Source organism: Gluconobacter roseus NBRC 3990, assembly GCF_006538885.1.
Taxonomy (GTDB): domain Bacteria; phylum Pseudomonadota; class Alphaproteobacteria; order Acetobacterales; family Acetobacteraceae; genus Gluconobacter; species Gluconobacter roseus.
In genome coordinates this window covers 576,220-633,890 of the sequence record NZ_BJLY01000001.1, presented here as the reverse complement: position 1 = coordinate 633,890, position 57,671 = coordinate 576,220, and the positions used below count along the sequence as shown (strand labels likewise).

The following is a 57,671-nucleotide window of genomic DNA, read 5'->3' as shown; positions in this document are numbered from 1 at the left end:
GCTGGAACGGGCTGGGGCAGTATCGACGGCCTGATAAGTCATGATCGCGTAGTCGGTCCCTGAACTAGGAATACCGCAGCGAGCGTCGGAATACTCGGCGCCGACACGTGTCCGGAACCAAACGCCGATCAGGCGACCAGGGCTGCTGCGTCGCTTTTACTCTCGCATTGCGGCAATGTCACGAGTGTAAACAGTCCCGCAGGGGGAACCGGCGTCAGTGTGGCGCGACGCAGGTCTTCCGGCGGCAGAAGCGACTCAATGGCAAAATCCGGATGCCAGCCCAGCGAACGCGATGCGCGGGCCATACCCCGCTCGACGGACAGGCGCAGTCCGCCCGTTGCCAGGAAGTGGTTGACGAACAGGATATGCCCGCCCGGCTTCACAACCCGCTTGAGCTCGGCCAGCAGCCGGTCCGGATGCGGCACGACGGACGCAACGAACATCGCAACGGCAATATCGAAGCTGTCATCTTCAAACGTCGTGGCTTCCGCATCCATTTCCAGCAGATCGTCCACATTCGTCAGATGCTCCTGAAGCACCCGCATCCGTGCACGCTCCAGCATGTCCTCGGACAGATCGATTCCCGTAATGCGCTTGTCATGGTTGTAGGACGGCAGGGCAAGGCCCGTTCCGACACCAACTTCCAGGACCCTCTCTCCCGGCAGGGCGTTGACCGCAGCCACTGCTCTCTTGCGTCCGTACCCTGAAATACCGCCAAAAACAGTATCATAAACGCGGGCCCAGCGACGATAAGCCGTTTTGACGGCTTCCGCGTCCAGTGCCGAACGCGGGGAAAGGGTTGAGGACATGGTGATATACGACCTTCTCTGTCCGCTCGACCCTCACAGGTCCGAGCTGTCCGGAACTTGTTCAATTGGCACCTTCTTGCCCTCCCGGATATGCATCTGGCAAGAGACACCATGCGCATGACGTTTCAAGGCCATGTCACGAAACAGGCCAGGGAGGACAACCGTGCTGATCTATTTCCTAGCTCTGATCACATTTGTGGTCTGGGTAGCGCTCTACAGTCTTTATTTTCGGGAACATATTAAAGCATGGCTCGAAAACCGTTTCGGAAAAGACACCCCACCCTCTTCTGCTGATGCGTCAACTGATCCCATAAAACCCTTGGATTATTCCGTTCGCCCAAAGGATGACTGATTTTCAGATCATTTGATCATACTGATATTGCAAACTTCCGAAGCCGCAGAAAAATGAGCCCTGACCTCATATCTGCCGGAATTTCTCTTCGGCAAATCATATAGCGATCCACCAAAAAAAAGCCCTCGCCACATTTGAATGTAGCAAGGGCATTCATAACCATCAGACCAAGACCAAACAGTCCATACGTCTTCATTGACGGCCTGATCCAGATGATCAGAATATATCCGACATTTCAGCAGAACACATGGACTGGCTTCTGCGAACGCCTCAAACCAGCACCCGCCTCTCGATCGCATCCCAGATCAGCCCGGCGCTATTGATTCCGTCAAACCGGTCCAGTTCCTGCAACCCGGTCGGCGACGTCACATTGATTTCCGTCAGCCAGTCCCCGATCACATCGATCCCCGTAAAAATCAGCCCGTGATCGCGCAGATACGGCCCGATCGACTCACAGATTTCCTTATCCCGCGGCGTCAGTTCCACACTCATGGCCCGACCGCCGACATGCATGTTCGACCGCGCTTCACCCGTCGCCGGAACGCGGTTGATCGCGCCAATTGCCTCGCCATCCACCAGAATGATGCGCTTGTCGCCCTGACGCACAGCCGGCTCGTAACGCTGGATCATGAGCGGCTCACGCGAACGTGCGAAATGCATCTCAAGTAACGCGCCCAGATTTTCATCATCCGGCTTGATCCGGAAAATCCCCGATCCGCCATTGCCATAAAGCGGCTTGACGATGATGTCCTGATACTTCTCGCGGAACGCCAGGATCTCACGCGTATCCCAGGTCACGAGCGTCGGCGGCATCAGATGCGGAAAATGTGTCACCAGCAGCTTTTCCGGCGCATTGCGCACGGCCACCGGATCATTCACCACCAGCGACCGTCCCTCGCCCACACCATGCACATGCTCAAGCATATGCGTGGCCGTGATATAACCCATGTCGAACGGCGGGTCCTGACGCATCAGGATCACATCCGTCTGCCCCAGATCCAGCACCTGCTCCTCACCGAACGTCGCATGATTGCCCCGCTCGCGCCGAACCTCGACACGCCGCGCCCGGGCCTGCACACGCCCACCCTTGCCCTGCCCCTCGACAAGGCTCAGCGTCGTCACCGGATAGACCCACAGCTCATAGCCGCGCACCTGCGCCTCAAGCATCATCGCAAACGTGGAGTCACCATCAATATTGACGTACTCCAGAGGATCCATCTGGACAGCAACGCGAAGAGAACGGGACATCGGAAAACTCCGGCAGGGAGAAAGAGGAGTGGTCCAGTCCTCTGTAACCGCATGACCCGGTTTTTCAAAATCCACGCCGGGCGAAGTTCCCTGTCATGTCCGCCAGCACCTGACATGGGCCTCCAGCAGCACGCCTGCACTCTGCTTCCAGAAGCGCTCAGTCCGCCGCCACCGCCACGGGATAAACAATCTTCAGGATCTCGATCTCCACCGGTCCACGCGGCGTCTGCAACATCGCCACATCCCCGACGCATGTCCGCATCAGCGCCCGTGCCACAGGCGAGACCAGACTGACCTCCCCCCGCGCCAGATCGGACTCGTCCACACCAAGGATCGTCACGGTATGCTCGACGTCATCCTCGTCCACGTATGTCACGGTCGCACCAAAAAACACGCGGTCCCGCGTCGTCTGGGCCGCAGGATCCACGATCACCGCATTCTCAAGCCGCTTGCCCAGAAACCGCATCCGCCGGTCAATTTCCCGCAACCGGCGCTTGCCGTACTGGTAATCCGCATTCTCCGAACGGTCGCCATTACTCGCCGCCCAGGACACGATCTCCACAATCCGGGGCCGCTCCTTCTGCGCCAGCTCCCGAAGCTCGGCCCGCATGACCGCGGCCCCCTTCGGCGACAGATAATGTGAAAGTGGCGTCTTCTCAGCCATCGACCGCCCCCACCCGGAACCGCATGGACCCACCAACCTGCGCACCCGGCTCCAGCACATGCAGCCCCCGGTCCGCGATTTCGGGATGATTGATCGCATCGGTCATGTTCGTCACCGGCTCAACCGCCACGAACGGACTGTCAGGCGCCGTGAACACAACCACATGCCCGAACAGCCGATCCGCCTCGACAGTCACCGACAGCCCCGTCTCCCCGTTCATCAGCACGGCCCGGCCGCCAAACCCGGAGAAACAGTTGTCGATCGCCCTCGCATGCGCATCCACAGGCTGCCCAAACGCCCATTCGCCCTCACAGGGCACCCGCCTGAATGGCAGAGAGTCCGGCGTCGTCAGCCAGGCATCCGCCGCATCAAAAGCCAGCGTCGCGGCCCCCTTTGCAGCGAGGAACGGATGGAACCCCAGCCCCACCGGCTGCCTGCCCGCATCGCGGTTCTCCACCACAAGCCGCACCTCCAGCCCGTCCGGCCTCAACCCGTAAGACAGCTCGGCACGATAGACGAACGGCCACTGCACATCATCAGCCTGAGGCACATGATCCAGCACCAGCACGACATCACTGTCCGTCCGGTGCGCCACCGTCCATTCCCGCTCCCAGCCATTGCCATGAATGGCGCTGCTCTCGCCCGCCATGTTGGGAGCCAGCCGGTACTCCCTGCCCTCAAACGCAAAACGCCCCTGCGCAATCCGGTTGGAGTACGGAACCAGCGGATAGGCCGCCACCGCCTCGCCGTGCTGCGCCACCAGCGCCGGATTGGCCACGGGCAGAAACACGTCCTGCCCACGAAACTGCCAGCTCCCAAGCGCCCCACCGACCTTAGCCAGAACAACGACCCGCTGCTCCCCGGCCACAAGCTCAATCATCCCGGACATGTCACGCACACCATCAGCCATGACCGCGACCTCCCGGACAGAATTGCGAAAAAGTCTCGGGCATGGCGTCCGAAGAAGAAGTCATGAACAAACCGGTCCTGAAAAAAACATGCGCGCCCCAATACGGACGCCGCAGAAGAAACGGGCTTATGCCCCGGATCAGCGTCCCCGGCCACGCTTCTTCTTCGCCGGATCATACCCACCCCCGCCCGGCCCCAGCGGCACAGGCGTCTTCGGAGCTTTACGAGCCCCCGGCCGCCCGGCGGTCGAAGACCCGATCGGCGGCGGCTCCAGCCCCATGTCGATCGCCTCCAGCCGCTTGACCTCGTCACGCAGCCGCGCCGCCTGCTCGAAGTCCAGATTGGCAGCAGCCTCGCGCATCCGCTTCTCCAGATCCTGAATCGTGGCCGGCAGGGACTTGCCAACGAACTGCTCCGTATCCCCGGCCCCATCCGGCGCAACCGTCACGTAATCCTGCTCAAACACCGAGGACAGCGCATCGCCAATGCGGGAGCGGACCGTCATCGGCGTAATGCCATTGGCCGCGTTCCACTCCATCTGCTTCGCCCGACGCCGCGCCGTCTCCTCGATCGCGTATTTCAGGCTGTCCGTCTCCTTGTCGGCATAGAGCAGCACACGTCCCTCGACGTTACGCGCCGCACGGCCAATCGTCTGGATCAGCGACGTCCGCGAGCGCAGGAAGCCTTCCTTGTCCGCATCCAGAATCGCCACCAGCGAACATTCCGGAATATCCAGCCCCTCACGCAGCAGGTTGATCCCGACCAGCACGTCAAACGCCCCAAGACGCAGATCCCGGATAATCTCGATCCGCTCCAGCGTATCCACATCCGAATGCAGATAACGGACCTTGATGCCCGCCTCGCCCAGATAATCCGTCAGATCCTCGGCCATCCGCTTGGTCAGCGTCGTGACGAGCACACGCCCACCCTTGCCAATCGCCTGATGACATTCATGCAGCAGATCATCGACCTGCCCCTCGACCGGCCGCACATCCGTCACCGGATCAATCAGCCCCGTCGGACGGATGATCTGCTCGGCAAACACACCGCCCGTCTGCTCCATTTCCCAGGGACCCGGCGTCGCGGACACAAAGATCGACTGCGGCCGGAACGCATTCCATTCCCCGAACGCCAGCGGACGGTTATCGATGCAGGACGGCAGACGGAACCCGTAATCAGACAGCACGCTTTTGCGCGCCCTGTCCCCGCGCTCCATCCCGCCAATCTGCGGCACCGTGACATGGCTTTCATCCACGATCAGCAGCGCATCTTCCGGCAGATATTCGAACAAAGTTGGCGGCGGATCGCCCGGCCCACGCCCGGACAGATAGCGCGAGTAGTTCTCGATCCCCTTGCACGCCCCGGTTGTCTCGATCATTTCCAGATCGAACGTGGTCCGTTGCGACAGACGCTCCGCCTCCAGCAGCTTCCCCTCTTCGGTAAACTGCGCCAGACGTCCACGAAGCTCGTTCTTGATCCCGATCATCGCCTGATTGAGCGTCGGCCGCGGCGTCACGTAATGCGAGTTCGCATAGACGCTGATTTCCGCCAGATCCGCCGTCTTGTTCCCCGTCAGCGGATCAAATTCGACAATCTGGTCAATCTCGTCGCCAAACAGCGACACCCGCCAGGCCCGGTCCTCGTTCTGCACCGGGAAAATATCGATCTGCTCGCCCCGAACCCGGAACGTCCCGCGCTCAAAGCCCGCATCATTGCGCCGGTACTGCAACTCCACCAGCGCCTTGATCAGCCGGTCGCGGTCAATGGACCCGCCAACTTCAAGCCGCACCACCATCTTCGAATACGTCTCGACCGAGCCGATACCGTAAATGCACGACACGGACGCCACGATGATAACGTCATTACGCTCCAGCAGCGCCTGCGTGGCGGCGTGGCGCATCCGGTCGATCTGCTCGTTAATCTGGCTGTCCTTCTCGATATACGTGTCCGACCGCGGCACATAAGCCTCCGGCTGGTAGTAATCGTAATAGGACACGAAATACTCGACCGCATTATCCGGGAAGAACTGCTTCATCTCCCCGTAAAGCTGCGCCGCCAGCGTCTTGTTCGGCGCAAGAATAAGCGTCGGCTTCTGCGTCGCCTCGATCACCTTCGCCATGCTGAACGTCTTGCCAGAGCCCGTAACGCCCAGCAGGACCTGATCCCGCTCACCGCCCTCGACGCCCTGAACCAGCTCGGAAATCGCCGTCGGCTGATCCCCCGCCGGATCGTAATCCGATTTGACAACGAATTTGCGCGTCTTCGCCTTCGCAGGCTGTCGCTCCGGCAGGAACTGGGTCATCGGCATTGCGGTCGCATTACGGACGGACGAGGATTCTTTTCTGGCCATCATGCCAAGATGGGAAAGCGCATCACGGACAGCAAGAGCCCTCCCCGCCCTCTTCCATAAAGACAGCATTCCACCTGCGTATCTTTATGACATTTTATTGCTGAAAGGGATGGAGAGACTCGTTCCCCGGGGGTATCAAGACCGGCGTATCTTTGAAGGAAGAACGGTCATGGACGTCCAGACGATCGAGCAGACCTATAACCAGCTCCAGCAGCAGGCCCAGCAGACCGCGCAGGCCCTTCAGGCTCTCGGCTCCAAAATGCAGACCGCGGCCCAGACCGGCGACATGCAGGCCCGCGAATGGTCCCTCGACCTGCGCGAACTCGCCCTCGCCTTCCAGGCTGAACAGCAGCAGGTCACGAACCTCCTGCAACAGCTCCACGCCGCCCTCGCCAACGCCCAGCAGGATTACGGCACGCAGCCGAGCTATCAGCAGCCCACGCAGCAGGTCCCCGTCCAGCCGGTTCAGTCCGCGCCGGACAACAACTTCGTCTCGAACATCCTCAATTCCGGTTTCGCCCGCTCCGTCGAAGCTGGCGCAGGCTTCAGCATCGGCAACGACCTCATCAAGGAAATCTTCTGATTTTTCAGGATGTTTCATTCCTGACGCTCTCCGGTACCCCCGCCTGGTAAAGCCTGCATCACCCTCTTCAGACCCGGCTGCCGGCCGGGCCAAGTCCTCTTCGCGCCCTGACTCTCGCACCGCAAAAATCCATAGTGAGCCGGGCCTTCGCTTCGAAGAGCTTTCAAGAAATCATATACGAAAATATAACGATTTCAGAAGAAGGTTACTTCTGATGTCGTAGAATAAATTAAAATTATTTCACGAAATCTGGATCAATAATCCCCAAACGAAAATCATTCCCTTTGAATACAGATCATATATTTTCGTAAATCTAAAATTTCCTCCGCTTTATTATTCAAAAAACAATGCAATGAGGTGATGTAATAATGAAACAGAACGCCAAAAATGCACAAATTCACTAACAAATATGTTGTTTCGTTGCATTTTTATGACGTAGCGTGACCTACAGGATTTACATCGTGAAGAATTAGGACCAGCCCGTGCAGTCAGATCTGGGACGATATCTGTTATCCGGCGTTGCGTTGATCGGCCTTCTGATCAGCTCTGCCCATGCCGAAACCACCGACCACGCCGACCATAAAACGCATCCGCATCGTTCCACTCACGCGAATCACGCCCGCGCCGCAGGCCCGACGCACCGCGCGCCAGCCCCCCGCAAGCACACGGAAGTCAAATCCGGCTCCGAATCCATGACCGTCCATGTGCGCCGCAGAGGCTCCCACAGCGCGGTGGAAGTCGTGTCGCGCGAAACGATGGATCACTTCGTCGCCGGCACGAGCCCGATGCAGATTCTCGCGCTCACGACACCGGGCGCCAACTTCGCCTCCGATGACGCCTTCGGTCTCGATACGGTGGCCAACACTCTGTACGTCCGTGGCTTCAACCAGACCCAGCTCGGCGTCTCGCTCGACGGCATCCCGATGGGCGGCCAGGGCTTCCATAACTGGAACGGCCTCGGCGTCGACCAGATGGAAATCCAGGAAAACATCACCAGCCTGACCATGTCCCAGGGCGCAGGCGCACTGGATACCCCATCGGCCCAGACCCTCGGGGGCGCCATCACCTTCACCTCCTCGGACCCGTCCGACAAGGCAGGCGGCCAGATCAGCCAGCTCTTCGGCAGCTATAACGGCTTCCGCACCTACGGCCGCGTGGACAGCGGCAAGCTGAACTCCAGCGGCACGAAATTCTACGCTGCCTATGCCCGCACCGCTCAGGATCTGTGGAAGGGCTATGGCGACCAGCAGGAACAGCAGGCCAATTTCAAACTGCTCCAGCCCGTCGGTGACCGCGGCAAGATCACGGCCGTCTTCGACTACTCGAACTTCGAGCAGTACAACTATCTCGGCCTGACCAAGAACATGTGGCAGAAGATGGGACGCAACACGACCTATCTGAAACCCAATTACGAACTCGCCAAGCAGTACGCCTATTACGCCCAGAATGGCGGCGTCCCCGCCGGGCTCGAAGGCGTGCTCTCCAATGACGAAATCGGCGATTACGCCTATGACGGCACCCAGACCCAGAGAAACTATCTCTCGGCCATCACGGGTGAATTCCAGCTCTTCCCGAACGTCACGTCCAAGACAATCGCCTATGCCCATATCTCCAACGGCGATTACAGCGCGACCAACCCGTTCCTGATCTCGCCGACCTCACAGGTCCCGATGGCCATGGAAACCGGCCATCCCGATGTCCGCCGTCTGGGCTTCGTCCAGAACTTCGACATCCATGCCGGCCATAACAACGACATCAAAACCGGCATCTGGTACGAGAACGACCGCTTCAACTACCCGATGATGATGTATGAAGACGGCGTCAACACGCCGCATTCCTCCATCGCCGACTTCAAGAACGGCACCACCTGGTGGTCTGATTCCTTCAACACCAACACGTTCCAGTTCTACCTGCAGGACACCTACCAGATCATCCCGGGCATGACGGTCGAAGCCGGCTTCCGGTCCCTGCTGCAGACAACCCATGGCGGCACCAGCGTCGACAACACGAGCTCGCTATCCGAATGGGGCGTCTATTACAGCCACCCCGCCTCCGGGAACCTGACGGCTGCCAACGCCTTCCTCCCGCATTTCAACTTCGACTATCACTTCCTCAACCAGCACGAAGTCTATTTCGACATTGCTGAAAACATGCGTGCCTATGACTACTCGGCCCAGAGCTCCAGCGGCTCCCCGTGGTCAGGTCTCGGCAGCGCTTCCAACCCCGCACAGACCGTCTTTGACGAGAACAAGAAGTCCCTGCGCCCCGAGCGGACCTGGAACTACGTCGTCGGCTACCGCTTCAACTCCCACTACTTCTCCGGAAGCGCAGATTTCTACCACACCGACTATTACAACCGCCTCGCAGCCATCACGAGCGGCTCAACCGGCAACACCTACAGCTCGTTCATGAATGTGGGTCGTGAAACCATGAACGGCGCAGACGTCGCCGGCACGCTCCGCCCCCTGCCCGGTCTGGCCATCACCAACAGCTTCAGCTGGAACGATGCCACCTATGAAGACTCGCACCTGCCCTATAACGGCGGTTACGTGAGCATCAAGGGCAAGCGTCAGGTCTACTACCCGAAGTTCATGTACAAGGCTGACGTGAGCTACACCTGGCACCACGCAACCTTCAACTTCAACACGACGTACACAAGCGCACGTCAGATGACCTACACCAACGATGAGCAGATTCCGGCTTACTGGACGTCAAACCTCAACGTTGCCTACGATTTCGGCAAGGTCGGCTTTGCCCAGAGCCTCAAGACCTCCTTCGGAATCTCCAACCTCTACAACCAGAACTATATCGGCGGCGTCTACGGCGCAGCCTCGGTCGCCGGTGACGACAACGCCAACCTGTTCGTCGCAGCCCCGCGCGAGTTCTTCGGAACGATCGCAGCCCAGTTCTGATCCGATCCCCGCGATCCGGTGCCTCTCACAGGCGCCGGATCCGGCCATCCGGTCAGCTCCTCACATAACAACAAAACATATCACATACATCTTGTGACATTATGTTGACCGTTCCGTTATCTCTGCTCATATCAATGTTATATTTCACATAAGCGCAGACATGCCATTCATCGCACTGATCAATCCTGATCCAAGGATCCCAGTACGATGGACACCCGATCACCTCGCCTTTCTTTCAGCAGCTTTGTGGCGTCTCCCACCAGTGGAGACACCCTCCAATGAACAGCGCACCCCGCATCCTTCCAATGATCATCGGACTGCTCGGCGCCCTCATGGCCGCCTTCCTGATCATCGAAGGTGTACGCCTCATCGCCTTTGGCGGCTCATGGTTCTATGCCCTCGCCGGTATCGCACTCGCCGCCAGCAGCTACTACATGATCCGTCGCAACATCCTCTCGACATGGATCGCCCTCGGCCTCCTGCTCGCCACCGTTCTGTGGTCGCTTGCAGAAGTCGGCATCAGCTTCTGGCCCAGCTTCTCCCGCCTGATCGTGTTTCTGTGCGTCGCCCTGATCGCGACCCTCATGACGCCCTGGCTCAGCGGCCCCGGCCGGCGCTACTTCACCCGCCCCGTCACGGGCGCCACATCCGGCGCTCTCGGAGCCGTCATCGTGGCTTTCCTCGCCGGCATGTTTCAGGTCCACCCGACCATCGCCCCACAGGACACTACCCACCCTCAGGACACCACAGCCGCAAACGAACCTGACCAGACCGGCCATGACTGGCCTGCCTATGGCCGCACGGCTTCCGGCACGCGCTACGCCAGCTTCACGCAGATCAACCGCGACAATGTCAGCAAGCTCCGCGTCGCCTGGACCTACCGCACCGGCGACATGGCACTGAACGGCGCCGAGTTCCAGGGTACTCCCATCAAGATCGGCGACACGGTCTATATCTGCTCGCCGCACAACATCGTCTCGGCCCTCGACCCCGATACCGGCACGGAAAAGTGGAAGTTCGATCCCCACGCCCAGACGAAAGTCTGGCAGCGCTGCCGTGGCGTCGGCTACTGGCATGACAGCACGGCCACGGACGCCAACGCGCCCTGTGCCTCGCGCATCGTCATCACCACAATCGACGCCCGCCTCATCACTATCGACGCCCGTACCGGCCAGGCCTGCACGGATTTCGGAACGAACGGCAACGTCAATCTCCTGACCGGCCTCGGCCCGACAGCCCCCGGCTCCTACTACCCGACAGCGGCCCCCCTCGTGGCCGGTGACATCGTGGTCGTCGGCGGCCGCATCGCCGATAACGAGCGTACCGGCGAGCCTTCCGGCGTCGTCCGCGGCTATGACGTCCGCACGGGAGCACAGGTCTGGGCCTGGGACGCCACCAACCCGCATCGCGGCACCACACCGCTGGCTGACGGCGAAATCTATCCCGCCGAAACCCCCAACATGTGGGGCACCGCCAGCTACGACCCGAAACTCAGCCTCGTGTTCTTCCCGCTCGGCAACCAGACCCCCGATTTCTGGGGCGGCGACCGCAGCAAGGCTTCGGATGAATATAACGACGCCTTCGTAGCCGTGGACGCCAAAACCGGCGATGAACGCTGGCACTTCCGCACCGCCAACCACGATCTCGTGGACTACGATGCCACCGCCCAGCCCATCCTCTATGACATTCCGGATGCCCATGGCGGCACCCGCCCGGCAATCATCGCCATGACCAAGCGCGGCCAGATCTTCGTGCTCGACCGCCGCGACGGCACCCCGATCGTCCCCGTGGAAATGCGGAAAGTTCCGCAGGACGGCGCACCGGAACACCAGTACCTCGCCCCCGAACAGCCCTATTCCGCCCTCTCCATCGGAACAGAGCGCCTGAAACCCAGCGACATGTGGGGTGGCACGATCTTCGACCAACTCCTGTGCCGTATCCAGTTCGCCTCCTACCGCTATGAAGGCGAGTTCACCCCCGTCAACGAGAAGCAGGCCACCATCATCTATCCGGGCTATTACGGTGGCATCAACTGGGGCGGCGGCGCCGTGGATGAAAGCACCGGAACGCTGCTCGTCAACGACATCCGCATGGCCCAGTGGGGCAAGTTCATGAAGCAGGAAGAAGCCCGCCGCAGCGGCTTCAAACCCAGCTCGGAAGGCGAATATTCCGAACAGAAAGGCACCCCCTGGGGCGTCGTCCGCTCGATGTTCTTCTCCCCCGCCGGTCTCCCCTGCGTAAAACCGCCCTATGGTACGATGAACGCCATCGACCTGCGCAGCGGCAAGGTCAAATGGAGCATGCCACTTGGCACCATCCAGGACATGCCCATCCACGGCATGGTCCCCGGCCTCGCCATCCCGCTCGGCATGCCGACCATGAGCGGCCCGCTCGCCACCCATACCGGCCTGGTGTTCTTCTCCGGCACGCTCGACAACTACGTCCGCGCGCTCAACACCGACACCGGCGAAGTCGTCTGGAAAGCCCGTCTCCCCGTCGCCTCACAGGCCGCTCCGATGAGCTACATGTCCGACAAGACCGGCAAACAGTTCATCGTCGTCACCGCAGGCGGCCTGACCCGCTCCGGCGTCGACAAGAACCGCGGCGACTACGTCATCGCCTACGCCCTGCCCTCCGAAGAATAAGAGCGCAGACACAAAAAAGGGGCGCTTCCCGCAAAGGAAGCGCCCCTTTTCCATGACCGGAAAGCCCTTAGAGCGAAGACAGCGCCGGCGGCACCTTCGCCTTGGCCAGAGCGTCCTTCTGACGCTGCGCCAGCACATTCACGTCAAAGCCCTCGATCAGCTCCTCGAACATCCGGTGCCAGTTCAGCCGCGCCTCCAGACGCAGGAACGCGCTTCCAAGCCCGATCGCCGAACGGTCCATCAGCACGAACTCACGCGGCAGCTTCACACCACCCGTGCGCTTCAGCCCGTCATAGACCTTCTCCAGAACCTGACGCGCCTCAGCCGGATCATTGCTCTCCTGCATGGAGCACACCCGGTCCGTCATCAGCGGCCGGTAGAAGAACTTCGCCCATTCATTCAGGATATTCGCCGTCTCGCGTGAAATGCCCTGGAAGCCCCATTTGCTATACGCATGGAACGCCAGTTCCTCGTTGTTCTCCCGCAGCGCCGTGAACAGGTCGATGACCCCTTCCACAAAGCGTGGCGAGAAGACCCGAACAGCCCCGAAATCCAGCAGATTCAGACCATAATCGTCCCGCACGGTGAAATTGCCCATATGCGGGTCACCGTGAATGACACCATAGCGATAGACCGGCGTGTACCAGGCCTTGAACAGCGCCGTCGCCATCGCATTGCGATCTTCCTGCGGCAGGTTCTGGTCCAGAACGGCCCGCATGCTGCGCCCGCTCACCCAGTCCATCGTCAGCAGCCGCCCGGTGGACAGCGCCTCGACCGGAGCCGGCACCGTCACTTCGGGTGTGTCCGCAAGCATGTCCCGGTACAGACGCAGATGACTCGCCTCACGCCGGTAATCCAGCTCTTCACGCAGCCGGTCCGCCAGCTCGGTATAGACCTCGTCCTGACGGATCGCCGTCTCGAACTGCCGGTAAATACCCAGCGCCGCCCGGAACTGCCGCAAATCCGAATCCACGGCTGCCTGCATGTCCGGATATTGCAGCTTGCACGCCACTTCGCGCCCATCGACCAGCCGCGCCCGGTGCACCTGCCCGAGCGACGCCGCCGCCACGGCTTCATGACTGAAGGAGCGGAAATGCTTTTCCCATCCCGCCCCAAGCTCGGCCTGCATGCGACGGCGCACAAAGCTCCAGCCCATCGGCGGCGCGTTGGACTGCAGATGCGCCAGCTCATCGGCATATTCTTCGGGCAGTGCGCCGGGAATGGTCGAGAGAAGCTGGGCCGCCTTCATCAGCGGCCCCTTGAGATTTCCCAACGCGGACTTCAGGCCCTCTGCATGAACGCCCTTATCCGTCTTGAAGCCCAGACGACTGCCCGCCATCCGCGCCGCAATGCCGCCGACCGCGCCGGAGGTCCGCGCCATGCGACGCAGCTCCCCCATGAGGCCGGTGTTGTCGAGATCCCTCGCCATGATGCTCCTCAGTCCTCCTGCTCGAGCTGATCAATCAGTCCCGAGATCACATCCAGTCCTTTACGCCAGAAACCCGGATCTGTCGCATCAAGTCCGAAGGGAGCGAGCAGTTCCTTGTGACGCAGCGTCCCGCCTGCTTCGAGCATGGTGCGGTATTTCGCAGCAAAACCCTCAGGCTTCTCCTGATAAACGCCATAAAGCGCATTCACCAGACAGTCCCCGAAAGCATACGCATAAACATAGAACGGCGAATGCACGAAATGCGGAATATACGACCAGTAGAGGTCATAATCCGGTGTGAAATGGAAGGCCGGCCCCAGACTCCGGACCTGAACCTCACGCCAGATTTCCCCCAGACGCTCCGGCGAAAGCTCACCCTTCGCCCGCTCGTCATGAACCTTCACTTCAAACTGGTAGAACGCGATCTGCCGGACAACCGTGTTCAGCATGTCCTCGACCTTCGCCGCCAGCATGTGACGACGGCGCTTCGGATTGCTCTCCGCATCCAGCAGCGACTGGAACGTCAGCATCTCGCCAAACACCGACGCCGTCTCCGCCAGCGTCAGCGGCGTATCCGCATTCAGATAGCCCTGCTTCTGCCCGGCCAGCGTCTGATGCACGCCATGCCCCAGCTCATGCGCCAGCGTCATGACGTCCCGCGGCTGCCCGCGATAGTTCATCAGGATATACGGATGCACCGATGGCACGCAGGAATGGGAGAACGCCCCTGAAGACTTGCCCGCCACGGGTGCCGCATCAATCCAGGGATGCGTCAGGAACCGGTTCACGATCTCGCCCAGACCCGGATCAAACCCGGCATAGGCCGTGCGCACGATCTCCTTGCCCTGCTCCCAGTCAATCTTCCGCGCCTCAACACCCGGAAGCGGTGCATTGCGGTCCCAGTGCTCCAGCTTTTCCAGCCCGAGCCACTTCGCCTTGAGCGCATAATACCGGTGCGCCAGCCGCGGATAGGCCTCGTCCACCGCGCCCACCAGCGCATCGACGACCTCGTCCTCGACCATATTCGTCAGATTGCGCGAGCTCGTCGGGCGCGGATACCCGCGCAGCTTGTCCCCGATCGCCTTGTCCTTGGCGAGCGTGTTGGTAATCATCGTCAGCAGACGCGAGTTCTCACCCAGCACCGCACTGATCTGCTGCGCCGCACCCTCGCGCTTCTCACGATCCGCATTCGTCAGCAGATTGAACGCCTCACCGAGCGGCTTTTCCTCACCATCGATCGTGACACTCAGCGTCGCCATCGTCTCGTCGAACAGCCGGTTCCAGGCATTGCGCCCCGTCACCGACTTGTCCATCAGCACCTGTTCGACCTCATCGGAAAGCTGATACGGCCGATACATCCGCAGGTCCCGCAGATACGGATCCCATTTGCGCATTTCCTGCGCCTCGCAGATCCGAGCCAGCACCTCATCCGGAATCCGGTTCAGCTCCAGCGTGAAGAACATCAGATCGGAGGCCACCTCCGTCATCCGCTCCTGCACACCCTGCGCAAACCGCCCCCAGACCGGATCGGTCGTATGCGCCGCAAAGCCGAGACTGGAGAAAGACCCGATCTTCCCCAGGCCCTCCTCAATCGCCTCATACTCCGCAAATGCCGCCGCCAGCTCCGCGCCGCTCAGCGTCTCCAGACGCCCCTTATACGTTTCGCAGAAACTGCGCGCCGCCCCGGCCCAGCGATCGAAATCCGAAGCCAGCACCGGATCTTCCGGCGACGCATAAAGATCAGAGAGATCCCAGCGGGGAGGCATCTGCTCCCCGGAGGACGAATTCGGCGTGCCGTCAGCGGCAGAAAAGAGCATGGTCATATCCCGACCTTAGAGCCACAATCCCCGCCGTCAAACGGGATGTTGATGACAAATCCGTAGTGTAAAACCACTACAGAGCCCGCATCCCGGATTTTCCGCCACTTTACGCAAAAATACCCCCGGGGGGCATTTTATTCATTTTGTATCTTACCGGAATTGTACTGGACGACTCGTCCCGTCCGGACGGGAGCCTCCCCGGCAGGAGGCTCCCCAATGCTCCGGCTCTCAGGCCGAAAGCTGCGACAGGTCTTCCTGAACATAACCGATGATCCGCGCATAATCGCGCGGAACAACATGCCAGAACCGCTCCAGCGTCCGCTCCCAGCAATGCAGCAGATCCGCAGCATAGGTGCTGCCCGTCTCCGCCACATGCCGCTCCACCAGAGCCCGAAGCTCCTGATCCCAGCGGCTGCCAGCCTGCACACGGCTCCAGATCACCGTGTCGGGATTAATCTGGGCCTCAAACCGCCCCTTCACATCCAGCACATAAGCCATGCCCCCCGTGAAACCGGCGCCGAAATTGTCGCCCGTCTCCCCAAGGATCACGACCGTCCCGCCGGTCATGTATTCACAGCCATTCGAGCCACAGCCCTCGACCACAGCCGTCGCACCGGAGTTACGCGCCGCAAAGCGCTCACCCGCCTGCCCGGCCGCAAACAGCGAACCCGCCGTCGCTCCATACAGGACCGTGTTGCCAACAATCGCGCTCTGCTCGGACGCCCACTGTGCCGCCGGTGACTTGCGGACAACAATCGTCGCCCCCGAAAGCCCTTTGCCGACATAGTCGTTGGCATCGCCCTCGACCTCGATCTTGAGCCCCTGCACACCAAACGCACCCAGAGACTGCCCGGCAGACCCGCGCAGCGACAGCGTAAGCTGTCCTTCCGGAAGCTCCTTCATGCCGAACTTGCGCGTAATCAGCCCCGAAACCCGCGTGCCGATCGCACGATGCGTGTTCTGCACCGTGTAATGCAGATGCAGCTTCTCCCGACGCTCGAACAGCGCCGTCGCATCCGGGATGATCTGCCCGTCCAGCGTCTCGGGAACCTCGTTGCGCCCCTCACGGGTGCAGAACCGCGCATGACCACCCGGATCGGCCTGAACCAGCAGCGAGTTCAGATCCAGATCATCCAGATAATCCGCACCACGCGACACCTGACGCAGCATATCCGTCCGCCCGATCACCTCTTCAAGCGACCGCACACCCAGATCCGCCAGAATATGCCGGATGTCTTCCGCAATCAGCGTGAACAGGTTGATGACCTTCTCAGGCGATCCCCCGAACTTCTCCCGCAGCTTCTCATCCTGCACACACACGCCCACAGGGCAGGTGTTGGAGTGGCACTGACGCACCATGATGCAGCCCATCGCCACGAGCGCAGCCGTACCAATACCGAACTCTTCCGCACCCAGCATTGCCGCCATGACAACGTCACGCCCCGTCTTGATGCCACCATCGGTGCGCAGCACCAGACGATGACGCAGCCGGTTCAGCATCAGCACCTGATGCGCCTCCGACAGCCCCATCTCCCAGGGCAGACCCGCATAATGGATCGAAGACTGCGGGCTCGCACCCGTTCCGCCCGAATGGCCGGAAATCAGGATCGCATCCGCCTTGGCCTTCGCCACACCAGCCGCAATCGTACCGATGCCTGTCCGTGCAACGAGCTTGACCGTCACGGTCGCCGTCGGATTGATCTGCTTGAGATCGTAAATGAGCTGCGCCAGATCCTCGATCGAATAGATGTCATGATGCGGCGGCGAAATCAGCGTCACCCCCGGCGTCGCATGACGCAGACGCCCGATCAGCTCCGTCACCTTGAAGCCCGGCAGCTGCCCGCCCTCGCCGGGCTTCGCACCCTGCGCCATCTTGATCTCGATCTCGCGGCAGTCATTCAGATACTGCGCGGTCACGCCAAAACGCCCGGACGCCACCTGCTTGATCGCCGAAGACGCATTGTCCCCGTTCGGACGCGGCTTGGACCGCTCGGCATCCTCGCCACCCTCACCGGAATCGGACTTCGCGCCGATCCTGTTCATGGCAATCGCCAGCGTCTCATGCGCCTCCGGGCTCAGTGCGCCCAGCGAAATCCCCGGCGCCACCAGACGACGGCGGATCTGCGTGATGCTCTCCACTTCATCCACCGGAACCGGCGCATGGGCCGGCTTGAAATCCAGCAGATCACGCAGCGCCACCGGCGGCATCTGACGCACCGCATCCGCATAACGCCGGTACAGCGTAAAGCTGTTCGCCGTCACCGCACTCTGGAGCATGTGCACGAGCTGCCCCGAGAACGCATGCGTCTCACCCTGACGCCGCAGCTTGTAACGCCCACCGACCGGCAGAGCCTCAACCCTCCGGTCCCACGCCGCCGCATGTGCGCCAAGAATGTTGCGCGCAATCCCCGGCAGACCAATCCCCGAAATCCGCGACGGCATCCCCGGGAAGAACTCCGCCACCAGCGCACGGGACAACCCGATCGCCTCGAAATTATACCCGCCACGATAGGCCGAAATGATCGAAATGCCCGACTTGGACATGATCTTCAGCAGACCCTTGTCCACGGCCTTGCGATACCGCTCCATCGCCTCACGAAGCGACATCTTGCCAAACAGCCCGCGCCGCAGCCGGTCCGCCACGCAATACTGTGCCAGAGCCGGGTTCACCGTCGTCGCGCCCACGCCAATCGTCACGGCAATCGCATGAACATCGATCGCTCCCGACGTCCGCACGTTCAGCGATGTGAACGTCCGCAGCGAATTGCGCACCAGATGAATATGCACGGCCGCAGTCGCAAGAATCATCGGAATCGCAACGCGCGTCGCATCCGTATTGTCGTCCGTCAAGAACAGATGCGTGCACCCGCCGCGAACATGATCCTCCGCCTGAGCCCGGATGGACGCAATCGCCGCCCGCAGACCTTCCTCCCCCTCTTCGGCCGGGAAGGTGCAGTCGATCACACCCGCATTCTCGCCACAGACCTTCCGCAGCTCGTCAAACTCACCGATCGTGAGAACCGGGCTCGGCAACTGCAACAGATCGCACTGTTCCGGCGCCTGATCGAGAATATTCCCCAGATTGCCCAGCCGTGTGACCAGACTCATCACCCGCGTCTCACGCAGGGAATCGATCGGCGGGTTCGTCACCTGACTGAACCCCTGACGGAAATAATGCGCCAGCCCGCGATAGATCGTGGACAGAACCTGAAGCGGCGTATCATCGCCCATCGACCCCAGAGCCTCGGCCGCATTCTCCACCATCGGGTGCAGAATGGTCTCCAGCTCCTCATGCGTCAGACTGACCGCCACCTGATGCCGCCGCAGCACATCCGGGTCCAGCGCCTCAGGCTCAACCACATCCCGAACGATTGGCTCGATATCACGGATATGCTTCACCCAGCCCTGAAAATCCTGACGCGACGCCAGCATCTCCAGCAGCTCCTCGGACTGGTAAAGCCGCCCCTCCTTCAGATCCAGCGCCAGCGTCTGCCCCGGCCCAAGCCGCCCCCGGCTCTTCACCCGCGCATCCGGCACCCGGACCATCCCGGTCTCGGAGCCCACAATAAGCAGACCATCCTGCGTGATGCTGTACCGCAGCGGCCGCAGACCCGCCCGGTCCAGCCCCGCCACAACCCAGCGCCCATCCGTCGCACACAAAGCCGCCGGACCATCCCAGGGCTCAATCACCGCATTGCAGTACCGGAACAGCGCCCGCGCCGCATCCGACATCGCCGAATTCGCACCGCCAGAGGCCGGCACCAGCATCGTCTTCGCCATCGGCGCATCCCGCCCGGCGAAAGTCAGCAGCTCGAACACATTATCCAGCGCCGCCGTATCCGAACCCGCAGCCTGCACCACAGGCTTGAGATCCGCCATGTACGGGTCCAGCTCCGGATGCGCGAGCCGCGTCTCATGCGAGCGCATCCAGTTCGTATTGCCCGAAATCGTGTTGATCTCGCCGTTATGCGCCACCTTGCGGAACGGCTGGGCCAGCTTCCAGGTCGGGAACGTGTTGGTCGAATACCGCTGATGATAGATCGCAAACCGCGACACGAACCGCTCATCCAGCAGATCCGGATAGAAGTCCGTCAGGTTCTCGGCCAGGAACATGCCCTTGTAGATCACTGAGCGGCAGGACATCGAACACACATACAGATCAACCTGCTGCGCCGTGGCCTGCTTCTCGATCCGCCGACGCAGCACATAAAGGTCGCGCTCGAACTCGTCCTCGGACCGGCCAAGCCGGTTGCGGATCATGATCTGCTCGATCTCCGGCCGCGTCTGGTTGGCCTTCTCGCCAATGCAGGCCGTATCAATCGGCACCTGACGCCAGCCATAAATCCCGTAACCAAAGTTCAGGATCTCCGTCTCGATGATCTGACGGCCCCGCTCCTGTGACCCCAGATCGGTCTTGGGCAGGAACACCATGCCCACCGCAATGCGCCCGTCGATCGTATCATCGCTGGAGCCGTTATGGATCGCCTCGGCAAAGAAATCCTGCGGGATTTCCACATGAATGCCCGCACCATCGCCGGTCTTGCCATCCGCATCCACCGCACCGCGATGCCAGATATTGCCCAGCGCCTCGATACCCGCCTGAACTACACTGCGCGACGGCTTGCCATCCAGCGACGCGACCAGACCCACACCACAGGAATCGCGCTCCTGCGACGGGTCATACAGCCCCTTCAGACGCTCGACGTTCTCGGCATACTCGCGGATGAAATCGTTATTGTGAGTCATGTCACGATCTTGGGTCATTCCGCGGCCTCCAGAGCACCGGTCATTGTTTCAGTCAGATGATGATGGATCGCATCGGCCGCATCCCGGCCGTCCTTGATCGCCCAGACAACCAGGCTCGCCCCGCGCACGATATCGCCACCGGCAAACACACCCGGAAGGCTCGTCGCAAAGCCCCCCGGCGGCACCGTCAGCGTGCCCCAGCGCGTCACGGCCAGCTCAGGCGCATTGAACTGCCCCGGCAGATCCTCGGGATCAAAGCCCAGAGCCTTGATGACCAGATCGCCCTCGATCACGTCATGCTGCCCCGTACCCTCGATGGACCGGCGCCCCGACGCATCCGGAGCCCCCAGACGCATCTTCAGCACCCGCACACCCGAGACGCTGCCATCGCCCAGAAACGCTTCTGGCGAGCCCAGCCATTCGAAATGCGCGCCCTCTTCCTCGGCATTGTAAACTTCCTGCCGCGACCCCGGCATGTTCGCCCGGTCACGACGGTAAACACAGGTCACACGCTCGGCACCCTGACGGATCGACGTGCGCACGCAGTCCATGGCCGTGTCACCACCACCAATGACCACGACCCGACGCCCTTTCGCATGAAGCGCTGCATCCTCGCCCGGATCTTCATCATAGCCGCGACGGTTCGACGCCGTCAGGAAGTCGATCGCATCGACAACACCCTCAAGCCCGGCCCCCGGCACCTTCACATCGCGCGAGCGATACACACCCGTCGCCAGAAACACCGCATCATGCCGCGCCCGCAGATCCTCAAGCGACGTCTCACCCTCGCCCGAACCAACCGGCGTGGAGAGATGGAACACGATCCCCTGCTCTTCCAGCAGCGCATGACGCCGCGCCACCACATGCTTTTCCAGCTTGAAGCTCGGAATCCCGTAAGTCAGCAACCCGCCCACACGGTCCTGACGCTCATAGACATGAACCTCATAACCCTGAGCCCGCAGCCGCTCCGCACAGGCCAGCCCAGCAGGCCCGGACCCCACGATCCCGACACTCCGCCCCAGATCACGATCCGGAAGCGCAGGCTTCACCCAACCCTGCTCGAACGCATTTTCAGTAATGAACCGCTCGACAGCACCAATGGTGACGCTCTCAAAGCCCTTGTTGATGACGCAGTTGCCTTCGCACAGCCGGTCCTGCGGACAGATCCGCCCGCAGATCTCCGGAAACGTATTCGTCGCGGACGACATCTCATACGCTTCCTCCAGCCGGTCCTCAGCCGTCAGCTTCAGCCAGTCGGGAATGTTGTTCCCCAGCGGACAATGCACGGAGCAGAACGGAATCCCGCACTGCGAGCAACGCGACGCCTGCTCTTCCGCACGGCTGCGCGCAAACCCACGGTAAATCTCCCCGAAATCCTGACGGCGTTCAGCGGCGTCGCGCTTCTCCGGAAGCACCTGGGGGTGGGTGACGAATTGCAACATGCGTTCGGCCATGCGTCGTGTCTCCTGCAAAACATGCCCGCCCGAACCCAAACTCCCGGACGCACATCAGACCTGTCCGAAAGCAGCTATTCCGTCACTTTATCCAATAACAGTCAGTGACACTGACCTTTCATGCGAAATGACCCATGTTCCCGCTGCATGGGTCATTTTTCACAGAGTTTTTTAGGACCGAACCGGACCCATCACTTCCGGAAGCGCCGCCAGCTCTCACAAATACTGCCCTTCAGATAGTCCGGCACCACACTGCGCATCGCGGTCGGCGTAATCCCGAGCGACTGGAGATTGTCCGGCCCCGGCTGCACCACATTATCCAGCCCCATCATCACAACCTGATCGCGCGTCAGCAGATGCCCCGGCAGCGGTTCAAGGATCTCCGCCTCCATCCGGGCCACACAATCCGGCACCGGCACCAGAAGACGATGCCGCCCGGACGCCTCCAGCACGAACTCCATCAGTTCCTTCATGGTCAGCACATCCGGACCACCAGCCTCGACCGTCATGCCTTCATGTCCCGGCTCAACCAGCGCAATCGCGGCTTTCGCCACATCTCCCACATAAACCGGCTGGAAATGCGTGTTCGGCGCAAAGACCGGCAAGACCGGCGAGAGCTTCGCCATCAGCGCGAACATATTGAAGAAACTGTCTTCCGGCCCGAAAATCACCGATGGCCGCAGCAGAGACGCTTCCGGAAACACCGCCCGGACCGCCTGCTCCGCCAGCCCCTTGCTCCGCCCGTAATTCCCCGGTGACTGTAAAGACGCCCCGATGGCGGACATGTGCATGTACTGCTCCACGCCCTCCTGCCGGGCCACCAGCGCCGCAAGCCGCGCCCCTTCCACATTGACCCGGTGCATCGCCTTCACATCCGGCGACATGATCGAGACGAGATTGATCCCCGCATCCGCCCCGTTGAAAAGCCGCTCGAGCGATTCCGCATCATTCACCGACGCCTTGAGGAATTCGACGCGCCCGTCACCCGGAAACCGGGCCAGAGCCTGATCGCTCTCGGGGTTGCGGCTGCCGACCCGCACCACATGCCCCGACGCCACCAGACGCCCGACCAGTTCACGGCCAACAAAGCCTCCCCCACCCAGAACGGCCACCGTCCGCCCCACGGAACGCGGTCCACTGCCGGTTCCGCCCCCATTGCCGGTTCCACCACCCGTTCCGTCCACAGAAAAATTCGTACGCATTTTCGCTTTTCTTTCAGTTTGGCTGTTGACGCCCCACACGTGCAGGGGTAAACGCCTCTTCACCGAGCCGGGATGCCTCAGGAAACTGAAAAAACCCGGTGCTTTCTGAGCCCAGATGGCGGAATTGGTAGACGCGCAGGTTTCAGGTACCTGTGTCCGAAAGGACGTGGAAGTTCGAGTCTTCTTCTGGGCACCACAGACGATCAGGCGACATATCGCCTCGATCCTCTGGTGATCAAAAAAACTTGGTGACAACAGAATGAGCCAGCAGAACGCCATCCATCTTCATGACGGCGATCTGCCAGACGATTTCGATCTCGGCCCCCTTGTTGCCATTGATACCGAGACCATGGGTCTCAATCCCCATCGTGACCGCCTCTGCCTCGTCCAGCTCTCAGCCGGCGATGGTGAAGCCCATCTCGTGCAGATCAAACCGGTCTCCATGGGCGGCCGCGGCTATGACTGCCCGAATCTCAAGGCCCTCCTGACAGACGATTCCGTCACCAAGCTGATGCATTTCGCACGCTTTGACGTCGCAGTCCTGCAGAACGCCTTCAACATCACGATCCCGTCCGTCATCTGCACCAAAATCGCCGCCCGGCTGGTCTATACCTTCACCGACCGTCACGGTCTGGCCTATCTCTGCCGCGACCTTCTCGGCGTCGAAATCTCCAAGCATCAGCAGAGTTCGGACTGGGGTGCGGAAACCCTCACCCCCGATCAGCTCCGTTACGCCGCCTCGGACGTGCTGCATCTGCACGCCCTGTGGGATAAGCTCGAAGCCATGCTGATCCGTGAAAACCGCCGTGACCTCGCACAGGCCTGCTACGATTTCCTTCCGGCCCGCTGCAAGCTTGACCTTCTGGGCTATGAAGAGCCCGATATTTTCTCGCACCGCGCGTAAATCCCGGCCCGGCTGACTTTCATGCACCGCCCGTCGCCATCCTCCGCACGCGCCCCCTTCGATTCGGCCATCCAGACCCTCGCCACCGAGCGCAAAGGCCTCGAAACCCTTGAACAGGCCTTCTCCGGCCCGCTCGGAGAGGCTTTCGTTCAGGCCGTAAACCGCATTGCCGGAAGCTCCAGCCGTCTGGTCGTCACCGGAATCGGCAAATCCGGCCATATCGCCCGCAAGATCCAGGCCACCCTCGCCTCGACCGGCACCCCCTCCCTGTTCCTGCACCCCGCCGAGGCTGCCCATGGCGATCTCGGCATGATCGCACCGGGCGACGTCATCCTCGCCTTCTCCAATTCCGGCGAGACGACCGAACTTGCGGCCGTCCTGACCTATGCCACCCGCCAGAAACACTGCGTGATCGCCATCACCTCGGTCGCCACCTCTGCACTGGCCCGCGCCGCCCAGATCCCGCTTGTGCTCCCCACCAGCACCGAGGCCTGCCCGATGGGCCTGGCCCCCACGACCAGCACCCTGCTGCAACTTGCCCTGGGCGATGCGCTCGCCATCGCCCTGCTGGAAAAACGCGGCTTCACCGCCCGCGATTTCGGTGCCTTCCACCCCGGTGGACTGCTCGGTGCACGCCTGCGCCCCATCAGCGATCTCATGCATACCGGCAACGCCCTGCCTCTCGGACAGGGCAGCCTCCCGCTGCGCTCCGTCATTCTCGAGATGACACACAAGTCATTCGGGTGCATGGGTGTCATTGATGACAAAGGTGTACTTCAGGGCCTCATCACGGACGCCGACCTGCGCCGTGCCATTTCCGGCGATCTCGACACGACCAGAGCGGAGGACATCATGAACCCCGCCCCCGTCACCGCGAGCGCCGATACTCTGGCGCAGGACGTCCTGCAGCTCATGAACCAGCGCGAGCGCCCCATCACGAGCCTGTTCATCGTGGACGACGCCCGCCACCCTGCGGGAATCGTCCATATCCATGACCTCCTGCGAAGCGGCCTGTCATGAACGCTCCCGATAATTCCAGCCAGGACAACGCTGACAACGGAGCCCCCCGCGTCCGCCGCGAGGATTTCGATCCCAACCGCACCGAAAGCCTCGCCCGGCTGGACGGTCTGCGCCGCGCCGCCTTCCAGCGCATCCGTCAGGCCCCGAACGCTGAACAGCTCGCCCGCCGCCGTTCCCTGCTGGGTTTCGCCAAATGGGCGCTGCCGGGTCTGGCTCTCGTCCTCCTGAGCTCCATCGCCGCATGGCCCGAGATTTCCCATCTCATGAACCAGAACCGCGCCGCCCTGAAGGAAATGGCCCGCCTGCGCGTGGAAAGCGGCAATATGGAACAGGCCACCTATCGCGGTCTGGACGCCCATGACCATCTCTACATGATCACTGCCCGCACCACACACCAGCAGGGCCCCGACCGCGTGGACCTCGTTGATCCCGTGGCCGACATCCAGCTCTCCGGCAATTCCTGGGCGCACATCAAATCCGACCGCGGCGTCTACATGCAGCATGAACAGACCCTGACCCTCGACGACAACGTCGTGCTCTACCGCGATGACGGCCTCCTCATGAACGGCCCCTCCGCCGACATGGATCTGAAGGCCGACGTCATCGCCTCGCGAGACTGGGTCCATGCGGAAGGGCCTTTCGGCAAGCAGGACGCCCAAGGCTATTTTCTGGACCAGCATGCAGGTATCATGCAGTTTACAGGACCGGGACTGACGGTCCGCAACGATGACAACGGCCCTCCGAGTGCGGCGGCCCGCCTGCACCTGCAAGGACTGAAGACCGAAAAATGACGCCCCGCCCCGCAGCCCTCCTCCCCCTCCTCATCGCCCTGCCCCTCGCTCTCCCCCCCGCCCCGGCGCATGCGGACGGACTGGACATGTCCCACGGCGAAGCCGTCCAGCTCTTCTGGAAAAAAGAAGAGATCTATGACCGCAACGCCCAGACCGTCACGCTTACGGGCGGTGCCCGCGCCGTGCGCGGCGATGTGACGGTCGATGCGGACACGCTGATCGGCTATCTGCGCAAGAAAGCTCCCGCACCGGGACAGCCCGCACCTCCTCCACAGCCGACCGACGCCAAGGGTAACAACAATGGTGACCCGATGGGCGGCTCTCTTGAACTGTACAGAATTGAGGCGCGTGGCAACGTCCATATCTATAACCAGACCGATCAGGGCTGGGGCGATCATGCCCTGTACGACATGGATCAGGCCGTCATGGTCATGACCGGCAAGCATCTGAAGCTGACAACCCCGCAGGACGTCCTGACCGCGCGTGATGTGATGGAATATCACTCCAAAACACGCATGTCGGTTGGCCGTGGCGACGCGACCGTCACCACCAATGACGGCAAGCAGGTCAAGGCGGACGTGCTGGTTTCCTTCAGCAAACCCAACGACGCACCGGCACCCGGCACACCGCAGGCTGCATCCCAGACCACACCTGCAGGCGGCGGAGACAACCCGCTGGGCGGCGGCTCGTCAAAGCTCGACCGTGCTTATGGCTGGGGCCATGTCGTCCTGCGCACCCAGACCCAGACCGGCACCGGCGATCGTGGCGTCTATGTTTTCGATACGCAGATCGCCCGCCTGATCGGACATGTGCATGTCACGCAGGGTCAGAACCAGAATAACGGTTCGCAGGCCATCGTGAACATGAAGACCGGCATCGCAACCATGCTGCCGGGCACGGAATCCCCCATCCAGGGGCTCGTCGTGCCGAACGAGGCCAACAGCAGCCAGGCACCCAAGTGACAGACAGCTACACTCCCCCTCCGCCTCCCTCGACCGGTCTGGTCGCAAGCGGCATCGGCAAGACCTATAAGAAGCGCGCCGTCGTTAAAAACGTCTCGCTTCAGGTCCAGCGCGGCGAAGCCGTCGGCCTCCTCGGTCCGAACGGTGCGGGCAAGACGACCAGCTTCTACATGATCGTGGGCCTCGTGCAGCCTGACACCGGCACCATCACGCTGGACGGCGCCGACATCACCCAGCTTCCGATGTATCGCCGCGCCCGCCTCGGCGTCGGCTATCTGCCGCAGGAAGCCAGCATTTTCCGCGGGCTGAACGTCGAGCAGAACATCATGGCGGCCCTCGAAGTCGTCGAGCCTGATCCGGAAAAGCGCGACCTGATGCTCAACGGCCTGCTGGCCGAGTTCGGCATCACCCATCTGCGCCGTTCGCCCTCGCTCGCACTGTCCGGTGGTGAGCGTCGCCGTCTGGAAATCGCCCGCGCTCTCGCCAGCCAGCCGAACTACATTCTGCTCGACGAACCGCTCGCCGGCATTGACCCGATCGCCGTCGGGGAAATCCGTGATCTCGTCTCGCATCTCAAGGATCGTGGCATCGGCGTGCTGATTACGGACCATAACGTCCGTGAAACGCTCGAAGTCATTGACCGCGCCTATATCATGCATGGCGGTCAGGTGCTGATGGAAGGTACCCCCGAGGCCATCGTCGCAAACGAAGACGTTCGCCGGGTCTATCTCGGAGAGAATTTCTCGCTGTAACATGCTGGGATGCTTGTCCCCGGCCTGATCCAGCGTCAGTCACAGTCTCTCGTCATGACGCCCCAGCTGCGTCAGGCGATTGCGCTGTTGCAATATACGCAGACCGATCTCGCCCAGCATCTCCACCAGATCTGCGAAACCAACCCGCTCCTTATTCTGGAGCCCGGCGACACGGCTCCTGAAGCCGCACCTGCGTCGGAAGATTTTCACGACGACGATCCGGACCGCTTCACTACAGCCACCGCCCGCCCGGAAGCCGCTGCTCCGCGTCCGTCCGATCGTGACGAACTGATCCTCCAGATCCGTCTCTCCATTCCCCCGGACGACCAGAACGCGGCTTTTCATCTTCTGGACAGTCTCGACGAAATCGGCCGCCTCTCCGTCTCCGTCACGGATCTCGCCGCCGAACTCGGCATGGACGCATCTCACATTGAGGCGATCCGGCAGACCCTCATGCATCTTGAACCTGTAGGTCTCTTCGCGCGCTCGCTTGAAGAGTGTCTGGCTGCCCAGCTTCGAGTTCGCAACCGCCTTGATCCCGCGATGCAGATCCTGCTCGATAATCTGGACCTCCTTGCCCGGCGGGACTGGCGCAAACTCCGCCAGAAATGTGCCTTGGAGCAGGACGACCTGCTGTATATGCTCGCCGAAATTCAAGCCCTTGATCCTCGCCCCGGCCTTAGTCTGCCGCCTGCTGCCCCGCCCATTGAGCCCGATCTGATCGTTCGGTCCAACGGCACCGGCTTCCGCCTGAGCCTCAATACGCGCCTGCTGCCAAAACTCCGCCTCGACGACACGATGCGCGCGCAACTCGACAGCCATACAGAGGCCGGAAAAACCCTTCTCGCCTACGCCACCGAAGCCACGGCCCTGATCCGTGCACTAGATAGCCGCAAACAGTCGCTCCTGACTGTCGGCCGCGCCATCGTGCAGCATCAGGCTGCTTTCCTGCGCGATGGCCCGACCTCTCTGCGCCCTCTGACCATGCGCGAAATCGCCGAATGCACGGAGCTGCACGAAAGCACCATCAGCCGCATCGTCAGCAGCAAATATATCGACACCCCGCAGGGCACCGTTCCGCTGAAAATGTTCTTCTCGACAGCGCTTACCTCCGAAGACGGCACCATGCAGAGCGCCCATGCCATCCAGCACCGTCTCCAGGCTCTGGTGGCCGCTGAAGGCGATAACGTCCTCTCTGACGATGCCCTGACAGCCCTACTGCAAAAGGAAGGCTTTTCCATTCAGCGCCGCACCGTCGCCAAATATCGCGAAGGTCTTGGTATTGCGAAATCCAGTCAGCGCAAAAGACTTCGCCGCACCTCGTAAAGCGCCCGACCAGTCGCGCTCCATAAGAATACGGAAGGTCTTCTGCCTCTCAGGGACCAGAAGACGTCAATTTTTCCGAATTCACTTGAAAACCTTCTGTGTCAAACCATGTTTAATGGACTGACGACGTTCTTCAACATCACTCAAAACAGCCGAAAGTTTTCCAATGTCCAACGACCACGCCCCTCATGAATCTTCCAGCCTGCACCACCTCGCTGAAAAAGCGCATCGCCAGCCCAAACTGCTGATGAAAAGCGAAGTCGAGGAACTGGCCCATTTCGTCCTCAAGGGTGCCGAAGGCGCGACCGAGGAACAGAAAGAAATCGCCAAACGCGCCCTGCACAATCCCGAAGGCGTCGAAAGCTCCGACATCACCGCCCTAGCCACCCAGATCCTGACCAGAAAGTAAGACCATGACCGGCCATTCCCACGAACTTCCTTCCCAGCAGAAACTCGAACACCGCCTGAAGGAAGTTGAACGCGACCTCGCCCGCGCTGAGAAATCCGACCCGGAGCGCATCCACGCCCTGAAAGCCGAAATCAAGAAAATCCAGTCTGAGCTGCAGGACTAAACCTTTCAACCGTAGATGCGCATAGGATGTTGATCAAATTTTCGACGTCTCTTAGCCTGTTGTTGCGCGTCCTTTTTTAGCGGAAGCCAAAAACCTCTATTTTTCGATCCAAAAAGAATTCCCGTTTTAAGAAAATAGTGATCAGTAAATAAATCCATAGTATACTGCTTTTATTTCATAAATTTTTATGCAAAAACCAAGAATACAAATTAGGAATAGACATATGTGGACACCATGGGTCGGAAAAAACTACAACAAAGACCGCATTCTCATCTTGGGAGAAAGTAGCTACACTTACAAGGAGGATGCAGACGGCTTAGCTATAGCGCTCGACGATGACCATCCTGTCAGGATGGTTGAAGGGCAGCTAGAACCTACAGCTGACGATAGCTCATTCATGACAATGCTAACGAATGCATTAACGGATCGTGATTGTGACACTGTCGCCAAACGTCATGCGGGATGGGCGCAGGTGGCTTTCACAAACTATGTTCCTGTATCCATTGGAACCGCAGCTCGTCAAAGACCGGATGCGCAAGCATGGGGCATGGCTAAAGCTGAATGGCCGATGCTTTTGGAAAGACTTTCACCTCGCCACGTTATCGTTTTAGGTCTTGGAAGTTGGGACCATATTCCGAAGGGCAAGCCTATCCATGATGCAGCTTATACGGGCCCAGCTAGGGACCCAGCCATAGAAGAATTTACTTTAGCGAATGGACAGACTGTTCTGTGCTGGTGCCATTGGCATCCCTCTGCTGGTGCCTCATGGGAAAGTATTCGCAATCTTATTCGACACATCAAAATAAGAGAAGACAGACAGCCTGAGTAAACCGGGAGTGGCTTTGTTACGAGCAGATCACCTTGCAAAGGCAGATATACCCGTTCGACGCATGACCACAAAAAAAAGCCGCCTCCCAAACCGGAAAGGCGGCTTTCTCATTCCCAAAAACTCGAAAAACCCTACTTCAGCGCAGCAATCGCCGTCATCTCAACACGCCATTCCGGCACAGCCAGCTTCGCCTCAACGGTAGCCCGCGCCGGCTTGTTCGCCGTATCCAGCCACGCATCCCAGGCCCGGTTCATCGCGCCGATCTCCCCGATATCCGTAAGGAAAATCTGCACCGACAGGATCCGGCTCTTGTCCGTCCCCAGTGACGCCAGAAGTGCGTCGATCTGGCGCAGGATGTCGATCGTCTGCCCTTCCGTATCGAGGCTGGCATCATCCGCAACTTGACCGGCCAGATAGGCCAGCCCGTTATGGACCACTACACCCGCAAGGCGCTCTTCTTCGAGGTGACGGGAAATATCGGCGTTCTTGCTCACGGGCGTGGACCTTCTGGCTGGAGTTACTGAAGCAGGGTCGGGATCATCTCATGCTCGAGGATCGCATCAAGCGCGCTCTCCTCATCGTCTGCGACCGCCATGGGCGTGCCGTCGGCAGCATGGATGGCCACGATCAGTTCTCCGTCATGCATGACGGATTTGACATAGGCGAGGTGGGACATGCCCAGCGTCAGGAGCTGCGGCTCCGTGATGCGCCGCAGATCCGCGGGGAGTTTATCGTCCGAACGATCACCGTTTTCGAAGGGATTGTTCAAGTCAGGTTCCTTCTGAAGCCGGGACAACATCCCGCCCGGCCTTGAGTTCAGTCTGTGAAAAATGCGACCGTGCGACCGGCCTTATTCGTCGTCGATATCGCGCGCCGGACGCGTCGTGCGCCGCGTTTTCACAACGGGCGGCACCACTTCGTGATGAACCGTCGGCCCTGGCGCGGGGCTGCGTCGCCCCTGCGAAATCGCAATCCGCTTAACCCGCACTTCCGGTTCGGGACGCAGAAGATCGATATGCAGCAGGCCATTATCAAGCCAGGCATCACCAATTTCGATGCCTTCCGCCAGCACGAACGCCTTGTGGAACTGCCGTGCCGCAATCCCGCGATGCAGGAAAATGCGCCCCTGGCTGTCATCCGCCTGACGACCACGGATCACAAGCTGATTGTCTTCCTGCGTGATCTGCAGATCGTCCATCACAAAGCCTGCCACAGCCAGCGTAATGCGCAGGGCCGTGGAGCTGAGCTGCTCGATATTATAAGGGGGATAACCATCAGACGTCGATTTGGCAGCACGCTCAAGCATCTGCTCGAGGTGATCGAAACCGAGGAACATCGGGGACGTGAACAGGCGACCGGACATAGGGCTTATGCCTCCTCCATGAGCGAGACGTAGACAGGGCCGGTCCCATTCTGCGGCAACCGGCTGACCCTACGATATGGTGTCCACCCCTGCGGATGCAAGCTCTCCCCTTGCAGGACGCGACGCAAAACCTGCACGCAAACTCCATCTTGGACTGGCATTCGGCGCCTTCGCTCGCTACATCGCAGGACATGAGCGAATTCGATTTCCTGTCCGGCATCGACGATGTGCCGCCCACCCCGATCCTGATCGCCCCCCAGCCTGTGCTGCGGGAGGTCACCCGCGACGTGCGCCCCGAGGACATTGCCTTCATCCGCGATCAGCTTCCGGGCATGTTTTCCGCCATGTATAAGGCCCCAGGCATCGGCTTGGCCGCCCCACAGGTTGGGCTTGGCATGCGCTTCGCTCTGGTGGACGTGGCCGAGGAAGACGCACCGCGTGAGCCCATGCTGCTGATCAACCCGGAAATCATTTCTGATTCCGATCAGCTCGCCTCGCGTGAGGAAGGCTGTCTCTCCCTGCCGAACCAGTATGCCGAAGTCGTCCGCCCCGAATCGATCCGCGTGCGCTACCGCAACCTCGCGGGCGAGACGATCGAGCGTGATGCGTCCGGTCTGCTTGCGACCTGCATCCAGCACGAGATGGACCATCTCGATGGCATCCTGTTCGTCGATCACCTCTCGACGCTCAAGCGCAACATGATCATGCGCCGCCTCGCCAAAGAGCAGAAACTCAGAAGGCACTGATCCCCGATGCGGCTGATCTTCATGGGAACGCCGGATTTTTCGGTTCCGGCCCTGCATGCCCTGCTCAACGCCGGTCACGAGGTGGTCGCGGTCTACACACAACCGCCGCGCCCGGCAGGACGTGGCAAGGCGCTCCGCCGCTCGCCGGTCCATGAAGCTGCCGAAGCCGCCGGGATCGAGGTGCGTACGCCCGCACGCGTCCGCCGCGACACAGCAGAACACAAAGCCTTCGCCGCCCTGAACGCCGATGCCGCCGTGGTCGCCGCCTATGGCCTCATCCTCCCGAAAGCGATGCTGGACGCCCCACGTCTGGGTTGCCTGAACATCCATGCGAGCCTGCTGCCCCGCTGGCGTGGTGCATCGCCCATCCAGTCTGCCATCGTCGCTGGCGACACCCGGAGCGGCGTCTCCATCATGCAGATGGATGAAGGCCTCGACACCGGCGCGGTTCTGCTGGAGGAAGCCGCCCCCATCAGCGCAACCGACACCGCCAGCACGCTGCATGACCGCCTGTCCGAAATCGGCGGCCGTCTTGTCGTCCGCGCCCTCGCCGAACAGCCGAAACCTATGCCGCAGCCCGAAGACGGCGTCACCTACGCCGAGCGCCTTACCCGCGATCACGGCCGTGTTGACTGGACGCGCAGCGCTGCCGAGATCGACCGCCAGATCCGTGGCCTGACGCCATGGCCCGGCGCGTTCACCACGCTCGATGATGTGGTCCTCAAGATCGGTGCAGCCACCCCGCTGCCTACCGAAAGCCATAACGCTGCCCCGGGCACCACGCTGGACGACAGCCTGACCATTGCCTGCGGCACCGGTGCCCTACGCATCGATCGCCTGCAGAAACCCGGCCGCAGCATGATGTCCGCCTCCGACTTCCTGCGCGGCCAGCCCGTGCCGAAAGGCACCCGCCTTGTCTGACACGCAGGCTGCGGAGCCTCTCGCTGAACCTGCCGCCGAGCCCACCGGTCTGAACCGCTGGGCCCTGCGCATCGAATATGACGGCACCGGCTATCTCGGCTGGCAGAAGCAGAACGACGGCACCTCCATTCAGGGCCTGATCGAAGCTGCGGCCTCGAAATTGGTCCGCAACCGCCCCGTTCCCAGCATCACCGCCGGACGCACGGATGCTGGCGTGCATGCGGCAGGTATGGTCATCCATATCGATTTCCCGGATGACGCCCCGATCGACGCCCGGCAGATCCGCGACGGCATGGGATACCACCTCAAACCACACCGCGTCGTCGTGCTGGAAACAGCAAAAGTCGGCCCGGAATGGAACGCGCGTTTCTCCGCGACCTGGCGCAGTTATCGTTACACCATCCTCAACCGCCCTGCCCGTCCGGGGCTGATGGAAAACCGAGTCTGGCACATCAAGCGCCCGCTGGACGTGAACCTCATGCAGCAGGCCGCAAACCATCTCCTCGGCCCGCATGACTTCACATCCTTCCGCGCCGTCGCCTGTCAGGCCAGAAGCCCCATCCGCACGCTGGACGTCCTGAACATCCATCGCGATGGCGAACTGGTCATGATCGACACGAAGGCACGCTCCTTCCTGCACCATCAGGTCCGAAACATGGCCGGCACCCTGATGATGATCGGCTCACGTCAGTGGCCGGTCGAAAAGATCATTGAAATTCTGGAAGCAAAAGACCGCTGCGCGGCCGGGCAGACAGCCCCTCCCGAGGGGCTCTGCCTGATGGATGTCGGCTATCCCGACGATCCCTTCAACTGCTCCTAGGACGACAGCCCGAGCAGATCGACAACCGCATTGTAATGCGGCGGCAACAGCCACAGGACCCAGAGTAGCCCCCCCCACCGGCAGGGTCTGCAGAACGGTCATGACAAAAGCCTGCCAGCCGGTCGTCACAAGCCCGACCTTCGTCACATACCAGGTCAGCCACAGCGTATAGAGCTGTGCCCCGAACGCGAGGCCGCCCAACGCCTGGCTGGACGCCGCAGCCCCCGGCAGCACGAGATGCAGCACGCCTTGGGCCATGATCAGCATGGCCAGTGGCAGCCACCCGCACCACAGCGAGGCCGTGGCATAGCGCGTCCACAGACCCTTGCGGCTCAGGGCGCCTGCATAAAGTTCCGACACCACAAGCTGCAACAGCGTGCAGACCAGCGGCACCACAGCCCGCACCAGTCCCATGAGCCGTTCGGCGGGCGGCAGCATGAATGCCATCCACACCCCGATAACCGCCAGCGCAATTGTTGGCGCCAGAGCCGCGAACAGGGCTCCTGCTCCGGGTGCGAAACAGTTTATCCCTTCGGACCGCCCCCGTCCCAGCAGCCATACACCCAGCGGAATGGCCATGTTTCCGGTAGGAGGAAACGGACCCGGTCGTCCGGAATTCACAATCCGTATCCTTCCATGAACGCCAGATAGATCCGCGTCAGGTCTTCCAGCGTCCCTAGCTCCACATGTTCGTCACGCTTGTGCATGGTCGCGCCTACCAGCCCGAATTCCGCAACCGGGCAATACTGCGAAATGAACCGCGCATCCGACGTGCCGCCGCCGGTATCAAGCCGAGGTGCCCGCCCTGTGACACTACACACGGCCTCCGACAGACACGTCACCGCATCTCCCGGCTGCGTCAGGAACGCCTCGCCACTGATGGATACCTGTACATCCGCCTGCGGTGCATGACGCCGCACCACGTCCTCGATCCACGCCGTCAGAGCAGCCCCGGTATGCAGATCATTGAACCGGATATTCAGCCGTCCGACGGCCTGCGCCGGAATGACATTGGTCGCACCATTCCCGACATCGATGCTCGTGACCTGCAGGGAAGATGGTGCAAACCATTCGCTTCCCGTATCCAGTTCCCGCGCCGTCAGTTCGGAAAATGCCGCCAGAAGACGATGAACCGGATTGTCCGCCAGATGCGGATAGGCCACATGTCCCTGCGTCCCGTGCACGGTCACGACAGCATTCATGCTGCCCCGACGCCCGATCTTGATGACATCACCCAGAGCCTCGGGGTTCGTCGGCTCACCCAGCAGACAGAAATCCGGAAGTTCACCCCGTTCCGCTAGCCATTCAATGACCGGCTTCGTCCCGAAATGCGCCGGACCTTCCTCGTCTCCCGTAATCAGCAGCGAGACGGAACCCTTCAGCGGTCCCTGCTCCAGACGCCGCGCTATGGCCGCCACGAAACAGGCCACCCCGCCCTTCATGTCCGCGATCCCGCGTCCATAAAGCCGGCCGTCCTGAACCACGGCCGCAAACGGATCATGCGCCCAGCCTTCGCCCGGCGGCACGACATCCGTATGTCCCGCAAAACAGAGCGAAGGATGTCCTTCACCCAGCCGTGCATAAAGATTGGGCGTCTGCGCATCTGAAGGCCCGAAAGGCAGATGGAACACCTCGAACCCCATCCCCTCCAGAACGTCCGCCAGCAGCGCCTGAGCGCCACCATCGGCAGGCGTTACGGATGGGCAGCGCAGCAGATCCCGCGCCAGTGCCACCGGATCGACAGGAAAGGACAGGCCCGACATCGGATCAGTCGCGCAGCAGATCGTTGATGGACGTCTTGGACCGCGTCCGCTCATCCACGCGCTTGACAATGACTGCACAGGCCAGAGACGGCATGCCCGGCTCCTTTGGAGGCAGCGTGCCCGGCACGACCACGGAATAAGCCGGAACCCGCCCCATGAAGATCTCGCCCGTCGCACGGTCTACGATCTTCGTGGATGCACCCAGGAACACACCCATCGACAGGACGGAACCCTTCTCGACAACCACGCCCTCGGCCACTTCCGAACGTGCGCCGATGAAGCAGTCATCTTCGATAATGACCGGCGCAGCCTGTAGCGGCTCCAGAACGCCGCCAATGCCCGCGCCACCGCTGATATGGCAGTTCTTGCCAATCTGCGCACAGGACCCCACCGTCGCCCAGGTATCGATCATCGTGCCGCTATCGACGCGCGCACCCACATTAACGAAGCTTGGCATCAGCACCACATTCGGCGCAATGAACGCGGAACGACGCACGATCGCACCTGGCACCGCACGGAACCCGGCTTCGGCAAAGCGGAACTGGTCCCAGCCGTCGAACTTCAGCGGAACCTTGTCGAAAGCCGGCTCACCACCACAGCCCCGCTCCATGACCCGGCTGTCATTCAGACGGAAGGAGAGCAGAACAGCCTTTTTCAGCCACTCATGAACAACCCAGCCGTTTTCGGAGGGCTCGGCCACACGCAGTGCGCCGGAATCCAGCGCGGCAAGGGCTTTTTCCACGACGTCACGGTCTTCGCCTTCCGTACGGGCGCTGAGAGTCGTGCGGCGCTCCCAGAGAGCTTCGATGGCATTACGAAGAGGTGCATTCGGCATCATGTCGGTCCGGTAAGAAGAAGCAGAAATCCGCCGGACCATGCGGTTCAAGGCGTTTCATGTCAACGGATCTTTGCCCAAGATCACATCCCGCGCGCACCCACGCATTGTTAATGACTTCTTAACCTGCCACGCTTATGAAAACGGTTGGGGCTTTGACCGACTGGCCCGACCAAGAGCTTTCTGCGGGATGTGTCGCCCTTGCCTGATATGCGTGCCTTGCTGTCCCAATTCATGAACGGCCCTTCGCCTGACCGAACCCCGCAGGAACTGCGAAACATGCTGGCATCAACGCTGGAAAGCCGCGAACGCTGGCGCTCCCTACTCTATCAGGCGGTAGATCTGGTCTTTGAAACCGACAGCCGCGGCCGGATCATCCTGATCTCCCCTGAAACATGGCTTGGACAGCCTACTACGTCCCTGATCGGCCGCTCTTTCAGCGCCCTGTGCGGCACCGTAGACGTTCTCAAGCCCCACACAGGCACCCCCGTTCAGATCACGACCCCGCAGGGCACACCGCTGACTGTTATCCTGTCGTCCTGCCCGTTCACGGACAGTGAAGGCCACATCACTGGCGCGCGCGGCACTCTCAAAGCCGTCTCAACAGATATATCCGGCGCTCAGGCCATCATCTCTGCGCCGCGGGAAAGCGCCGTTACTTCCGCGGCCGACAATGACAGGCTAGCAATTTTTGCCGCCGTCACGACAGCTTTGCGCAAGGCCATTGTCCCCAGACTGGCTTCCGCAGCCGCAATGGATGCCCTGCTTGCCCCCCTCTCGGCAGAGGGTGCCTTGCTGGACACGGCTTCGCCCGGTACCTTCCTGTTCAGCTCGTCCTCTCCACCCGAGGATATCGAGGCCCTCCTGTCGACCTATCCCAGCCAGACCGGAACCACGACCATCCGGGTTGGCATACAGCATGTAATGATCTGCCGGGAAAATGTCCGCAGCCTCAAACAGCTTTGCCTGGCCCTGTGGCGCCCCGAGCCGTGGTCAGCGCAGGACCGGCAGCTCTGTCAGGCAGTCTGCTCACTTCTGGCCGGCTTCTGGGAACTCGACAGCATCCACCGCCGCATCCTGACCGATTCCGACTACGACATTTCGTCGAACCTGCTGAACTGGAACGGCCTGAAGGCAGAAATTGAACGCCGCGCGCGCCGGCTGGATCAGCAGTCCCTCGCGGCCACCCTGATCATCGCCCGCGTTCCCGGACTGACTGAACTTTCCAGAACACGCGGCTTCGAAGCTGGCGAAGAGGCGCTGAGACAGTGCGTCGCGCTGTTGCGCACTGCCGTACGTCCGACTGACGCCATCGCGCGCATCAGAAACAACACATTTGCACTCTGGATGGATGGCGGCGACCGTTTCGCCGCCGCAGAACGCGCCGAACGGATGACGGCGCATGGCGTCCCCATCCTGATCGATCCGCCGGTTCACCTGCCGCTGCAACTGGGACTGGTCTCCCGTGAAGCCAATGCGGACGAAACTCCCGAGAGCCTGCTTGAACGCGGCATGCAGGCCCTTCAGGAAGGGGTGGCCGAAAACAGAAAATGGCGCTTCTCACACGAAGCGCCATAATCCTCAGTCCAGTTCTTCTGCGTCAGCCACTTAGGCCTTGATGAGCGTTCCCGGTCCGGCCCGTGTAAACAGCTCCAGCAGACAGCTATGCGGCACCCGACCGTCAAGGATGACCGCGGCTTTCGCACCCTTCTGCACCGCCTCAAGACAGGTCTCGACCTTGGGGATCATCCCGCCCGAAATCGACCCGTCAGCAATGCGGCGCCGGGCCTCGTCCGCGCTCAGCTCTTCAATGAGCTTGCCGTTTTCATCCAGCACACCCGGAACATCCGTCAGCATCAGCAGACGGGACGCATGCACCGCACCCGCAATCGCGCCGGCCGCCGTATCCGCGTTGATATTGTAGGTCTCGCCTTCCGCACCCACACCAACCGGTGCAATCACGGGGATCAGCCCGGCGCCAAGCAGGGCATACAGCACGCGCGGATCAATCTTTTCCGGCTGCCCGACAAAACCGAGATCAATGACCTTCTCGATCTCGCTTCCCGGATCGCGCTTCGTGCGGGTCAGCTTGCGCGCCTGGATCAGCCCGCCATCCTTGCCAGAAATGCCGACAGCCAGCGCTCCGGCCCGATTAATGAGCTCTGCCACCTGCTTGTTGACGCTGCCCGACAGGACCATCTCGATCACATCGACCATCGACTTGTCAGTCACGCGCAGCCCGTCGATGAATTCCGAACGGATCTTCAGCCGGTCCAGCATCGCACTGATCTGCGGCCCGCCTCCATGCACCACGATCGGGTTGATCCCGACCAGCTTGAGCAGGGAAATGTCATAGCCGAACGCATGCGCTAGCCTGCCCTCACCCATCGCATGACCGCCATATTTGACGACGATCGTATCGCCGGCATAGCGGCGCAGAAACGGCAGCGCGCTGGAGAGAATGGCCGCCTGCTGTTGTGCCTCTTCCATGTCAACGGAGGGCGGGACTTCAGGCAGCTTGTCGCTGTGGGTCTTACTGGTCATGATCCGGACTGTCCTTCCCCTGACGTCTGGAGTGGCACGGCAAAACGGGCAATTTCAGCCCGCAAATCCTCGATCCCGAAACCGGTCTCGCTGCTGGTGGCAATGATGCGTGGATAGGCGGCGGCATGTTTGAGCGCCAGCGCCTCGACTTCTGAAATCTTTGCTGCCAGCGCCTTCGGCTTCACCTGGTCGCATTTGGTCAGCACGATCTGGAACACCACGGCGGCCCGGTCCAGCAGTTCCATGACATCCTTGTCCGACGCCTTGAGTTCGATCCGTGCATCCAGAAGCAGGATGACCCGCTCCAGCGTCGTCCGCCCCCGCAGGTAGGCGAACATCATGTCCTGCCAGTCTTCCTTGACCGACTTCGCCGCCTTGGCAAAGCCGTAGCCCGGCATGTCCACGAGAGACAGGCGGTCAGCCAGATTGAAGAAGTTGAGCTGCTTGGTCCGCCCCGGCTCGGAGGACGCCCGCGCCAACGTCCGACGCCCCGTCAGCGCGTTGATGATGCTCGACTTGCCGACATTGGACCGGCCGGCAAACGCCACTTCGGGGCGGCCGACGGGCGGAAGCTGGTCAATCTTCTGCGAGCCGAAGAAGAACTCACATTCTCCCGCGAACAGAAGCCGCCCGTCCTCGATCTGGGCCTCGGTCGGAGGCCCCGGGATTTCTTTCATCATGCCTCTGCCTGGCCTCAGGTCCGCGATACCGGAACGGGCAGCCCGGTCCGGCGCTGGATGAACATCTGCTGCGCGATCGTCAGCAGGTTATTCCAGGTGTAGTAGACCAGAAGACTGGCCGGGAAGCCGGACATGAAGAATACATAGACGAGCGGCATGAACTGCATCATCCGCGCCTGTGCCGGATCAAGGCTCGCCGTCGAGCTGGTCTGGCGCTGCAGCAGCCAGAACGTCAGGCCCAGCGCCGTGCCCCAGATGCTGACATGCAGGAACGACGAGTAATGCGTCGGATCGAACGGCAGCAGCCCGAACAGGTTGAACACGTTCGTCGGGTCCGGCATCGACAGATCATGGATCCAGCCGAAGAACGGCGCATGACGCGCATCGATGCTGATGTTCAGGATCTTGTACAGGCAGAAGAAGATCGGCGCCTGGATGAGCATCGGCAGACAGCCGCTCGCCGGGCTCACCTTCTCTTCACGATACAGCGCCATGACCTTTTGGTTCATGGCCATCGGATCGTCCTTGTTCTTCTCCCGGATCTCCTTGACCTTCGGCGCCAGCAGACGCATCCGCGCCGAGGACTGGGCAGCCTTGGAAGCCAGCGGGAAGAGAACGATCTTGACGATCAGCGTCAGCGCCATCAGCGCCAGACCAAAATTGCCCAGATGCAGATACAGCCAGTGAAGCAGCGTCAGCAGCGGACGGGTCAGGAAGCTGAACCAGCCGAAGTCGATCGCCTTGTCCAAATCCGAAATGCCAAGCTGTTTGCTATAGCCCTGAAGCAGGCTGACGACCTTCGCACCTGCAAAGACATGGCTCTTCTCGGTGATGGAACCGTTCGGCATGATCTGCTGGGCGTTCTGGGTGGACATGCCTACTTGATACGATCCCGGCGTTCCCGGCACATAGGCAAAGCTCGCTGAAACCGGCGTGCCATCCGCAGGGGCCACCGCCGTCAGCCAGAACTTGTCGCTGATGCCATCCCAGCCATTCGTGCCCGTGGACAACCAGGACACGTGATCCGGATGGTCAGCCCCCTTGCGCAGATTCTTGTAGCTTTCGTCCTGCATCCGACCACCGATGACGGCGATCGGACCTTCATGCGCGGTGAAAGCCCCTTCCGGTGCATCATAGTCACGCTGCACGCGCTCGAACGGCACCAGAGCCACCGGCTGACCTGAATGGTTCTCGACCGTCTGGCTCACCGCAAACATGTAGTGCTCGTCCAGCCCGATCTGGATGGAGAACACCAGCCCCTGCCCGTTATCCCAATGCAACGTCACCGGATGGTCCGGCGTCAGCGTCTCGTCCGAGCTCTCCCAGACCGTATTCAGATCCGGCACGCGGGCATTGGAGCCCGGAGCATTCGTCCAGCCGATCACGACGAACGTAGGATGCGCGCTCCCAGCTTTGTCCAGCAGCCGTACCAGCGGGCTGTCCTTGGCCAGGGTCTCGCGATATTTCGTGAGGATCAGATCATCCAGCACCGCGCCCTTCAGGTTGAGAGAACCCTGCACGTCCGGCCCCGTCACCGGAATGCGCCGCGCAGTCGCCTGTGTCTCAGAAGCAGCCTCGACAGCCGGCGCAGCCGGTGTCGGCGCACTGTTCTGAACCTGTGCTGCAGGCGCATGTGTGACGGGATGGGGATCGTCCTGATGGGGCTTCGGCATGAAATAGTCGAAACCGATCAGGATAAGGGCCGAGAGAAGTGTGGCCGCAATAATGCGTTTGGTGTCCATCGGGCGGATGCCGGTCTTTCGTCTCACTGAATAGGGCTTGCGCCTCAAGTGGCCGAAAACCGCATTCAAAACAATAGGCGGAGGGCTTTTTTAATGCCGGTGTGGCTTCGGAGGCAGGTCTACGCCCCCCTCAGACCAAGGATGGCAGCGCCCGATCCGGCGCATTGCCAGCCATCCGCCACGAATGGGCCCATGCTCTCGGATCACCGTCAACGCATAAGTGCTGCATGTCGGATCAAAGCGGCAGTTCGTACCAATGAACGGACTAATGAAAAGCTTGTAGGCGTCAATAAGCGACAGCATCAGGGCCGTAACGGCGTGCCTGATCGCAGACGCAATCATTTCGCCCGATCCCGGCTCCTGCCGGGATTTTCTCTGAAATTGCTATCCAGTCCCTTGCGAAGAGCCTGACGCAGATCATCCTTGAGAAGGGAAAAATCACGCCCCCGGGTCTTGTCCCGTCCGATAAGAACGAAATCGCCGGAAGGCAGACCGTCTTCTCGCGCAACAAGGCGCAGGGCCTCGCGGAGGCGACGGCGGGTGCGGTTACGGATGACAGAATTACCGACTTTTTTCGTGACCGTGAAACCAACACGGGTTTCGGCCGCTTTGTCATCCGGCAGGATCTGCACAACCATACCGGGAGTGGCGACCTTGCGCCCCTTCCCGGCTACACGCAGAAACTGCGGCCGCTTTTTCAAACGGCTCGGTGTATGGGTCGTACCGATCTGGGTCGAACTCAGGCGGAGAGCTTCTTGCGACCCTTGGTGCGACGGTTGGCCAGTACGCGGCGGCCGCCGACAGTCTCGCTGCGTGCACGGAAACCGTGACGACGCTTACGAACCAGCTTGGAGGGTTGATACGTGCGCTTCATGACGTTGATCCTTAAAAACCAGGCGGACGCCTCAACTGCTGGACATCCGCGTCGATCGGGCGCACGAAACGCCCGGTGATTGAGACCCGGGCTTGTAAGCACGCAGGCCCTTCATGTCAATGCCAGACCTACAGGAACTTCAGCCCATGCCCGAGTCCAGCAACAGTTCTCCGTCAGTTTCAGCCACGGCTCCCGCCCGCAGGCGCTCCCAGGACAGCGGAACTTTCCGCCACGACCTGCGAAACGCCCTAGCTCCTGCCTTGCTCTGCGCCGACATCCTCAGCACTCACAGCGACGAAGCCGTCCAGCAGAACGCCCAGACCATTATCGACGCGCTGGAAAACGCGCTGAAACTGCTAAAAAACTCTACTTCTTCTCGATAAGCTCGATCTTATAGCCGTCTGGGTCTTCTACGAACGCGATGATGATCGTCCCGAACTTCAGCGGACCAGCCTCGCGCGTCACCTTGCCGCCGCCCGTGCGCACGGTCTCCACAAGAGCCGCCACATCCGGCACACCGATCGCAAAATGCCCGAACCCGGTACCGACTTCGTAGTCGGTTTCCTGGTCCCAGTTATACGTCAGTTCGATTTCCGCCTGGCCATGCTCATTATCATCGAATCCAATGAAAACCAGCGTATATCGACCCTCGCGCACTTCCTTGCGGCGGAGTTCCTTCATCCCGAGCAGTTTGTAGAACGCCAGACTCCGGTCGATATCCCGGATTCTCACCATCGTATGCAGAAACGTATTCATCACTTGTCCTTTAGATCTTCCGGCGTCAGCCCATAGAGGAACAGCCCATAACGATCTGCCAGCTTCACACAGCCCGCAGGGTCCGTCATGAGGGTCACTCCGGGCTGGAACGCAACGCCCCGCAATCCGTTCCGGGCTGCATTCTCCAGCGTTTCCAGCCCGATCGTCGGCATGTCCGCCCGCAGGTCCTGCCCTGTCTTGGGCATCTTTACCAGAACGCCGCCGCTCCCTGCCTGCATGAGCCGCCCACAGCGCCCCAGCATCGCATCCGTCCCTTCCAAAGCTTCCACCGCCAAAACAAGCCCGTTCTGGACGACACATCCCTGACCAATATCCAAGGCTGCCATCACCTTCAGGACCTCGACACCACGAGCAATATCCTGTTTGGCCTGGGCATCAGGAAGGACGCGGCCAAGGGTTCCGGAGCGACCGGTGGCATGTTCGAGGAACTCGTGGGCGCCGCGAACGTGGAAACCTTCCTCACCGAGGACGCGGACGACAGCGCCGAGAAGGCCATCATCGCCTGAAAAAATGGCACGACCCAGCCTGGCCAGGATACGCGCACCTTCTGCATCCGGGCGGAGATCGCGCCAGGCGGGACGCCGAACCGGGCCGATCAGAACCAGTTCGCGGCAATTATTTTGTTTAAGGGTCCCCAGAATATCACCAGCAGCAGCCAGACGGATGATTTCATGAGGATAGGGTTCGAGAAGCGCACGATCGGCGAAATCCCGAAAACCGATAATGAAGACCTTACGGCCCTTGGCGATGGCTGCGGCGGCGACCTGCGCGGGAAGTGGTCCCGAACCTGCCAGAATGCCGATGCAGCCACGGTCGCCCACGATCAGGCGCCTTCGGTCTCGGATTGCCCTTCCTGACGCGCGACACGGGTCAGGCCACGGCGGCTGGGCGCCTCCATGAAGTCCAGCATCTCGGCGATGCGGGGGAGATGGCCATATTCCCTGCGGACTTCAGCGATACGGGTTTCCAGCACGGAATCACTGGCGCCGTGACGGGGATAAAGCGTGCGGAAAGCGCGGCGCATGGCCTGCATTTCCTCGGGGCCAACACCCGAGCGCTTGAGCCCGATCCAGTTCAGGCCGACCAGACGCGCGCGGTTTCCCAAGACACTTCCGTAAGGAATAACGTCCATTTCCACGCCACAGACGCCACCAACCACCGCTCCACGTCCGATACGGACGAACTGGTGCAGGGCGGCTGAGCCCATGATCTTTGCATCATCGTCAATTTCGACATGGCCGCCCATGACGACATTGTTCACGATGATGACACGGTCTCCAAGAACACAGTCATGAGCCACATGGGAGTTGGCCATGATCAGGCAGTTTGCGCCGACGCGAGTCAGGGCATGGCCCTGCGCAGTGCCGCGATGAATCGTGACGTTCTCACGGATGACCGTATTGGCGCCAATTTCGCACAGCGTGGGTTCACCAGCGTATTTGAGATCCTGTGGAGCCAGACCGATCGTGACGAACGGATAGACTTCCACGCCTTCACGCAAGGTTGTGTACCCATCCACGAGGACGGAGGCATGCAGGCAGACCCCGTCACCAATGGTGACGTGGGGCCCTACAAGGCACCAGGGCCCGATACGCACATTCTCGCCAATCCGCGCACGCGGATCGACGATTGCGGTCGCATGGATTTCGGCGGTTTCGGGACGTTTCCCTGCCATCTGCATCAGGCTCAACCCATAATCATCGCACTGAAGGTCGCTTCGGCCACGGCTACCCCGTCAACACGGGCCACGCCCTTGAACTTCCAGACATTTGCGCGGGACCGTTCCTTGTCCACATGGATCCGGAGCTGGTCACCGGGGCCAACGGGGCGACGGAACTTGGCGTTTTCGATCGTCATGAAATAGACCAGCTTGCCTTCAAAGGCCTTGCCCAGCGTCATGACCACAAGCGTGGCTGCAGTCTGAGCCATGGCTTCCACGATCAGCACACCCGGCATGACAGGGTGCGACGGAAAATGTCCCTGAAAGAACGGCTCGTTTACCGTGACGTTCTTGATGCCGATCGCAGACTGCCCGGCATGGATCTCGACCATCTTGTCGATCAGCAGGAACGGATAACGATGCGGGATCGACTGCATGATCTGCAGGATGTCGATGCTCTCGGGAAGCTGATGGCCTTCTGCAGCGGCGTCTGTCGCGGGAGTCATCTGTTCAGCTGGAGCGTCCACTCGGTCCATCGTTTCACCATGCCCTTCAAGCGGTGTTGTCTGTGTCAGTAGCTGCCTTATGGCAGCGCGAATGGCTTCCCTTAGCAAACCTGGGGGGGGAGTTACCATCCGCGCCGCAGAAGGGCTAGTCGCCGCTTTTGCGGGAAAGTTTGCGCAGAGTGGCGACATTCCGGAAAAACTCGCGAAACGGCATTGCGGGGCTGCCGATGACATCGGCTCCGGCATCAACATCCGACATGACACCGCACTGTGCACCAATCCGGGCCTTCGAGCCGATCTTGATATGTCCGATCAGGCCGGCCTGTGCCGCGATGGTGACGAAATCACCCAGTTCCGTGGAGCCTGAAATTCCGGCCTGAGAGACGACAATGCAGCAGCGTCCCAGACGGGCATTGTGACCGATCTGCACAAGGTTATCGATACGTGTGCCCGCACCGATGAAGGTGTCGCGCATGGAACCGCGGTCAATGGTCGAATTCGCACCGATTTCCACGCCATCTTCCAGCACGACCAGACCAAGCTGCGGTACCGTCTCGAAGCCTTCGGGACCAACCGCGAAACCAAATCCATCCTGACCGATGCGAACGCCGGGATAAAGGGTTACGCGATCACCAATCCGGGCGTGGGAAATAGCAGCATGGGCTCCGATGCGGCATCGGGCACCGATCTCGACGCTCTGGCCGATGCTGGCATGGCTTGCGACAATGGTGTCACGACCAATACGGACACCGCTGCCAATCACGGCGAAGGGGCCGATTTCGACATTCTCACCGATCTCGGCGTCATCTGCGATCCAGGCCGTCGGATGACGAGCGCCCGTGGAGGCCGGAGCGGGATGGAACAGCGTGGCAACGCGGGCCCAGGCGAGATACGGCGCCTTGCAGACCAGTCCTGCCGTATCAGGCGGAAGTTTGTCTGAAAAAGCCGGAGACAGGATGACGGCACCGGCTTTTGTTTCAGCCAGAAGCGGCAGGTAGCGGCGATTGTCGAGGAAGCTGACTTCGTCGGGTCCCGCGACATGCAAAGGAGCTACGCCACGGAACTCGGAAAGCCCCTTCCCGGATGCGGCAGGAGCAATGGTGCTCCCTGACACCTCTGCCAGACGTTCCAGACCAAAAGGTCCGGAGCGCTGGAAAAAGCGGCTGTCACCAGGGCGGCTTTCATTCGCAGAAATGTCAGACACGATCTGTCGCCTCAGTGATGCTGGCGAAGAACGGACTCACCCGGTGCGGCAGCCGCAGGCTCCTGCTGGGGCCCCTGGGCCTGTCGCTGTTCATCGGCCGTGGTGGGCATTTTGCCAGAACGGGCAAGCTGCTCGGGATCCACACCATCATCGGGAATGAAGACATGCGGCAGCGTCTTATTGAGCTGCGTGCCAACTTCCTCCGTGATGTCCTGACCGCCAACATGCAGCACGACCTGCTCTGCGTGCAGGATCAGGTTCATATTATGGGCAGCAGCGACCGCGGCGATGATACCATTAGGCTCTTCCAGTTCACGCTCGATCTGGTGCATGGCGACCTGAGCGGCCTCCTGAATGACGCGGGCCTGATTGCCGAAATCATGCTGATCCTTGGCGCGACGCTCCTGAAGGTGACGTTCGCGCAGCTGGATCTGGTCAGAAGTTAGGGTACGGGCCTGGGCCTGCAGCTTCTGCTGCTCGCCACGCCATGCGGCTTCCTCACGCTGGACGGCCTGCGCCAGACGGTCACGGCGGGCGCCGAGAACCTGCTGGATTTCCTGCCATGCGCTGGAGATCTGCATGACGGCCTGGACGTTGATCACGCCGATCACGGCTGCCGGCGGAGGCGAAGCCTTGGCGATAGTCGGAGGCGCCGGGATCGGAGGCAGCGGAAGGACCGGAGGAGCCTGCTGCTGTTCGGCCGGAGCGGAATCATCTTCGTCTTCAGGAGCGGAAACCGGAACACGACGCGGCACCGGGCGCGGTGCCGGGGCGTCGGGATGAGCGGCCTTGGGAACAAACCATCCGCCATTGCCACCAGCGGCCTGGGCCTGGGCGCCCGGTGTGGAGACAAGAATCGTCGCAGCCAGAAGCGCGCCGGCCGAAACCGTGCGCATCAGGGAAGTAAAGGTCATGACCACCTCTTGGGAAGGGGTTGAAGAACAGGACGGCAAGGTGTCGAACAGTTCAGAACTGCTGGCCAAAACCGAAACGCAGCGGATACAGACGGTCACCATGTTCCTTGCGGATCGGCACGGCGCCATCGATGTTGACGAGACCGAACGGGCTCTTCCATGACACACCGAGACCACCCGACACACGCGGGATCAGGTTGTCACCGGTAATCGGGGTGTAGTTGTCGCCGTCGTTCAGGCGGTTGGTATAAAGATGCTTGACGCGAACCCCGGCAAGACTACCGGCGTCGATGAAGCCACGCCCTGAAATCCCCAGATCGTCACCCATAGGCAGCGGGAAGTTAAGCTGTGCCGAGGCCGTATACATGAAACGGCCACCCAGCAGATCTTCCTGGCCCTGAGCCGGGATATAGACACCGTTGATCTTGAGATGCCCCGAACGCGGACCGACACCGCCCTGCAGGAAGCCTCGCAGATTTTCACCACCAAGATAGAAGTTATCGATGATGTTACGATTGCCGCTGGAGCTCCAGTCGCCCATATAACCGACACCGCCCTTGAACTGGAACGTCCAGTCATGGTTGCCGGTCAGATCGTCAAGCGGCAGGTAATAAGCACCATCCGCCTTCACACGGGCATATTTCGAGTTGCCACCAATACCGGCAAAGTCACCGCCGACCTTGAACATGTAACCCGAATGCGGATTCATGCGGCGGTCACGACGGTCATAGGTCACAGACGTGCTCAGCTGTGAAAGCAGCGACCAGCCGGCCGACTGCTGGACATAGATCGACGGAACCCACTGGATCAGACTTGGGTCTGCTGCAACAGCAGCCTGATCGTAGAAATTTCCGACCTGACGATCGACGAGCGTATAGTTCCAAGACTGCGACAGATACCGGTTATAGGCATAACCCAAGCGCAGGCTCATGCCGTACTGGGATTCTTTATAGCTCTGATATGTCTGGTAGTTGTTCTGAATAAAGTAGAAGTCGGCACCGGCCACGAGATTCCGGTTCAGGAAGTACGGATCGGTGATCGAGATATCAGCCTGCTTTTCATAGTAAGCAACCGTACCCGAGATACCGGCATCCACACCCGTTCCGAGCAGGTTATGCTGCTTGATCGAAGCGTTACCGAGAATACCGACGTCCGTCGAGTAACCGCCACCGAGGGAGAATTCGCCTGTCGGCTTCTCGACCACGTTGGCGGAGACGTTGACACGATCAGGGGCAGACCCCTGCGTCTGGTCGACGGAGACAGAGCTGAAATATCCGAGATCCTGCAGACCCAGCTTGGAATATTTCCGGTCGAACGGGGTGTACGGGTCCCCTTCGGCCATCGGCAGGTTACGGCGGATCACATCGTCATGGGTGATGGTGTTGCCGTTAATGTCGATACGCTCGACATAGACATGCGGACCTTCGGTCACGTCGAACAGCAGGTTGACGAGGTGTTTTTCAGGATTGCGGGCGATTTCCGAACGCACCATGGCGAACGGATGCCCCGTGGCCTGAAGCCACTCCTGCATGTTCTTGGTGTTGTTCTGGATCGCCGTGCCGTCATACCACTGGTGCGGGAAAAGCTCGACATGCGGGCGCAGCATTTCCGGCGTCACGTGACGGACGCTGGAGCGCACATCCATCTTGCCCAGACGATAGCGGTCACCCTCATGAAGCGTGAAGGTGATGTAGAAAGATTTGTGATCAGGCGCGAGTTCGCCGGTCGCATCGACCATATGGAAGTCGACGAAGCCGTTATGCAGGTAGAAACGACGCAGAAGCTCGGCGTCGTACTTCACGCGTTCCGGATTGTATTCATCCGAAGACGAGAAAAAGCGATACCAAATCGTCTCCTTGGACGAGATGACCTGCGCCAGACGGGCTTCGCTGAACGCATGATTGCCAACGAAGACGATTTTCTTGATGAGCGTCTGCTGAGCTTCATTGATATTGAAGACCACGTCCACACGGTTGTGGGACAGCTTGACGATCTGCGGCGTGACGGTCGCACCAAAACGGGCCTTGCCAGCGTACTGGTTCAGGATCTTCTGACGGTCGGCGGCCGTCGTTTCGGACGAGAATACGGCGCGGGGACGTAGGCTGATTTCCTTGCGGAGATCTTCGTCCTTCAGCGCGTGATTGCCTTCGAACACGATACGGTTGACGATCGGGTTCTCGACGAGATCCACGAGAAGCGTATTGCCGTCGCGATGCAGCGTCACGTCCTTGAAAAGGCCGGTGGCGTAGAGCGTCTTCAGTGAACGGTCGAGGTCGTCCTGATTGAACGTATCACCGGGCTGCGCAACCATGTAGGACAGCACCGTGCTCGTCTCGATCCGGGTATTCCCCTTGACCGAGATAGCCTGGATGATGTTTCCACCTGAAGCAGAGGCCCCTGCCGGTGCCTGATGACGAACGGAACGTGCCTGTGCCGCTCCGAGGACGGCCGGTAGCAGACAGGCTGATGCAAGCAGCATCAGACGCATGTTCGAAGACCGGGAACCTCTTGACCGTGATCCTGACAAACCGGCTTTCCTTGTAACATATTTTTTGCAGGCGACTGACACGTCACGCCATTGGCGGAGGTATCCGATAACCCCTACCCCGCGCAAGATGCCCTGACGTGTTCAACTGTATCACAAGTCTTTTCAGAATATTTAGCTTACCGCGTGAAAGAGCCAGTGAAACAGTCCGATGTTGGTCAGATCATTGACCGTCGAAAAGAGGAAAAGCGCGCCGATCAGGGCCATTCCGACCTGCATGCTGACTTCCTGGACCCTTCTGGAGACCGGCCGGCCGCGGATCGCTTCGCAGACATAGAATACGAGACGACCACCATCGAGCACCGGAATTGGGAAAAGATTGATCAGGCCAAGATTGATGGAAAGCAGCGCCATGAAGGAAATGATGCTGGCCAGACCGTAACTTGCGACCTGCCCGGAAAGCTGCGCGATGCGAATCGTGCCCCCCAGTTCCTTCGCGCTTCGCTGGCCGCTGATGATCTGCCAGACGCCTTCAAGCGTCATGACCGATTTGTCCCAGGTTTCCTGCATTCCCATGATGAAAGCAGAGGGCAGCGAGACAGGTCTGCCCCGCGAAATCGCGAAGGCGACACCGAGGCTTCCCATCTCGTGACCATTATTTTTCAGGGTATCCAGCGTCACTGGCAGGGTCAGATCTTCGGTTCCGCGATGGATACTCAGAACAGTCTGTTGACCGGGATGAGCCGCAACGGTGGACATGACATCCTCGGCACCGAAGATGTGCGTATTACCGATGCTGGTGATGACATCACCGGGTTTTACGCCTGCATGTTCCGCCGGACTTCCGGCAGTAACCTGGGAAATGTCACCATGGATTTCGGGCTTGCCGACAACTGCAAAAAGTACCGTGAAAGCCAGAATCGCAAAAATGAAATTGAAGACCGGCCCCATGATGATGACGAGTGCCCGAGAGCCAACCGGCTTGTCATGGAACGTGCGGCCTGGAATCCAGGCGGCCTTCTGTTCATCAGTTGCGTCCTCAGGGCCCTCAAAACCGTGCGGTTTGACGAAGCCTCCAAGTGGAATGGCGCTGATCCGCCATTCAGTACCGGATTTGTCATGCCAGCGATGGATGGCAGGACCGAAACCGATGGAGAAGGTGTCCACCTTCACACCACGCCAGCGCGCGGCAAGGTAATGCCCGAGTTCATGAATGAAAACGAGAATGCCTAGGATCAGGACATAGGCCAGAATAGTGCGTAAAAGATCATGCATTCAGGGCGGTCTCGCTCACATCATTTCGCAAGTGGCCGCTTTCGCGAAGGATATGCGCTTCAGCCAGAGCCCGGCCGCGCGCGTCCCAATGTAACACCTCGGCGAGAGTCGTGAGTTCGGGATTTTCGTCCATGGCCTGTAGGGCAGCGTCAATTGTCTCACCAATGCCAAGAAAACCGATACGGCGGTTCAGGAAGGCATCAACTGCAACTTCGTTTGCGGCTGAGAAGACTGCCGGCGCAGCCCCCCCTGCCCTCAAGACCTGTCGGGCGAGACGCAGGGGGGCGAAGCGGACTTCATCAGGGGCTTCGAACTCCAGCCGGCCATAAGCGGCCAGATCGAGACGGTCGCAAGGCGTGGCCATGCGCTTGGGCCATGCAAGCGTATGTGCAATGGGGATACGCATGTCGGCCGAGCCCATCTGGGAGACGAGACTGCCATCACGGAATTGCACCAGACCATGCACGACGGACTGGGGATGGACCAGAACGTCGATCCGATCCTCTGTCAGGCCAAACAGGCGGGCTGCCTCGATGACTTCCAGTCCTTTGTTGGCCATGGAGGCGGAGTCGATCGTGATCTTGGCACCCATCGACCATGTGGGATGCTTCAGGGCCTTTTCAGGCGTAGCGGCGCGCATTTCCTCAATGGAGGACTTGCGGAACGGGCCGCCTGAAGCCGTCAGGATGATCTTTTCGACGCTGTCCATGTCACAGCCACCAAGAGACTGCGCAATGGCGTTGTGTTCCGAATCGACGGGCAGAAGCGTGGCACCCGCTTTGGCTACGGCACGCAGCATGACGTCACCGGCGCAGACAAGAGCTTCCTTGTTGGCAAGAGCCACGGCATGACCGTTGCGGGCAGCGGCAAGTGTCGGCTCCAGACCGGCAGCCCCTGTGATGGCCGCCATCGTCCAGTCGGCTTCCATGGCGCCGGCCTCAATGACGGCCTGACGACCTGCGGCAGTCCGGATACCCGTGCCAGCGAGGCAGGATTTCAGCTCTTCATGGCGGCGTTCATCATGGATGACGGCGACTTCGGCATTCAGACGCTTGGCCTGTTCGGCGAGCAGGGCAGCGTTACAGCCACCAACCAGCGCGCGCACTTCGATCTGGTCCGGAATACGGGCGAGCAGATCGACCGTGGACGTTCCAATGCTGCCGGTGCTGCCGAGCACCGTGATGCGACGACGTGCAGAACCGTCAGTCATGAGAAAAGCTCCCCTGAGAAATGGATGGATGTGCAGAGCCGCCAGTCAGATCTGCAGGAAGAATGGACCAGAAAGGTTGCGCCGCCACCAGAAGCGACAGCAGGGCTGCGGCAGGAGCCGCGGCGAGAAGGCCATCGAAACGGTCCAGAAGGCCGCCATGCCCGGGAATGAGGCGGCCGGAGTCCTTGACGCCAAGGCGCCGTTTGGCAGCACTTTCCAGCAGGTCGCCGCTTTGGGAAAAAATACCCAGGACAGCCCCGCAGATCAGGCCGCCCCACTGGGTGCCGGGTACAGTCAGCCAGGCCACCAACCCACCGGCCAGCGCCGCCCCGAAAAGACCGCCGATCGCGCCGGAGCGCGTTTTTCCGGGAGAAATGGAGGGAGCCAGTTTGGGCCCACCGAAAATGCGTCCCGTCAGATAGGCGAAGCTGTCACTTGCGATGACGACGGACAGGACGAAAAGGACAGAGGCCATTCCGAAAGGCAGGTGACGCAGCCACAGGAGCGACAGGCCACCGATAATGGCAATGACGACAGGAACGCTGGCTGGGAAACCGAAGATCAGCGTGGGCCAGATCATCCAGAACGCAGCGCTCCACTCCCCTTTCAGGGCAGCGAGACCGGCAATGACAGGCCAGGCCAGCAGAAGGATGCCACGCCACGTTTTCAGCGGCTGGCGGATAAGGGTTTCACCCTCCCAGACCAGGCCGAACATCGCCAGCAGGATCAGGCCATCATAGACCGGGCCGCCTGTCCAGATGCAGAAGGCTGCAACTGGGATCAGCACCGCAGCGGAAAGCAGGCGCAGACGCAGGTCTGACCATCTGGCGGAGGCGGCGCTCATGCCGGCCGTCCGCCGAACCGGCGCTGGCGGCTGGCAAAGCGGGCAAGGGCTTCAAGAAATTCGGCCTCGCCAAAATCAGGCCAGAGCACGTCCATGAAGACCAGTTCGGCATAGGCGCTCTGCCAGAGCAGGAAATTGGAGAGACGACACTCGCCGCTGGTGCGAATGACAAGATCCGGGTCGGGCATGTCACACGTCTGAAGTGCATCATCGAGCATGGTCTCATTAATGCTCTCGGCCGTGATCTTCCCGGCAACGGCGTCTTCAGCAAGACGCCGGGCAGCCTGAACGATGTCGGCGCGTCCTCCATAGGACAACGCAAGCGTCAGGGTAAGGGTCGTATTGTGCAGGGTCAGCGCTTCTGCACGGCGCAGTTCTTCGCGCAGGGCGCTTTCAAAACGCTCCGGCTCACCAATGACCCGCAGGCGCACACCCTGGACATGCAATTCATTAATCTTGTGGCGCAGGTAAAAGCGCAGCAGGGAAGTAAGGTCTCCGACTTCCTCGGACGAACGGCGCCAGTTCTCGGATGAGAACACATAGAGCGTGAGATAACGCACACCCTGACGGATGGCCGTGCGGACACATCGCTGCACGGATTCCGCACCCTGACGGTGACCGGCAGCCACGGGAAGCTTGCGCGCACGCGCCCAGCGGCCGTTCCCATCCATGATCATGGCGATATGGACGGGAACGACGCTCACGCCGCCTCCTGTTGGGGAGGCGACGCTACGGTCGCGACGGGGGAGAGGACCTGCGGACAAATGAGCGATCAGACCTGTTTGATCTCGCGTTCTTTATCCGCGAAAATGTCGTCCACCTTCTTGATGTACTGGTCTGTCAGCTTCTGGATGGCGTCGGTCCAGGTCTTCATGTCGTCCTGGCTGATGTCGCTCTTCTTTTCCAGCGCCTTGGTCTGCTCCATGCCGTCACGACGCACGCCACGCACGGAGATCTTGCCGTTTTCTGCATAACGGCTGGCGGCACGGGCAAGCTCGTTACGACGCTCCTCGGTCAGGGCCGGAATGGGGACGCGGACCGTTTGGCCGTCCGTAGCCGGATTGAGGCCAAGGCCGCTGTCGCGGATGGCACGCTCGACAGCGCCTACGACCGTACGGTCCCAGACGGAGACAGTCAGCATGCGGGCTTCAGGCACGGCGATGGAACCGACCTGTGACAGCGGGACTTCAGAGCCATAGGCTTCAACACGCACCGGCTCCAGCAGGTTCGGGCTGGCACGGCCGGAGCGCAGGCCGGAGAGATCCCGGCGCAGACTTTCGATCGCACCATCCATTCGGCGGGTCAGATCGGCGAGAAGGTCATTCAGGTCAGCAGGCACGGGCTGTTCCTTTCAGTTCGACTGGTTCTCAGGATCAATCCTGAGGATTTCGTTGAAAATGCGGAGCTCAGTCCGCTTCGATGATCTTGGTAAAGAGCCCTTCCCCACGCATCACGGCACTGAAGGAGCCGGGAGCATGCATGTTGAAGACCACGATGGGCAATCTGTTTTCACGAGCGAGGCTGATTGCGGCTGCGTCCATGACGTTCAGGTCGCGGGCCAGCACCTCAAGATAGGTCAACTGGTCATAACGCTGGGCGTCCGGGTTACGACGCGGATCGGCGGAATAGACACCGTCCACCTGCGTGCCCTTGAAGAGCGCATCGCATTCCATCTCATTGGCGCGGAGGGCTGCGGCCGTGTCCGTCGTGAAGAACGGGTTGCCGGTGCCGGCTGCGAAAATGACGACGCGGCCCTTTTCCATATGGCGCACGGCGCGGCGGCGGATATAGGGCTCGGCAATGGCGGCCATCTGGATTGCCGTCATCACGCGCGTTTCCATGCCGCGACGCTCAAGCGCGTTCTGCAGCATCAGCGCATTGATGACGGTTGCCAGCATGCCGGCATAATCGCCCTGCGCGCGGTCCATACCCTTGGCTGCGGCTGCAAGGCCGCGGAAGATGTTGCCACCGCCGACGACGAGGCAGACTTCCACTCCGGAAGCCACCACTTCGGCGATATCGGCGGCAACCATGTCCACCATTACGGGGTCTACCCCTGACGGTCCGTCGCCCATGAGTGCCTCACCGGACACCTTGAGCAGGACGCGTTTGTAGGAGGGGCTCTGTTCTCGATTTTCGGTCATCATGCCCGTCTCTGGCTGGATGTGTCTTGACGTGCGCCTGTCATACAGACGTGGCGGGATTGGAACAAGCGATGTCAGGATGCCGGATTTCGAACATCCCGGCACCTGCCTTTTTCAGTCGTCGAGGCCGATGGCGCGCAGACGGGCCTTTTCCTCGTCCCATCCTGCCCGTTCCTTGACGTTCAGGAACAGATGGCACTTGCGGTCCAGAAGCTCCTGAAGTTCCATACGGGCCCGGGCGCCGAGGGACTTGATCTTGTGGCCTCCCTCCCCGATCAGGATGGCCTTGTGCCCGGGACGGGAAACATAGATCGTCACCTCGATCCGCACCGATCCGTCCGGACGCTCCTTGAAGCTCTCGGTCTCGACAGTGGCCTGATACGGAATTTCCTCATGCGTCTGCATGAAGATCTGCTCACGGACCAGTTCGGCGGCAAGCAGACGATCCGGCAGGTCGGTCAGGTCATCTTCAGGGTAAAGGAAAGGACCTTCGGGCAGCTCGGTCGCCAGACGCGCCATCAGGTCGCTGACGCCCTCGCCCGAACGGGCGCTCAGCATGAAGACGTGCTCGACCTTGATGAGGCCGCTGATTTCCTGTGTCAGGGGCAGCAGCTCACCACGCTCCACCAGATCCGTCTTGTTCAGCACAAGCCAGATGCGGCCCTTGCTTTCAGACAGCTTGGCGATGATCTCACGGACATCTTCGCGCAGGCCGGATTTTGCATCCACCAGCAGCAGAGTCAGATCCGCATCCTGCGAACCCGACCACGCCGCGTTGACCATGGCCCGGTCGAGACGGCGGCGCGGCTTGAAGATGCCCGGCAGGTCCACGAGGATGATCTGGGCATTGTCCTGCATGACGATGCCGAGCGTCCTGAAACGGGTCGTCTGGGCCTTGGGACTGACGATGGACAGCTTGGCTCCGGCAATCCGGTTGAGCAGGGTGGACTTCCCCGCGTTCGGGGCGCCGACGAGAGCCACGAAACCGCAGCGCGTGGTCATGTTCTGATCCTTTGTTGATGGCATCTCAGGATGCCACATTCTGACCGAGGAGTTTCAATAGCGCAGTCGCCGCGGCACTTTCCGCCAGTCTTTTGCTGCCGGCTTCTCCCGTCCCTGTATACCCCTTGGTAGTGACACTGACGCGGAACACGGGCGCATGGGATGGGCCTTCCGAAGACAGGAGCTCGTAGTTCGGAAGTGGCAGACCCTGCGAGAGCATATATTCCTGCAGCAGCGTCTTGGGTTCCTTGTGAGGTCGGTCGGCGCTGTCGATGCGGGACTGCCAGTACTGGCGCACCACTCGGCGGGCCGGCTCCAGACCGCCATCCAGATAGAGCGCGCCAAGAAGGGCTTCCATCGCGTCTGCACGGATGCTGGAAAGGCGCCGGATGCCGGCATCTTCCTCATGCGGGGAAATCTGGAGCGAGGCCGAAAGACCGACCTGATCGGCGATTTCAGCCAACACGGTCCGCGATACCAGATGGGCGTGACGGGGACCGAGAGCCCCCTCCTGTTCGTCGGGATAGCGTTCCAGCAGCCATTCGGCCATCAGCAGACCGAGAACCCGGTCCCCGATGAATTCGAGACGCTCGTTTGAGCCGCTGCCCTTGGGACGCTGGTTCCGACGCGAGCGGCGGGGATCACGCCCGGAAACTGCTGAACGATGCGTGAGAGCTTCGTTCAGCAGTTCGGGTTTTGAGAACTTATGCCCAAGCGCCGTTTGCATGGAGACAAGGGCTTCTGAAGAGGTGAGTTTCATGTGACGGAGTGCAGAAAACGGTTCCAGCGAATCTCGGTCGGCCAGTACCAGAACTGCCAGGCCGGATGCCGCATATCCATGGAAAACAGGACGATAGGCGCGCGACCAACGAGATTCTGCATGGGGACAAAACCCAGATCCTCCGGCCCATCGCCCTGGAAACGACTGTCGGCACTGTCGTCACGATCATCGCCCATGGCGAAGAAGGAACCCTCCGGCACGACATATTCAGGCGTGTCGTTGGCAAAGCCCTCATCCGTCAGTTTGAGGATGTCGTGCTCGACGGTCGGACGCCCAGCACTGCCGGGAAGGCTCTCGCGGTA

General features: G+C 60.8%; 55 protein-coding genes and 1 tRNA gene (2 of these 56 only partly in view). 18 read left to right on the top strand and 38 right to left on the bottom strand.

Annotated elements, in window-relative coordinates; genetic code table 11:
• The 6 genes from GRO01_RS02755 to uvrB form a co-directional block, all read right to left on the bottom strand.
• Positions 1-42: the start of a cbb3-type cytochrome c oxidase subunit I gene (locus GRO01_RS02755; protein ID WP_062507551.1), read on the bottom strand. Its footprint begins 1,125 nt before the window's first position; the window shows 42 of its 1,167 coding nt (coding positions 1-42); its start codon is at positions 40-42; its stop codon lies off the left edge, out of view.
• Positions 43-128: 86 nt separating this feature from the next.
• On the bottom strand, positions 129-809 hold the full coding sequence (locus GRO01_RS02750; protein WP_062507553.1) for a class I SAM-dependent methyltransferase: 681 nt from the start codon (positions 807-809) through the stop codon (positions 129-131).
• 622 nt (positions 810-1,431) lie between these two features.
• A complete protein-coding gene (gshB, locus tag GRO01_RS02740) occupies positions 1,432-2,409 on the bottom strand; it encodes a glutathione synthase (protein ID WP_062507555.1) in 978 nt (325 codons plus the stop codon).
• A 157-nt stretch (positions 2,410-2,566) separates the two neighbouring features.
• On the bottom strand, positions 2,567-3,073 hold the full coding sequence (greB, locus tag GRO01_RS02735; protein WP_062507557.1) for a transcription elongation factor GreB: 507 nt from the start codon (positions 3,071-3,073) through the stop codon (positions 2,567-2,569).
• Positions 3,066-3,983 (bottom strand): aldose 1-epimerase, encoded by a 918-nt coding sequence (locus GRO01_RS02730; protein WP_231490069.1) that lies wholly within the window; start codon positions 3,981-3,983, stop codon positions 3,066-3,068. Before GRO01_RS02730 ends, greB begins: the two co-directional genes overlap by 8 nt.
• A 138-nt stretch (positions 3,984-4,121) precedes the next feature.
• Positions 4,122-6,332 carry an excinuclease ABC subunit UvrB gene (gene uvrB, locus GRO01_RS02725; RefSeq protein ID WP_062507591.1) on the bottom strand — a complete coding sequence of 737 codons (2,211 nt, stop codon included), beginning with the start codon at positions 6,330-6,332 and terminating at the stop codon, positions 4,122-4,124.
• Between the two features lie 169 nt (positions 6,333-6,501).
• Between uvrB and GRO01_RS02720 the strand changes: the two genes are divergently transcribed.
• The 3 genes from GRO01_RS02720 (at position 6,502) to GRO01_RS02710 (ending at position 12,472) form a co-directional block, all read left to right on the top strand.
• The gene (locus GRO01_RS02720) at positions 6,502-6,915 is read left to right on the top strand and encodes a hypothetical protein (RefSeq protein ID WP_062507560.1); all 414 of its coding nucleotides are present in this window, start codon (positions 6,502-6,504) and stop codon (positions 6,913-6,915) included.
• A gap of 692 nt (positions 6,916-7,607) precedes the next feature.
• Positions 7,608-9,827: a TonB-dependent receptor family protein gene (locus GRO01_RS02715; RefSeq protein ID WP_231490071.1), complete on the top strand. Its 2,220-nt coding sequence runs from the start codon at positions 7,608-7,610 to the stop codon at positions 9,825-9,827.
• 278 nt (positions 9,828-10,105) lie between these two features.
• Entirely contained in the window at positions 10,106-12,472 is a 2,367-nt protein-coding gene (locus GRO01_RS02710) for a glucose/quinate/shikimate family membrane-bound PQQ-dependent dehydrogenase (protein WP_062507564.1), read from the top strand.
• A 67-nt stretch (positions 12,473-12,539) separates the two neighbouring features.
• Here the strand turns inward: GRO01_RS02710 and GRO01_RS02705 are convergent, their stop codons facing one another.
• From GRO01_RS02705 to GRO01_RS02685, 5 genes are all read right to left on the bottom strand, one after another.
• On the bottom strand, positions 12,540-13,901 hold the full coding sequence (locus GRO01_RS02705; protein ID WP_062507566.1) for an ABC1 kinase family protein: 1,362 nt from the start codon (positions 13,899-13,901) through the stop codon (positions 12,540-12,542).
• An 8-nt stretch (positions 13,902-13,909) separates the two neighbouring features.
• Positions 13,910-15,718 (bottom strand): M3 family oligoendopeptidase, encoded by a 1,809-nt coding sequence (locus tag GRO01_RS02700; protein ID WP_083541219.1) that lies wholly within the window; start codon positions 15,716-15,718, stop codon positions 13,910-13,912.
• 231 nt (positions 15,719-15,949) lie between these two features.
• Entirely contained in the window at positions 15,950-20,467 is a 4,518-nt protein-coding gene (gltB, locus tag GRO01_RS02695; protein WP_062507593.1) for a glutamate synthase large subunit, read from the bottom strand.
• A 14-nt stretch (positions 20,468-20,481) separates the two neighbouring features.
• Positions 20,482-21,921, bottom strand: coding sequence for an NAD(P)-dependent oxidoreductase (locus tag GRO01_RS02690; protein ID WP_062507571.1), 1,440 nt, complete (start codon positions 21,919-21,921; stop codon positions 20,482-20,484).
• A 191-nt stretch (positions 21,922-22,112) separates the two neighbouring features.
• Complete coding sequence (locus tag GRO01_RS02685; RefSeq protein ID WP_062507573.1) at positions 22,113-23,123, bottom strand: complex I NDUFA9 subunit family protein; 1,011 nt, start codon at positions 23,121-23,123, stop codon at positions 22,113-22,115.
• Between the two features lie 109 nt (positions 23,124-23,232).
• Here GRO01_RS02685 and GRO01_RS02680 point away from each other — a divergent pair.
• The 10 genes from GRO01_RS02680 to GRO01_RS02640 all read left to right on the top strand — a co-directional run bounded on the left by GRO01_RS02680 (position 23,233) and on the right by GRO01_RS02640 (position 30,279).
• Positions 23,233-23,319: transfer RNA gene (locus tag GRO01_RS02680), tRNA-Leu, on the top strand.
• A gap of 63 nt (positions 23,320-23,382) precedes the next feature.
• Entirely contained in the window at positions 23,383-24,027 is a 645-nt protein-coding gene (locus GRO01_RS02675; RefSeq protein WP_062507575.1) for a ribonuclease D, read from the top strand.
• A gap of 21 nt (positions 24,028-24,048) precedes the next feature.
• On the top strand, positions 24,049-25,047 hold the full coding sequence (locus GRO01_RS02670) for a KpsF/GutQ family sugar-phosphate isomerase (RefSeq protein WP_062507577.1): 999 nt from the start codon (positions 24,049-24,051) through the stop codon (positions 25,045-25,047).
• On the top strand, positions 25,044-25,838 hold the full coding sequence (gene lptC, locus GRO01_RS02665) for an LPS export ABC transporter periplasmic protein LptC (protein ID WP_062507578.1): 795 nt from the start codon (positions 25,044-25,046) through the stop codon (positions 25,836-25,838). Before GRO01_RS02670 ends, lptC begins: the two co-directional genes overlap by 4 nt.
• Positions 25,835-26,800, top strand: a complete 966-nt coding sequence (locus tag GRO01_RS02660) for an LptA/OstA family protein (protein WP_141306755.1) — start codon at positions 25,835-25,837, stop codon at positions 26,798-26,800. Before lptC ends, GRO01_RS02660 begins: the two co-directional genes overlap by 4 nt.
• Complete coding sequence (gene lptB, locus GRO01_RS02655) at positions 26,797-27,552, top strand: LPS export ABC transporter ATP-binding protein (RefSeq protein ID WP_062508763.1); 756 nt, start codon at positions 26,797-26,799, stop codon at positions 27,550-27,552. The genes GRO01_RS02660 and lptB overlap by 4 nt, the downstream gene beginning before the upstream one ends.
• A 9-nt stretch (positions 27,553-27,561) precedes the next feature.
• Entirely contained in the window at positions 27,562-28,878 is a 1,317-nt protein-coding gene (gene rpoN, locus GRO01_RS02650; RefSeq protein ID WP_083541333.1) for an RNA polymerase factor sigma-54, read from the top strand.
• Positions 28,879-29,044: 166 nt separating this feature from the next.
• Positions 29,045-29,287 (top strand): hypothetical protein, encoded by a 243-nt coding sequence (locus GRO01_RS02645; RefSeq protein WP_062508761.1) that lies wholly within the window; start codon positions 29,045-29,047, stop codon positions 29,285-29,287.
• A 4-nt stretch (positions 29,288-29,291) separates the two neighbouring features.
• Positions 29,292-29,450 carry a hypothetical protein gene (locus GRO01_RS13275; RefSeq protein ID WP_167494560.1) on the top strand — a complete coding sequence of 53 codons (159 nt, stop codon included), beginning with the start codon at positions 29,292-29,294 and terminating at the stop codon, positions 29,448-29,450.
• A 223-nt stretch (positions 29,451-29,673) separates the two neighbouring features.
• Positions 29,674-30,279, top strand: coding sequence for a hypothetical protein (locus GRO01_RS02640; protein ID WP_141306753.1), 606 nt, complete (start codon positions 29,674-29,676; stop codon positions 30,277-30,279).
• A 131-nt stretch (positions 30,280-30,410) separates the two neighbouring features.
• Here the strand turns inward: GRO01_RS02640 and GRO01_RS02635 are convergent, their stop codons facing one another.
• The 3 genes from GRO01_RS02635 to GRO01_RS02625 all read right to left on the bottom strand — a co-directional run bounded on the left by GRO01_RS02635 (position 30,411) and on the right by GRO01_RS02625 (position 31,642).
• Positions 30,411-30,773: a RidA family protein gene (locus tag GRO01_RS02635; RefSeq protein ID WP_062508759.1), complete on the bottom strand. Its 363-nt coding sequence runs from the start codon at positions 30,771-30,773 to the stop codon at positions 30,411-30,413.
• 23 nt (positions 30,774-30,796) lie between these two features.
• On the bottom strand, positions 30,797-31,048 hold the full coding sequence (locus GRO01_RS02630; protein WP_062508757.1) for a DUF1150 family protein: 252 nt from the start codon (positions 31,046-31,048) through the stop codon (positions 30,797-30,799).
• A gap of 81 nt (positions 31,049-31,129) precedes the next feature.
• Positions 31,130-31,642 (bottom strand): Hsp20 family protein, encoded by a 513-nt coding sequence (locus tag GRO01_RS02625; RefSeq protein WP_062508755.1) that lies wholly within the window; start codon positions 31,640-31,642, stop codon positions 31,130-31,132.
• Between the two features lie 191 nt (positions 31,643-31,833).
• Here GRO01_RS02625 and def point away from each other — a divergent pair, with 191 nt between their 5' ends.
• From def to truA, 3 genes are read left to right on the top strand one after another with little or no spacing between them, the layout of a single operon-like run.
• Positions 31,834-32,388, top strand: coding sequence for a peptide deformylase (def, locus tag GRO01_RS02620; RefSeq protein WP_062508752.1), 555 nt, complete (start codon positions 31,834-31,836; stop codon positions 32,386-32,388).
• A gap of 6 nt (positions 32,389-32,394) precedes the next feature.
• On the top strand, positions 32,395-33,309 hold the full coding sequence (gene fmt / locus GRO01_RS02615) for a methionyl-tRNA formyltransferase (protein WP_062508750.1): 915 nt from the start codon (positions 32,395-32,397) through the stop codon (positions 33,307-33,309).
• On the top strand, positions 33,302-34,129 hold the full coding sequence (gene truA, locus GRO01_RS02610) for a tRNA pseudouridine(38-40) synthase TruA (protein ID WP_174787391.1): 828 nt from the start codon (positions 33,302-33,304) through the stop codon (positions 34,127-34,129). The genes fmt and truA overlap by 8 nt, the downstream gene beginning before the upstream one ends.
• A 617-nt stretch (positions 34,130-34,746) precedes the next feature.
• Here the strand turns inward: truA and dapE are convergent.
• Together dapE and dapD are read right to left on the bottom strand one after the other, a co-directional pair.
• Positions 34,747-35,892, bottom strand: a complete 1,146-nt coding sequence (dapE, locus tag GRO01_RS02600) for a succinyl-diaminopimelate desuccinylase (protein ID WP_062508748.1) — start codon at positions 35,890-35,892, stop codon at positions 34,747-34,749.
• A gap of 4 nt (positions 35,893-35,896) precedes the next feature.
• A complete protein-coding gene (gene dapD / locus GRO01_RS02595; RefSeq protein WP_062508826.1) occupies positions 35,897-36,727 on the bottom strand; it encodes a 2,3,4,5-tetrahydropyridine-2,6-dicarboxylate N-succinyltransferase in 831 nt (276 codons plus the stop codon).
• 279 nt (positions 36,728-37,006) lie between these two features.
• On the opposite strand from dapD, the gene GRO01_RS02590 reads away from it, so the two are divergent.
• The gene (locus GRO01_RS02590; RefSeq protein ID WP_231490211.1) at positions 37,007-38,305 is read left to right on the top strand and encodes a sensor domain-containing diguanylate cyclase; all 1,299 of its coding nucleotides are present in this window, start codon (positions 37,007-37,009) and stop codon (positions 38,303-38,305) included.
• A gap of 30 nt (positions 38,306-38,335) precedes the next feature.
• Here the strand turns inward: GRO01_RS02590 and argB are convergent, their stop codons facing one another.
• From argB to rpmH, 6 genes are all read right to left on the bottom strand, one after another.
• Positions 38,336-39,271 carry an acetylglutamate kinase gene (gene argB / locus GRO01_RS02585; protein ID WP_062508744.1) on the bottom strand — a complete coding sequence of 312 codons (936 nt, stop codon included), beginning with the start codon at positions 39,269-39,271 and terminating at the stop codon, positions 38,336-38,338.
• Entirely contained in the window at positions 39,268-39,948 is a 681-nt protein-coding gene (yihA, locus tag GRO01_RS02580; RefSeq protein ID WP_062508824.1) for a ribosome biogenesis GTP-binding protein YihA/YsxC, read from the bottom strand. The genes argB and yihA overlap by 4 nt, the downstream gene beginning before the upstream one ends.
• Positions 39,949-39,965: 17 nt before the next feature.
• On the bottom strand, positions 39,966-41,693 hold the full coding sequence (gene yidC, locus GRO01_RS02575) for a membrane protein insertase YidC (RefSeq protein ID WP_062508742.1): 1,728 nt from the start codon (positions 41,691-41,693) through the stop codon (positions 39,966-39,968).
• A 90-nt stretch (positions 41,694-41,783) separates the two neighbouring features.
• A complete protein-coding gene (gene yidD / locus GRO01_RS02570) occupies positions 41,784-41,996 on the bottom strand; it encodes a membrane protein insertion efficiency factor YidD (protein WP_231490219.1) in 213 nt (70 codons plus the stop codon).
• A gap of 35 nt (positions 41,997-42,031) precedes the next feature.
• The gene (gene rnpA, locus GRO01_RS02565; RefSeq protein ID WP_083541332.1) at positions 42,032-42,394 is read right to left on the bottom strand and encodes a ribonuclease P protein component; all 363 of its coding nucleotides are present in this window, start codon (positions 42,392-42,394) and stop codon (positions 42,032-42,034) included.
• 38 nt (positions 42,395-42,432) lie between these two features.
• The gene (gene rpmH, locus GRO01_RS02560) at positions 42,433-42,567 is read right to left on the bottom strand and encodes a 50S ribosomal protein L34 (protein ID WP_062508737.1); all 135 of its coding nucleotides are present in this window, start codon (positions 42,565-42,567) and stop codon (positions 42,433-42,435) included.
• A gap of 146 nt (positions 42,568-42,713) precedes the next feature.
• Between rpmH and GRO01_RS02555 the strand changes: the two genes are divergently transcribed.
• Entirely contained in the window at positions 42,714-42,950 is a 237-nt protein-coding gene (locus tag GRO01_RS02555; RefSeq protein WP_231490209.1) for a hypothetical protein, read from the top strand.
• On the opposite strand, the gene gloA is transcribed toward GRO01_RS02555, so the two are convergent.
• From gloA to lepB, 16 genes are all read right to left on the bottom strand, one after another.
• Positions 42,934-43,323 carry a lactoylglutathione lyase gene (gloA, locus tag GRO01_RS02550; protein WP_062508734.1) on the bottom strand — a complete coding sequence of 130 codons (390 nt, stop codon included), beginning with the start codon at positions 43,321-43,323 and terminating at the stop codon, positions 42,934-42,936. The two genes, GRO01_RS02555 and gloA, sit on opposite strands and share 17 nt — an antisense overlap.
• Positions 43,323-44,165: an LpxI family protein gene (locus GRO01_RS02545; RefSeq protein WP_141306751.1), complete on the bottom strand. Its 843-nt coding sequence runs from the start codon at positions 44,163-44,165 to the stop codon at positions 43,323-43,325. Before GRO01_RS02545 ends, gloA begins: the two co-directional genes overlap by 1 nt.
• Positions 44,166-44,167: 2 nt before the next feature.
• Positions 44,168-45,025 carry an acyl-ACP--UDP-N-acetylglucosamine O-acyltransferase gene (lpxA, locus tag GRO01_RS02540; protein ID WP_062508730.1) on the bottom strand — a complete coding sequence of 286 codons (858 nt, stop codon included), beginning with the start codon at positions 45,023-45,025 and terminating at the stop codon, positions 44,168-44,170.
• A gap of 5 nt (positions 45,026-45,030) precedes the next feature.
• Positions 45,031-45,510, bottom strand: a complete 480-nt coding sequence (fabZ, locus tag GRO01_RS02535) for a 3-hydroxyacyl-ACP dehydratase FabZ (RefSeq protein ID WP_141306749.1) — start codon at positions 45,508-45,510, stop codon at positions 45,031-45,033.
• A 145-nt stretch (positions 45,511-45,655) separates the two neighbouring features.
• Positions 45,656-46,714 carry a UDP-3-O-(3-hydroxymyristoyl)glucosamine N-acyltransferase gene (gene lpxD, locus GRO01_RS02530; RefSeq protein ID WP_062508726.1) on the bottom strand — a complete coding sequence of 353 codons (1,059 nt, stop codon included), beginning with the start codon at positions 46,712-46,714 and terminating at the stop codon, positions 45,656-45,658.
• A gap of 11 nt (positions 46,715-46,725) precedes the next feature.
• Positions 46,726-47,628: an OmpH family outer membrane protein gene (locus GRO01_RS02525; protein WP_174787390.1), complete on the bottom strand. Its 903-nt coding sequence runs from the start codon at positions 47,626-47,628 to the stop codon at positions 46,726-46,728.
• Between the two features lie 52 nt (positions 47,629-47,680).
• A complete protein-coding gene (gene bamA / locus GRO01_RS02520) occupies positions 47,681-50,116 on the bottom strand; it encodes an outer membrane protein assembly factor BamA (RefSeq protein WP_062508724.1) in 2,436 nt (811 codons plus the stop codon).
• Between the two features lie 171 nt (positions 50,117-50,287).
• Positions 50,288-51,388: an RIP metalloprotease RseP gene (gene rseP / locus GRO01_RS02515; protein ID WP_062508722.1), complete on the bottom strand. Its 1,101-nt coding sequence runs from the start codon at positions 51,386-51,388 to the stop codon at positions 50,288-50,290.
• Positions 51,381-52,598, bottom strand: a complete 1,218-nt coding sequence (gene dxr, locus GRO01_RS02510; protein ID WP_062508720.1) for a 1-deoxy-D-xylulose-5-phosphate reductoisomerase — start codon at positions 52,596-52,598, stop codon at positions 51,381-51,383. Before dxr ends, rseP begins: the two co-directional genes overlap by 8 nt.
• Complete coding sequence (locus GRO01_RS02505; RefSeq protein WP_062508718.1) at positions 52,591-53,442, bottom strand: phosphatidate cytidylyltransferase; 852 nt, start codon at positions 53,440-53,442, stop codon at positions 52,591-52,593. Before GRO01_RS02505 ends, dxr begins: the two co-directional genes overlap by 8 nt.
• Complete coding sequence (gene uppS, locus GRO01_RS02500) at positions 53,439-54,119, bottom strand: polyprenyl diphosphate synthase (RefSeq protein WP_062508820.1); 681 nt, start codon at positions 54,117-54,119, stop codon at positions 53,439-53,441. Before uppS ends, GRO01_RS02505 begins: the two co-directional genes overlap by 4 nt.
• Before the next feature lie 95 nt (positions 54,120-54,214).
• Positions 54,215-54,736 (bottom strand): ribosome recycling factor, encoded by a 522-nt coding sequence (gene frr, locus GRO01_RS02495; protein WP_062508819.1) that lies wholly within the window; start codon positions 54,734-54,736, stop codon positions 54,215-54,217.
• A 112-nt stretch (positions 54,737-54,848) separates the two neighbouring features.
• Positions 54,849-55,589, bottom strand: coding sequence for a UMP kinase (pyrH, locus tag GRO01_RS02490; protein WP_062508717.1), 741 nt, complete (start codon positions 55,587-55,589; stop codon positions 54,849-54,851).
• 111 nt (positions 55,590-55,700) lie between these two features.
• Positions 55,701-56,588 carry a GTPase Era gene (era, locus tag GRO01_RS02485; protein ID WP_062508817.1) on the bottom strand — a complete coding sequence of 296 codons (888 nt, stop codon included), beginning with the start codon at positions 56,586-56,588 and terminating at the stop codon, positions 55,701-55,703.
• 25 nt (positions 56,589-56,613) lie between these two features.
• Positions 56,614-57,348, bottom strand: a complete 735-nt coding sequence (rnc, locus tag GRO01_RS02480; RefSeq protein ID WP_062508715.1) for a ribonuclease III — start codon at positions 57,346-57,348, stop codon at positions 56,614-56,616.
• On the bottom strand, positions 57,345-57,671 hold the 3' end of the coding sequence (lepB, locus tag GRO01_RS02475; RefSeq protein WP_083541329.1) for a signal peptidase I. The gene runs 468 nt beyond the window's last position; only the last 327 of its 795 coding nucleotides appear in the window; its start codon lies beyond the right edge, outside the window; its stop codon occupies positions 57,345-57,347. The genes rnc and lepB overlap by 4 nt, the downstream gene beginning before the upstream one ends.

Bases quoted from the DNA above. Each gene is read 5' to 3' on its own strand.
- yidC (WP_062508742.1), bottom strand. From the start codon at position 41,693: ATGGACACCAAACGCATTATTGCGGCCACACTTCTCTCGGCCCTTATC.
- GRO01_RS02700 (WP_083541219.1), bottom strand. From the start codon at position 15,718: ATGCTCTTTTCTGCCGCTGACGGCACGCCGAATTCGTCCTCCGGGGAG.
- GRO01_RS02705 (WP_062507566.1), bottom strand. From the start codon at position 13,901: ATGGCGAGGGATCTCGACAACACCGGCCTCATGGGGGAGCTGCGTCGC.
- yidD (WP_231490219.1), bottom strand. From the start codon at position 41,996: ATGCTGTCGCTTATTGACGCCTACAAGCTTTTCATTAGTCCGTTCATT.
- GRO01_RS02505 (WP_062508718.1), bottom strand. From the start codon at position 53,442: ATGAGCGCCGCCTCCGCCAGATGGTCAGACCTGCGTCTGCGCCTGCTT.
- argB (WP_062508744.1), bottom strand. From the start codon at position 39,271: ATGACCAGTAAGACCCACAGCGACAAGCTGCCTGAAGTCCCGCCCTCC.
- GRO01_RS02710 (WP_062507564.1), top strand. From the start codon at position 10,106: ATGAACAGCGCACCCCGCATCCTTCCAATGATCATCGGACTGCTCGGC.
- pyrH (WP_062508717.1), bottom strand. From the start codon at position 55,589: ATGATGACCGAAAATCGAGAACAGAGCCCCTCCTACAAACGCGTCCTG.
- fabZ (WP_141306749.1), bottom strand. From the start codon at position 45,510: ATGACTCCCGCGACAGACGCCGCTGCAGAAGGCCATCAGCTTCCCGAG.
- GRO01_RS02715 (WP_231490071.1), top strand. From the start codon at position 7,608: ATGACCGTCCATGTGCGCCGCAGAGGCTCCCACAGCGCGGTGGAAGTC.
- GRO01_RS02750 (WP_062507553.1), bottom strand. From the start codon at position 809: ATGTCCTCAACCCTTTCCCCGCGTTCGGCACTGGACGCGGAAGCCGTC.
- GRO01_RS02590 (WP_231490211.1), top strand. From the start codon at position 37,007: ATGCTGGCATCAACGCTGGAAAGCCGCGAACGCTGGCGCTCCCTACTC.
- dxr (WP_062508720.1), bottom strand. From the start codon at position 52,598: ATGACTGACGGTTCTGCACGTCGTCGCATCACGGTGCTCGGCAGCACC.
- rseP (WP_062508722.1), bottom strand. From the start codon at position 51,388: ATGCATGATCTTTTACGCACTATTCTGGCCTATGTCCTGATCCTAGGC.
- GRO01_RS02660 (WP_141306755.1), top strand. From the start codon at position 25,835: ATGACGCCCCGCCCCGCAGCCCTCCTCCCCCTCCTCATCGCCCTGCCC.
- rnc (WP_062508715.1), bottom strand. From the start codon at position 57,348: ATGAAACTCACCTCTTCAGAAGCCCTTGTCTCCATGCAAACGGCGCTT.
- GRO01_RS02690 (WP_062507571.1), bottom strand. From the start codon at position 21,921: ATGGCCGAACGCATGTTGCAATTCGTCACCCACCCCCAGGTGCTTCCG.
- GRO01_RS02645 (WP_062508761.1), top strand. From the start codon at position 29,045: ATGTCCAACGACCACGCCCCTCATGAATCTTCCAGCCTGCACCACCTC.
- bamA (WP_062508724.1), bottom strand. From the start codon at position 50,116: ATGCGTCTGATGCTGCTTGCATCAGCCTGTCTGCTACCGGCCGTCCTC.
- GRO01_RS02555 (WP_231490209.1), top strand. From the start codon at position 42,714: ATGCCCGAGTCCAGCAACAGTTCTCCGTCAGTTTCAGCCACGGCTCCC.
- fmt (WP_062508750.1), top strand. From the start codon at position 32,395: ATGCGGCTGATCTTCATGGGAACGCCGGATTTTTCGGTTCCGGCCCTG.
- GRO01_RS02525 (WP_174787390.1), bottom strand. From the start codon at position 47,628: ATGACCTTTACTTCCCTGATGCGCACGGTTTCGGCCGGCGCGCTTCTG.
- dapE (WP_062508748.1), bottom strand. From the start codon at position 35,892: ATGTCGGGCCTGTCCTTTCCTGTCGATCCGGTGGCACTGGCGCGGGAT.
- GRO01_RS02720 (WP_062507560.1), top strand. From the start codon at position 6,502: ATGGACGTCCAGACGATCGAGCAGACCTATAACCAGCTCCAGCAGCAG.
- GRO01_RS02730 (WP_231490069.1), bottom strand. From the start codon at position 3,983: ATGGCTGATGGTGTGCGTGACATGTCCGGGATGATTGAGCTTGTGGCC.
- yihA (WP_062508824.1), bottom strand. From the start codon at position 39,948: ATGAAAGAAATCCCGGGGCCTCCGACCGAGGCCCAGATCGAGGACGGG.
- GRO01_RS02640 (WP_141306753.1), top strand. From the start codon at position 29,674: ATGTGGACACCATGGGTCGGAAAAAACTACAACAAAGACCGCATTCTC.
- GRO01_RS02685 (WP_062507573.1), bottom strand. From the start codon at position 23,123: ATGCGTACGAATTTTTCTGTGGACGGAACGGGTGGTGGAACCGGCAAT.
- greB (WP_062507557.1), bottom strand. From the start codon at position 3,073: ATGGCTGAGAAGACGCCACTTTCACATTATCTGTCGCCGAAGGGGGCC.
- GRO01_RS13275 (WP_167494560.1), top strand. From the start codon at position 29,292: ATGACCGGCCATTCCCACGAACTTCCTTCCCAGCAGAAACTCGAACAC.
- gltB (WP_062507593.1), bottom strand. From the start codon at position 20,467: ATGACTCACAATAACGATTTCATCCGCGAGTATGCCGAGAACGTCGAG.
- rpoN (WP_083541333.1), top strand. From the start codon at position 27,562: ATGCTTGTCCCCGGCCTGATCCAGCGTCAGTCACAGTCTCTCGTCATG.
- lpxA (WP_062508730.1), bottom strand. From the start codon at position 45,025: ATGCAGATGGCAGGGAAACGTCCCGAAACCGCCGAAATCCATGCGACC.
- lptC (WP_062507578.1), top strand. From the start codon at position 25,044: ATGAACGCTCCCGATAATTCCAGCCAGGACAACGCTGACAACGGAGCC.
- gshB (WP_062507555.1), bottom strand. From the start codon at position 2,409: ATGTCCCGTTCTCTTCGCGTTGCTGTCCAGATGGATCCTCTGGAGTAC.
- GRO01_RS02625 (WP_062508755.1), bottom strand. From the start codon at position 31,642: ATGTCCGGTCGCCTGTTCACGTCCCCGATGTTCCTCGGTTTCGATCAC.
- uppS (WP_062508820.1), bottom strand. From the start codon at position 54,119: ATGATCATGGATGGGAACGGCCGCTGGGCGCGTGCGCGCAAGCTTCCC.
- era (WP_062508817.1), bottom strand. From the start codon at position 56,588: ATGACCACGCGCTGCGGTTTCGTGGCTCTCGTCGGCGCCCCGAACGCG.
- rpmH (WP_062508737.1), bottom strand. From the start codon at position 42,567: ATGAAGCGCACGTATCAACCCTCCAAGCTGGTTCGTAAGCGTCGTCAC.
- def (WP_062508752.1), top strand. From the start codon at position 31,834: ATGAGCGAATTCGATTTCCTGTCCGGCATCGACGATGTGCCGCCCACC.
- uvrB (WP_062507591.1), bottom strand. From the start codon at position 6,332: ATGGCCAGAAAAGAATCCTCGTCCGTCCGTAATGCGACCGCAATGCCG.
- frr (WP_062508819.1), bottom strand. From the start codon at position 54,736: ATGGATGGTGCGATCGAAAGTCTGCGCCGGGATCTCTCCGGCCTGCGC.
- gloA (WP_062508734.1), bottom strand. From the start codon at position 43,323: ATGAATACGTTTCTGCATACGATGGTGAGAATCCGGGATATCGACCGG.
- GRO01_RS02670 (WP_062507577.1), top strand. From the start codon at position 24,049: ATGCACCGCCCGTCGCCATCCTCCGCACGCGCCCCCTTCGATTCGGCC.
- dapD (WP_062508826.1), bottom strand. From the start codon at position 36,727: ATGCCGAATGCACCTCTTCGTAATGCCATCGAAGCTCTCTGGGAGCGC.
- GRO01_RS02675 (WP_062507575.1), top strand. From the start codon at position 23,383: ATGAGCCAGCAGAACGCCATCCATCTTCATGACGGCGATCTGCCAGAC.